This is a genomic window from Heliorestis convoluta (genome assembly GCF_009649955.1).
In the GTDB taxonomy this organism is placed as follows: domain Bacteria; phylum Bacillota; class Desulfitobacteriia; order Heliobacteriales; family Heliobacteriaceae; genus Heliorestis; species Heliorestis convoluta.
Genome location: NZ_CP045875.1, coordinates 2745514 through 2803184 on the forward strand (window position 1 = coordinate 2745514; position 57671 = coordinate 2803184).

The 57671-nt window shown below is 41.7% G+C and carries 47 protein-coding genes, 1 pseudogene and 1 CRISPR repeat array (2 of these 49 only partly in view); of the genes and pseudogenes, 14 read left to right on the top strand and 34 right to left on the bottom strand.

Translation table 11 applies throughout. The features are described from left to right. Positions 1-195, bottom strand: partial view of a hypothetical protein gene (locus tag FTV88_RS13035; RefSeq protein WP_153726016.1) — the 5' portion only. 30 nt of this gene lie to the left of the window's left edge; only the first 195 of its 225 coding nucleotides appear in the window; the start codon lies at positions 193-195; its stop codon lies off the left edge, out of view. Between the two features lie 216 nt (positions 196-411). Here FTV88_RS13035 and FTV88_RS13040 point away from each other — a divergent pair, with 216 nt between their 5' ends. From FTV88_RS13040 to FTV88_RS13060, 5 genes and pseudogenes are all read left to right on the top strand, one after another. Next, complete coding sequence (locus tag FTV88_RS13040; RefSeq protein WP_153726017.1) at positions 412-837, top strand: RrF2 family transcriptional regulator; 426 nt, start codon at positions 412-414, stop codon at positions 835-837. A gap of 121 nt (positions 838-958) precedes the next feature. After that, positions 959-2830, top strand: coding sequence for an anaerobic carbon-monoxide dehydrogenase catalytic subunit (gene cooS / locus FTV88_RS13045; protein ID WP_153726018.1), 1872 nt, complete (start codon positions 959-961; stop codon positions 2828-2830). Positions 2831-2976: 146 nt separating this feature from the next. Further along, positions 2977-3426 carry a type VII toxin-antitoxin system MntA family adenylyltransferase antitoxin gene (gene mntA / locus FTV88_RS13050; RefSeq protein ID WP_162008053.1) on the top strand — a complete coding sequence of 150 codons (450 nt, stop codon included), beginning with the start codon at positions 2977-2979 and terminating at the stop codon, positions 3424-3426. Next, positions 3413-3838 carry a type VII toxin-antitoxin system HepT family RNase toxin gene (gene hepT / locus FTV88_RS13055; protein WP_153726020.1) on the top strand — a complete coding sequence of 142 codons (426 nt, stop codon included), beginning with the start codon at positions 3413-3415 and terminating at the stop codon, positions 3836-3838. Before mntA ends, hepT begins: the two co-directional genes overlap by 14 nt. A 1650-nt stretch (positions 3839-5488) precedes the next feature. Next, positions 5489-5857 (top strand): annotated as a pseudogene (locus tag FTV88_RS13060) (sigma-70 family RNA polymerase sigma factor); the annotation flags it as partial. Positions 5858-5898: 41 nt separating this feature from the next. Here FTV88_RS13060 and FTV88_RS13065 read toward each other — a convergent pair. Next, the gene (locus FTV88_RS13065; protein ID WP_153726022.1) at positions 5899-7395 is read right to left on the bottom strand and encodes a recombinase family protein; all 1497 of its coding nucleotides are present in this window, start codon (positions 7393-7395) and stop codon (positions 5899-5901) included. Between the two features lie 426 nt (positions 7396-7821). On the opposite strand from FTV88_RS13065, the gene FTV88_RS13070 reads away from it, so the two are divergent. Next, positions 7822-8124, top strand: a complete 303-nt coding sequence (locus tag FTV88_RS13070; protein ID WP_153726023.1) for a hypothetical protein — start codon at positions 7822-7824, stop codon at positions 8122-8124. Between the two features lie 196 nt (positions 8125-8320). Here the strand turns inward: FTV88_RS13070 and FTV88_RS15675 are convergent, their stop codons facing one another. Continuing rightward, entirely contained in the window at positions 8321-9571 is a 1251-nt protein-coding gene (locus FTV88_RS15675) for a restriction endonuclease (protein WP_207707878.1), read from the bottom strand. Between the two features lie 529 nt (positions 9572-10100). Between FTV88_RS15675 and FTV88_RS13080 the strand changes: the two genes are divergently transcribed. From FTV88_RS13080 to FTV88_RS13110, 7 genes are all read left to right on the top strand, one after another. Next, positions 10101-10337: a helix-turn-helix transcriptional regulator gene (locus FTV88_RS13080; RefSeq protein WP_153726024.1), complete on the top strand. Its 237-nt coding sequence runs from the start codon at positions 10101-10103 to the stop codon at positions 10335-10337. After that, positions 10315-11454: a helix-turn-helix domain-containing protein gene (locus FTV88_RS13085; protein ID WP_153726025.1), complete on the top strand. Its 1140-nt coding sequence runs from the start codon at positions 10315-10317 to the stop codon at positions 11452-11454. Before FTV88_RS13080 ends, FTV88_RS13085 begins: the two co-directional genes overlap by 23 nt. Before the next feature lie 20 nt (positions 11455-11474). Next, positions 11475-12830, top strand: coding sequence for a replicative DNA helicase (dnaB, locus tag FTV88_RS13090; protein WP_153726026.1), 1356 nt, complete (start codon positions 11475-11477; stop codon positions 12828-12830). 17 nt (positions 12831-12847) lie between these two features. Then, a complete protein-coding gene (locus tag FTV88_RS13095) occupies positions 12848-13624 on the top strand; it encodes an ATP-binding protein (RefSeq protein ID WP_153726027.1) in 777 nt (258 codons plus the stop codon). A 388-nt stretch (positions 13625-14012) separates the two neighbouring features. Continuing rightward, a complete protein-coding gene (locus FTV88_RS13100) occupies positions 14013-14309 on the top strand; it encodes a hypothetical protein (RefSeq protein ID WP_153726028.1) in 297 nt (98 codons plus the stop codon). Between the two features lie 423 nt (positions 14310-14732). Next, positions 14733-14888, top strand: coding sequence for a hypothetical protein (locus FTV88_RS13105; protein ID WP_153726029.1), 156 nt, complete (start codon positions 14733-14735; stop codon positions 14886-14888). Between the two features lie 835 nt (positions 14889-15723). After that, the gene (locus FTV88_RS13110; RefSeq protein WP_243137167.1) at positions 15724-16314 is read left to right on the top strand and encodes a copper amine oxidase N-terminal domain-containing protein; all 591 of its coding nucleotides are present in this window, start codon (positions 15724-15726) and stop codon (positions 16312-16314) included. 106 nt (positions 16315-16420) lie between these two features. On the opposite strand, the gene FTV88_RS13115 is transcribed toward FTV88_RS13110, so the two are convergent. Both FTV88_RS13115 and FTV88_RS13120 read right to left on the bottom strand, forming a co-directional pair. After that, positions 16421-17227: a M48 family metallopeptidase gene (locus tag FTV88_RS13115; RefSeq protein ID WP_162008054.1), complete on the bottom strand. Its 807-nt coding sequence runs from the start codon at positions 17225-17227 to the stop codon at positions 16421-16423. A 200-nt stretch (positions 17228-17427) separates the two neighbouring features. Then, on the bottom strand, positions 17428-17604 hold the full coding sequence (locus tag FTV88_RS13120) for a 4Fe-4S binding protein (RefSeq protein ID WP_153726031.1): 177 nt from the start codon (positions 17602-17604) through the stop codon (positions 17428-17430). A 330-nt stretch (positions 17605-17934) separates the two neighbouring features. Between FTV88_RS13120 and FTV88_RS13125 the strand changes: the two genes are divergently transcribed. Beyond that, positions 17935-19191: a DUF418 domain-containing protein gene (locus tag FTV88_RS13125; RefSeq protein WP_153726032.1), complete on the top strand. Its 1257-nt coding sequence runs from the start codon at positions 17935-17937 to the stop codon at positions 19189-19191. 109 nt (positions 19192-19300) lie between these two features. Here the strand turns inward: FTV88_RS13125 and FTV88_RS13130 are convergent, their stop codons facing one another. The 29 genes from FTV88_RS13130 to ade all read right to left on the bottom strand — a co-directional run. After that, positions 19301-19879: a class I SAM-dependent methyltransferase gene (locus tag FTV88_RS13130; RefSeq protein WP_153726033.1), complete on the bottom strand. Its 579-nt coding sequence runs from the start codon at positions 19877-19879 to the stop codon at positions 19301-19303. A 49-nt stretch (positions 19880-19928) separates the two neighbouring features. Further along, positions 19929-21872, bottom strand: a complete 1944-nt coding sequence (locus tag FTV88_RS13135; protein ID WP_153726034.1) for a YcdB/YcdC domain-containing protein — start codon at positions 21870-21872, stop codon at positions 19929-19931. A gap of 137 nt (positions 21873-22009) precedes the next feature. Further along, a complete protein-coding gene (locus FTV88_RS13140) occupies positions 22010-23476 on the bottom strand; it encodes a PAS domain S-box protein (RefSeq protein ID WP_162008055.1) in 1467 nt (488 codons plus the stop codon). Positions 23477-23678: 202 nt separating this feature from the next. Next, positions 23679-25424 carry a glycosyl hydrolase family 18 protein gene (locus FTV88_RS13145; protein WP_153726036.1) on the bottom strand — a complete coding sequence of 582 codons (1746 nt, stop codon included), beginning with the start codon at positions 25422-25424 and terminating at the stop codon, positions 23679-23681. Between the two features lie 123 nt (positions 25425-25547). Beyond that, positions 25548-26399, bottom strand: coding sequence for a putative beta-lysine N-acetyltransferase (gene ablB, locus FTV88_RS13150; RefSeq protein WP_153726037.1), 852 nt, complete (start codon positions 26397-26399; stop codon positions 25548-25550). Then, positions 26396-27670 carry a lysine 2,3-aminomutase gene (kamA, locus tag FTV88_RS13155; RefSeq protein WP_153726038.1) on the bottom strand — a complete coding sequence of 425 codons (1275 nt, stop codon included), beginning with the start codon at positions 27668-27670 and terminating at the stop codon, positions 26396-26398. Before kamA ends, ablB begins: the two co-directional genes overlap by 4 nt. Positions 27671-28330: 660 nt before the next feature. Next, entirely contained in the window at positions 28331-28555 is a 225-nt protein-coding gene (locus FTV88_RS13165) for a hypothetical protein (protein WP_153726040.1), read from the bottom strand. A 531-nt stretch (positions 28556-29086) separates the two neighbouring features. Then, positions 29087-30034: a CRISPR-associated protein Cas4 gene (cas4, locus tag FTV88_RS13170; RefSeq protein WP_153726041.1), complete on the bottom strand. Its 948-nt coding sequence runs from the start codon at positions 30032-30034 to the stop codon at positions 29087-29089. 137 nt (positions 30035-30171) lie between these two features. Next, positions 30172-31254, bottom strand: coding sequence for a CRISPR system precrRNA processing endoribonuclease RAMP protein Cas6 (cas6, locus tag FTV88_RS13175; RefSeq protein WP_153726042.1), 1083 nt, complete (start codon positions 31252-31254; stop codon positions 30172-30174). After that, positions 31217-31927 carry a hypothetical protein gene (locus FTV88_RS13180; RefSeq protein WP_153726043.1) on the bottom strand — a complete coding sequence of 237 codons (711 nt, stop codon included), beginning with the start codon at positions 31925-31927 and terminating at the stop codon, positions 31217-31219. The genes cas6 (FTV88_RS13175) and FTV88_RS13180 overlap by 38 nt, the downstream gene beginning before the upstream one ends. Positions 31928-31940: 13 nt before the next feature. Beyond that, positions 31941-32879: a DevR family CRISPR-associated autoregulator gene (locus tag FTV88_RS13185; RefSeq protein WP_153726044.1), complete on the bottom strand. Its 939-nt coding sequence runs from the start codon at positions 32877-32879 to the stop codon at positions 31941-31943. Between the two features lie 18 nt (positions 32880-32897). Then, complete coding sequence (locus FTV88_RS13190; RefSeq protein WP_153726045.1) at positions 32898-34625, bottom strand: hypothetical protein; 1728 nt, start codon at positions 34623-34625, stop codon at positions 32898-32900. A gap of 476 nt (positions 34626-35101) precedes the next feature. Further along, a CRISPR array of direct repeats spans positions 35102-37248; the repeat unit is 37 nt; unit sequence GTTTCAATTCCGCAAGCGGAATAACCTTCATTGGAGC. A 207-nt stretch (positions 37249-37455) separates the two neighbouring features. Continuing rightward, positions 37456-37728, bottom strand: coding sequence for a CRISPR-associated endonuclease Cas2 (cas2, locus tag FTV88_RS13195; RefSeq protein ID WP_153726664.1), 273 nt, complete (start codon positions 37726-37728; stop codon positions 37456-37458). A gap of 181 nt (positions 37729-37909) precedes the next feature. Then, positions 37910-38764 (bottom strand): CRISPR-associated endonuclease Cas1, encoded by an 855-nt coding sequence (gene cas1, locus FTV88_RS13200; protein ID WP_153726046.1) that lies wholly within the window; start codon positions 38762-38764, stop codon positions 37910-37912. A 2-nt stretch (positions 38765-38766) separates the two neighbouring features. Beyond that, positions 38767-39375, bottom strand: a complete 609-nt coding sequence (gene cas4, locus FTV88_RS13205; protein WP_153726047.1) for a CRISPR-associated protein Cas4 — start codon at positions 39373-39375, stop codon at positions 38767-38769. A 49-nt stretch (positions 39376-39424) separates the two neighbouring features. After that, on the bottom strand, positions 39425-40294 hold the full coding sequence (gene cas6 / locus FTV88_RS13210) for a CRISPR system precrRNA processing endoribonuclease RAMP protein Cas6 (protein WP_153726048.1): 870 nt from the start codon (positions 40292-40294) through the stop codon (positions 39425-39427). A 3-nt stretch (positions 40295-40297) separates the two neighbouring features. Further along, positions 40298-41002, bottom strand: coding sequence for a type I-D CRISPR-associated protein Cas5/Csc1 (cas5d, locus tag FTV88_RS13215; RefSeq protein WP_162008056.1), 705 nt, complete (start codon positions 41000-41002; stop codon positions 40298-40300). A gap of 38 nt (positions 41003-41040) precedes the next feature. Further along, positions 41041-42021 (bottom strand): type I-D CRISPR-associated protein Cas7/Csc2, encoded by a 981-nt coding sequence (gene cas7d, locus FTV88_RS13220; RefSeq protein ID WP_153726050.1) that lies wholly within the window; start codon positions 42019-42021, stop codon positions 41041-41043. 31 nt (positions 42022-42052) lie between these two features. Next, on the bottom strand, positions 42053-42502 hold the full coding sequence (locus tag FTV88_RS13225; protein ID WP_153726051.1) for a hypothetical protein: 450 nt from the start codon (positions 42500-42502) through the stop codon (positions 42053-42055). After that, the gene (gene cas10d, locus FTV88_RS13230) at positions 42493-45189 is read right to left on the bottom strand and encodes a type I-D CRISPR-associated protein Cas10d/Csc3 (RefSeq protein ID WP_153726052.1); all 2697 of its coding nucleotides are present in this window, start codon (positions 45187-45189) and stop codon (positions 42493-42495) included. Before cas10d ends, FTV88_RS13225 begins: the two co-directional genes overlap by 10 nt. Positions 45190-45219: 30 nt before the next feature. Then, positions 45220-47301, bottom strand: coding sequence for a type I-D CRISPR-associated helicase Cas3' (gene cas3 / locus FTV88_RS13235; protein WP_153726053.1), 2082 nt, complete (start codon positions 47299-47301; stop codon positions 45220-45222). Positions 47302-47644: 343 nt separating this feature from the next. Then, positions 47645-48562 carry an ABC transporter substrate-binding protein gene (locus FTV88_RS13240; protein WP_243137169.1) on the bottom strand — a complete coding sequence of 306 codons (918 nt, stop codon included), beginning with the start codon at positions 48560-48562 and terminating at the stop codon, positions 47645-47647. 84 nt (positions 48563-48646) lie between these two features. Then, a complete protein-coding gene (locus FTV88_RS13245) occupies positions 48647-49288 on the bottom strand; it encodes an ABC transporter permease (RefSeq protein WP_153726054.1) in 642 nt (213 codons plus the stop codon). Positions 49289-49361: 73 nt separating this feature from the next. Continuing rightward, on the bottom strand, positions 49362-50432 hold the full coding sequence (locus tag FTV88_RS13250; RefSeq protein WP_368277371.1) for an ABC transporter ATP-binding protein: 1071 nt from the start codon (positions 50430-50432) through the stop codon (positions 49362-49364). 501 nt (positions 50433-50933) lie between these two features. Next, positions 50934-52433, bottom strand: a complete 1500-nt coding sequence (gene gatB, locus FTV88_RS13255) for an Asp-tRNA(Asn)/Glu-tRNA(Gln) amidotransferase subunit GatB (protein ID WP_153726056.1) — start codon at positions 52431-52433, stop codon at positions 50934-50936. Then, entirely contained in the window at positions 52430-53905 is a 1476-nt protein-coding gene (gene gatA / locus FTV88_RS13260) for an Asp-tRNA(Asn)/Glu-tRNA(Gln) amidotransferase subunit GatA (protein WP_207707879.1), read from the bottom strand. Before gatA ends, gatB begins: the two co-directional genes overlap by 4 nt. A gap of 110 nt (positions 53906-54015) precedes the next feature. Continuing rightward, positions 54016-54300 (bottom strand): Asp-tRNA(Asn)/Glu-tRNA(Gln) amidotransferase subunit GatC, encoded by a 285-nt coding sequence (gene gatC, locus FTV88_RS13265; protein WP_153726058.1) that lies wholly within the window; start codon positions 54298-54300, stop codon positions 54016-54018. Positions 54301-54498: 198 nt separating this feature from the next. Then, positions 54499-56718, bottom strand: coding sequence for a hypothetical protein (locus tag FTV88_RS13270; protein WP_153726059.1), 2220 nt, complete (start codon positions 56716-56718; stop codon positions 54499-54501). A 119-nt stretch (positions 56719-56837) separates the two neighbouring features. Beyond that, a protein-coding gene (gene ade / locus FTV88_RS13275) for an adenine deaminase (protein WP_162008057.1) crosses the window boundary here: on the bottom strand, positions 56838-57671 show its end. It continues 876 nt past the right edge of the window; only the last 834 of its 1710 coding nucleotides appear in the window; its start codon lies off the right edge, out of view; the stop codon is at positions 56838-56840.

Here is a 57671-nt window from a genome sequence, read left to right on the forward strand (position 1 = left end):
ACTCTTAATATAGATAGCCACTGTGTGCGCCTCATGATGAAAGGCAATCGCCTCAATCACACCATGATAAGGCGCTTTGATTGAGCGCGCTCCCGAGTAACCGAGGAGCTCACCGGCATAAACAGAATCACCCTCTTTCTTCTCAAAAGCCGAACCCTCCACAAGTAACAGCGTCCTTTTGCATCGATGGCTCATAAAAACCTCCTCCCTTCACACCAAATCAAATACCATTATTTAACATATATTTCGCAACGCCTTTGAATAATACCTTTTATTATCACCAGCGAAATACTGAAAGCAAAACCTTCTTCAAAAGACACTTGACAAAAAATACAAGAAGAGTAAACTAAAAACTACACCGATAGAGTATACTTTAATCCACAATAATTACCATTTTAGCGAGGTCAGCCTATGAAAATCACCCAAGAAGCAGATTACGCCCTACGAGTGATCGCCTATCTAACAGAAGTCGGGCAGGGAGAAATCGTCGAAGCCAAAACAATCGCCGAACAGCAAGCCATCCCCCTTCGCTTCTCCCTAAAGCTACTTAGAAAGCTGCAAAAAGCTGGCATCGTACAATCCTATCGAGGAATCTACGGTGGTTACGCACTCCATCGTCCCCCAAGTTCAGTCACTTTCAAAGAAGTCATTGAGGCCATCGAAGGACCCATCTATCTAAATAGCTGCCTCGACAACATCAACAACTGCAATCTCATCACAGCAGGCTCACAATGCCAAGTTCACCAGGCACTCGCCCAGATCCAATCCCGCTTCATCAAAGACTTAGAAAGAGTTAACTTTGAAAATATAAAAAAGCCTGTCTTCAGCACAAAGTAGCGATGCAATCATCGTACGACGGCCCCTCATCACATAGCAAGGCGAGCCTAGGTTGGCCCAAAAGTATACCAAAAAGGTATAGGATAATACAAAATAATACAACAAAAGGAGACTGAAACCAATGGCCATCTGCCCATCAGCCGACAAAAAACTAGAACAATACATCGCCACCAAAGGCGAAGAAACATCCTTTCACCGCGTAGAACCACAAAAACACAAATGTACCTTTGGCCTCCAAGGCATCTGCTGTACCCTCTGCTCCAACGGACCTTGTAAAATAACCAAAACAGCACCTCGCGGTGTCTGTGGTGCCAACGCCGACACCATCGTAGCCAGAAACTTTCTACGTGCCGTCGCAGCCGGTTCTGCCTGTTATATCCACGTCATCGAAAATGCAGCCAAAAACCTAAAAGCCATCGGAGAAAAAGAAGGCACCCTCAAAGGAGAAGGCAAACTCCAAGAGCTCGCCGAACTCTTACACATAAAAGAAGCAGAAACCATGACAGTGCACCAAAAAGCCATCGAAGTAGCCCAAAAGATCCTGCAAGACCTCTACAAACCAAGAGAAGAAAAAATGGAGCTTGTCAAAGTACTCACACCAACCAAACGCTATGAAAAATGGCAAGACCTCAACATACTCCCCGGCGGTGCCAAATCAGAAGTCTTTGACAGCATCGTCAAAACATCGACCAATCTCAACAGCGACCCTATTGACATGCTATTACAAACCCTAACCCTAGGCATCTCCACAGGACTCTACGGCCTGACCCTAACCAACCTCGTCAACGATGTCATCATGGGCGAGCCTGTCATTCGCCAAGCCTCTGTTGGCTTCAAAGTGGTCGACGAAAATTACATCAATATTATGATCACAGGCCATCAACATTCCATGCTTGCAGATCTGCAGGATAAACTGACAACACCGGAAGCCATAGCCCAAGCAGAAGCAGCAGGCGCCAAAGGCTTCAAAATCATAGGTTCCACCTGCGTAGGCCAGGACCTACAAGTGCGAGGAGAACACTGTCAGGATATCTTCGCCGGACATACAGGCAACAATTTTACCAGCGAAGCCTTGATTACTACAGGGGCCATCGACCTCCTACTTTCCGAATTTAACTGCACTGTCCCAGGCCTAGAACCGCTAACCGAAAAATACCAAGTCAAACGAATCTGCCTCGACGATGTAGCCCGAACAGCAGGCGCCACCTACCAGCCTTTTACCATGAATCAGGCCGAAGCCCTAACAGATCAGATCATCGAAAGCGCCATCAAGAGCTACCAAGAAAGAAGAAATCAGATCAGAATTGATATCCCCACAGACCATGGTCACGACGACGTAGTCACCGGTCTTAGTGAAAAATCACTAAAACAATTTCTCGGCCACAGCTGGAAGCCCCTTATCGACCTCATCGCCAGCGGCAAAATCAAAGGCATCGCCGCCGTTGTCGGATGTTCCAACGTTGCTTTAGGCCATGACGTCATTACAGTCGGCCTCACCCAAGAACTAATCCAAAAAGATATCCTCGTCCTCTCGGCCGGTTGCTCCAGCGGAGGCTTAGAAAACGTAGGACTCATGTCACCGGCCGCAGCATCTCTAGCCAGCGACAACCTCCGCAGTGTTTGCGAAAGCCTTGGCATCCCTCCAGTCCTTAACTTCGGCCCTTGCCTCGCCATCGGACGCCTGGAAATGATCGCCGCCGAACTGGCAGAAGCCCTTGCCATCGACATCCCCCAACTACCACTTGTCCTCTCAGCACCACAATGGCTGGAAGAACAAGCCCTTGCCGATGGTGCCTTCGGTCTCGCCCTAGGACTACCCCTACACCTAGCCACAGCACCGTTTATCACCGGCAGCGAAACAATCACCAAAGTACTCACCGAAGACCTCAAAGAAATCACCGGCGGCTACATCATCATAGAAAGTAGCCCTGCCAAAGCAGCCAAAGAGCTTTCTAGCATCATCGAAGACAGAAGAGCAGCCTTGGGTCTGTAAAAATAGAATCTACGAAACCTTCTCATATCCCCAAAATAGACAGAGGTCGCCATCAACAGCGTTGCTGCTCAAGAACTCTCTGCTTGTAAAATTATGGAACTTATGATACACTATCAAAAACCTCTATGCGAGGAAGTGATTTTGTCATGACTATAAAAAATACAATAGAAGAAGCAATAGAAGAAACCAAGAAAATCTTACAAAAAAAGGAAGAAGTCAGCGCCGCCTACCTCTTCGGTTCCATCGCCAAAGGAAACTACAGAGCCAACAGCGACATTGACATTGCCATCTTATTTATCCCAGCCATGACAAAACTAGAACGCTTCGAAAAACGCTTAGAACTAATGGGCCACATAGAAGACGTAGCCCAACGAAGCGCAGACGTCATCGACCTACTCGAAGCACCGCTATTTCTACAACATCAGATTCGAAAGTACGGAAAACTGATCATAGAAAAAGACAAAGCCTACCGCATAGATCAAGAAGTACGATCACGAAGAGAATACTTTGACCTAATGCCGCATCTTGAACGACGACAAAAAGCCATCATAAAAGACTTTCTTGAAAAAAGAGGGAAAGAAAATGGTCGATCATAAGCTCCTAACGCAAAAAATAACACTTCTTACAGAATACATAAAGGACCTTACAGAGATCCGAGACAACGCAGCAATAACCCTCTCTATATTCAAAGAAGATAAAGTAACAAGGCGTTATGTAGAAAGAACATTACACCTAGCTGTTGAATGCACTCTTGACATCGGGAGTCACATCATAGCTGATGAAAAATTTCGTGAACCTATTAGCAACAAAGATGTTTTCACAGTTCTCGCTGACGAAAAAATAATTACCCCCCAATCCTTAGCCGCTTTACAAAAAATGGCCAAATTCAGAAACGTCCTTGTACATGACTACGCCAAAATCGACCCAGAAATTATCTATAGCATCCTAAAAAAGAACCTTAAAGATATAGAAGACTATATGGAACAAATAATTAAATCCTATCTATAAGAAGATGCTTCATAAAAAAATAGAGAAAAAAGCGAACCATACAGATTGGTTCGCTTTTTTCATAACAATGAAAAAAACAAAAAAGCTACAAACCAACAAGCGATGACTTGGCACCAGAAAGAGAAAACTATAAAATGAACCTCTACCCATAGCATTGCTAGCAAGGCCACATGGAATAAAGCCTCCGAAAAGAAAACAAACTAAACTAACCAGTCATGCCCGGTTAGGCACAACTTGGCGAAACTTTCTTCTATCCGCAGCTACCTATTGTATTTGCAATGCAATAGGCCAAAACTCAGTCACAACCAGCAAGATGTATCTGGGTCAGGCGTTATGACTTCCTGGAGAGAGGACTTCAGACCTCAGCCATCGGCAGCTTGCTGCCGCTCATGGCGTGGGATGAGTCCGTTCGGAAGGAATTCATAACGCCTGACCCCACCACGGGGTAGCTATTTTCGTGTTAACCCCCCATGCCCGGTCGGGCACAACCAAAGATGAAAATTCTATTTTCGTACTAACCAGTCATGCCCGGTTGGGCACAACCAAAGATGAAAATTGCGTGGCAAACGAAACATCCCCGTGACACACCCAGGTTTATCACACTGACGATAGAGTAACTTTGCAGAGGGGCCAGGTCATCACGCTTTCCTCCGCTCTGGACTGGTCCCACGCTGTTACCGCCAGCAAAGCTGGCGACAGCTGAGGTCCCAAGTCCCGCTGCGGAAAGCGTGATGCCCAGTCCCAGAGGGTTTCTACTGATTGTTACTCCCATTGGCATTGCTTTGCGTAACTTTCTGCTATGTTTAAGCAACTACCTATTGTATGTGCATTTGCAATAGGCTCAAACCCAGTCACAACCAGCAAGATGTACCTGGGGCAGGCGTTATGACTTCCTGGAGAGAGGACTTCAGACCTCAGCCATCGGCAGCTTGCTGCCGCTCATGGCGTGGGTAGGACCTTCGGAAGGAATTCATAACGCCTGACCCCACCACAAGGTAGCTATTTTCGTACAAAGGCAGGAATGTTGCGAAAGGGCAATGTGAGAATGGCTGAAACCTTTTTAAGGCTTGGAAGGTAATAAAGCCATATCGTTGTCAAGGATCGATGGGTTGTGATTGGTCATAGCATTTGTTCTCTCTGTGGTCCCCAGACCGGCGACCGTAGCGCTATGTCATATTCGGGCAGCTATTATAGCAGCTGTTGTAGTACCCGAAAATTGCAAAAACCGTCTGGCGCTTAAACCGTACACAACACATCTCTCCCTTCTCAAAAAAGTCAAAAATTGTGCTTATTTAACTTCATTTGAGAAGTCAAATAAGCACAATCTAGCTAAATTAAGTTGTTACGCTATTCTCTCTATAGCAACTACTTATCTTTACTGTATTCTTTCGGGAAAAGACTGTCAATACTATGCACGGTTTAAAACAAAGTTATTGTGAGTTTTGTAAAACTTTTGTGAACCTTCAAATTTTCAATACTGGCAGATCAGTATGTTACTAACTAAAGCAGGCCAATAGAATCATAATAAAATACAAAAAAAGCCAGACCTTCTCACTAACGAAGCTCTGGCTTTTTAACTATATTTTCCTTGTCACCGACCAAGCACCACCGCCATAGGATATATGACAGTATCTGACCGGAGGTGGGCTCATGATTGACGTAGTAGGAGCCTTAATTCTTCCTTTTATAAAAGGTGTTACAGCCTTAATGAGTTACATTAGCAACAATGCCTTTCCCCATCCATTAAACGAAAAGGAAGAAAGAATGTACCTACAAAAACTGGCCGAAGGCGACGGTGAAGCAAGAAACAAACTGATTGAACACAACTTGCGACTGGTCGCCCATGTCTGCAAAAAGTTTGACGGCACAGGCGAGAACAACGACGACTTGATCTCCATCGGCACGATCGGACTCATCAAAGCCATTAATACCTTTAAAGCCGATAAGGGAACTAAGCTAGCAACCTATGCGGCTCGCTGTATCGAAAACGAGATATTTATAACAATAGTATGCGTAAAAACATGGAAAAAAAGAACTATATCATCAATGATAATATAGTTCTAAAACAGCAAAATATCAACTTTTTCGTCTTTGAAAACCCTGATTTCACGGACAACAAAACGAATTAGGTTTTGTTTCATCTTCAGATCCAGTTCATCTTCGTGGGACATATAATATTCTTTGGCTTCGAGTAGTAAGTCTTTTGTGTTTTCTGTTTGCGACAATTCTTCCATTCGTGATTGTATTGTTTCGATTTGGGCGATGATGGTTTTCTCTTTATTTTGAAGCTCGCGAACTGCTTCTTGGTAGATGTCGTCGCCCACATTTTCAACGGCAAAACTGAGCGTTAACTTCACTTGCCCTTTTTTGACCTTTTCAAGTTCTTTTTGCAACTTTTCCAATTGGTTTTGCTCAACTCTTAATTTGTCAAAACTTTCATTATTCCCAAAATCTAAGCCTTCTACGTCGTCTAGCATTTCACGAAACGCTCTCCAAACGAAATTGTCAAGCTGTTCACAACGAATTTTTAGACCGCAACCTTTATTTTTTGCTCCTGCTGTGCTCTTCACATCGTAATACTCGAAAACATACGAGTCCCAATTCTTTGCCTTTCTGCCTGACATGGTGTTTCCACATTCACCGCATCGGACAAGTCCACTTAATAGGTATTCATTCTTCGGCTTCCCCGCCCAACGACGGCGGGACTCGGTTAATAACGATTGGGCATGCGAAAACGTAACATCATCCACGATTCTTGGACAAGGGACAATGATCCATTCTTCCTTCGATCTTTCTTTAATTCTAACCTTATCTTCTTCGTTTTTTACGTATTTGTTCAGATGGATCTTTTCAGTATTCCATCGGTTCTGAGTAAACTTGCCATCATAGACAGGGTTCATCAAAATCTGGCGAACAACTTGACGATGCCACGAGTGCCCACCTTTTTTGGTTTTTACGCCGATACTATCGAGATGTTTAGCGATTCCGTTGATCCCATGGTTTTCCTTTGTGAACATGTGAAAAATCATTCGAACCACTTCGGCTTCAGTTTCATTTACCACTAACTGTCCTTTTTCTGTGTCGTAATCATATCCGAAAATATGATAGTTTTTAACTATTTTCCCATTCTTTGCCTTAGAGCGTCTGCCGTCGGCTGTCCGCATTGCAATCAAGTTTTTTTCGAGTTCCGCTACAGCCCCATGGAGCTTGAACATAAATGCACCTTCGGGGGTGTCTTGATAGTCGCCACGAACAAAAACAGCTTGAACTTTCTTTTTTTTGAGCTCGCTCATGATCGCAAGCTGATTCTCTAAGTTTCTTGACAAGCGATCGGCAGAATAAAAAACAACTCGATCAATAATTCCCGCTCGAACATCAGCGAGCAATCTTGATAAAGCGGGGCGGACTAAAACTTCACCGCTCACACCGTCGTCAATATATTCTTTTGTTTTTACCGTGCCAGCTTTCTGACGACATTCAGCGATCTGATGAGCAAGGGAATACCCGTGTTTCGCCTGATCTTCCGTCGAGACACGGGCATAGATAGCTGTATACATACTTCTTACGCCCCTTTCTTTTCAGTGCTTTCTTTTTTCTCCTTTTCAGCCTTCATCCTATGGTAGCATTCAGCGAGATAAGCATAACACATAGCCTTCCTTTTGTCAGTGAGTGGTCCCTTAATAATTCTAACATGCATATGTGCGTACCCCCTTTTTTTTGATGGGGGTACTTTAAAATTTTTTTCTAAAAACCATCTTTAAACTTTAAACTTTAAACAAAAAAATCTTTATATTTAAACGATTATTAAAAAAAGTCGTTTAAATATAAAGAATATCAAACGGTTAATTGTTAAACATTTAATTTAAGGTCATAAAGAAGGGGTAAATTACCGCCTTTTTTCTTTAAAAAAAATTTTTAAAAAAGGTTATGCAACGGTTTAATTGAAATAGAAAGCAACAAAAAACGTAAAGGAGTTGATCGATATGACAATGATCAATGTTTATGCTAACATCTGTCCGCAAAGTGAGAAAGACGCGATCATACTTATAGCCGTTGCGTCAAAAATGTTGGCGGACAAAGGGCATAGTGTTGCTAACGGAAACAGACCACACTCGTTAATCGACGTGGAGAATACTACTTCGGATGAATTAGAAAAAATCGTAGAAACCTACGAATATCTACTTGAGATTATACCGTTTTTAGTTGCCACGGTTGATGACGCAAAAATGATGTTAGAACTTAGAATCAAAGGCGAAAAACACGAACCAGACGATATGCCGTTCTAAACGCAAGGCAGTAGTTACCTTGTTTTTTTATTTTTTCTTTTGGGTGTTAGAATAGGCATACAGTGGGATGGAGAAAAGGGGTAAGCCCAAGTTGATGAGTTTTGCTCACAACGATATAGCAAAGGCAAGCGTTGAACGGGAGAACCACAAACCAAATCAAACCCTGTATGAAAACTCCGTTCCCTAAGTTAAGTTCCTAAAGGCTGAATTCTTCTAACTTTTGCTTTAAAAATTCTCTGTCCCAAAGGATGATATTATTTGCTTTTGCTAACTCAATAGCCGATTTTGTAAATCCACGGTTTGTAACAACAATACCTTTGCTTAAGCCATAAAACCTCAATCCTGCAACAACTTCTTGGATAGCGGAATTGGACACACTGGATGAGTAGCACTTTGTTTGGACTCCGATTTTCTGATTTGCCTTCTCTAATATTATGTCTATTCCTTGATCTCCGCTAAGATTGGTTACTTGACTTTTATATCCCATTTTCTTAAATAAAGATGCTATGTAGTGCTCAAACTCAGATCCAGTCATTAGATCAATATCATGTATTGTGATTATTTCTATTGCACTGGCTTTACTTGTGGCCAGCTTTTTCTCCGTTAGCTCAACTTGCTTTCTATACAACATCTCTAAAACTGAGTCTTTAGTCTGCTGAACCAGACATGCATAATCACCTTTACTTAATACAGACCTGGAAATCAAGTAACTAGTCAGCTTGTTTAGAGAATAATCATCCAGATGATAAATGGTATCTATATTTATATACTTTTCAATCATATGTGGTAAGTCATCTATTTCAGAAAAAAAGTCTCCATATTCACTATTAAAAATATCTGAAAGCACATCGATATAGATTATTTGAAGCATTTGTAAAGTGACTGTTTCTAGCTCGTTTTTACTATTTAATGGCGGTAGTTTTTTACAAAGAATGTCAGTTAGTAGATTAAAAGATGCATTCTCGCTATTTGTAATAGTCGGGTACGATGTAATATCAAACTCAATAATATAGTTAGAAACGATGGTTTTAATTTCTGCATTAGATAGTGAGGATTCGGAAATTCGTTTTAGCTTCTGATTCTTTTTAATGAGTTCTTGATTTTTTTTAGCAATAGCAATTCCCCTATACTCTTTAAATAAATTTAATTGATTTATTATTTTTTCAAAATCTGAATGGTTACAATATATTTCGCAATAAGCTCCTTCACGACAAATTATTAAAGTGCGATCATACGCACCATGGTAGGCGAAGTTTTCAGTATTTAATGATATTTTTTCGAAATCAAAATAGATTGTTCTGCTATCGTATCTTTTTTCGTATTTATACAAAAAATCTAGTCTGTCGATATAAACAACTAAACTCCCATATACTGGCTTATCGTCAAATTTAAACCCTAGGTTTTCCAACTCTAATGGCTCAGGTTCCAATAGTTTTTCTTCAGTCAAAATGATCACCTTTTTTATATTATTTTTACAAGAGAATATACTAATTATTGAAATCACATCAAACTAGATTGCTCCATACATTTTATTCCGCTAATTTGTTTTTTTTCCTTCTTTAGATACTTCAATATAAAAGAAAAAAAGCGGGGTCAGAAACTTCTAAGTTTCTGACCCCGCTTTTTTTATGTTTAGATTCTCGAAATCTAGGCGGTTTTTCTTTTATCCATATCCTTTTCATTTTCATTCATCTTGTACGGGGCGGCCGCAGTAAGCGGTCGCCCTGTTTTTTGTGCAATTTTACGAGTGAAACTTTTTTGTAGGCTTAAAACTCTAACTGAACACAAAGCAAATTTTAATCATACCACGCCAGCTTAAAAAAAAACTTTAAAGCAAAAAAGGGTTTTTGCAACGCTTAGCTTAAAAAATGGGTGCCGTTTACTTTGCCCCTTTTTTATGAAGGGGTTTGGGGCGGGATGACCGCCCTAAAAATTAGGGTGGTAAATTAAGAAAATCTTAAAGGAGATGGTTAGAAATGAACAAAACAATTGGGCAACAAATCAGACAACAACGGATACAAAAGGGTATCACACAAGGGGAATTGGCTAAATTGATAGGTTGTACATCAGCTAATATATGCAAAATGGAAAAAGGGGATCACAGGGTCAGATTGATACATGTGCCGACGTTGGCAAACCTTTTGAATATCCCCTTAGAAACGTTTTTCATAGAAGAAAGGAGTGGAATAGATGGTCAAAAAGCAGACATATGAGCCTGGGACTTTTTATCGTGGCACATGTTTTATTTTCCAAAGAAGTCGAGAACTAGGTTTGGTTTCAGACGACATAGCCGTATATTGTGCACTTGAGTCAAGGGCACGAGGCGGTGAATGTTTTCCGTCGTATGAAACGATAGCGAACGATGCAGGTCTATCTCGCCGAAAAGCGATTCTAGTAGTCAAAAAATTAGTCGAAAAAAACGTAATCAAGATCGACAAAAGGTACAATGGAGATGGCCAAACGTCCAATCTATACACCTTGATCGATAGTTCGCTATGGGGAGGGAGTGCACAGCATGCACCCCCTAGTGAACAGCATGCACCCCCTAGTGCACAGCATGCACCCCCTAGTGAACAGCATGCACTACCCCTAGTGCACAGCGTGCCCCCTCCTAGTGCACAGCGTGCACCCGAACTAAACGAATATAACAATACCAAGGTTAACAACAAGATAGATGATGATAGAGCCTTGAGTAATTCGCTTGTAGATATTATAGAGCAATCCTTCAAAAAGTCGTTTGGACAAGACCAAGATCTATCAAAACAGCAAGCAAACAATTTAGCATTGTTAGCTACAAAAAAAGGTATTATCACAGAAGATATTTCGAGCATCATGATCGAGTGTGCTATAGCGGCACCGAAAAATCCAGCACGTTATTTGTTGCAAGTTTTGAAGAACTGGACAAGAGAAAAAGAAAAAAGGGCAAGCACTCTACAGCCCACCCCTACAAAAGAAAAACTTGAACTTGTTTCTTCTAATACTTCAATAGATAAACCCAAAAAACCTTCTCAAAACCCTGAAATTGAAATGTTGACTTCATATTATCGGGATAAATTTGTAAAAACGTTTAAGGCAGAGCCAAACATTGGTGATAACGACAAAAAAATAGCGAATGAACTACTGAAAAGCCGTTCCCTAGAAGAGCTAAAGAAATTGATGGACAAATGGTTTGGGAAAAAAGATGACATTTACACGTGGAAAAACGGCGATTTATACAGTTTCTCAAATATGATCAACAAGCTTCTATCCATGCCCCAAACACCACCACAGCCACAGAACTACTACCAAAAGCCAAGCGGTATCGCATCCACAAGTGATCAATTTTGTTAAAAAGAAAAGGAGTGTTGAATATGTCAAACGAGATTATGGGTGCAGAACAAAGTTTCTTAGGTTGCTTCTTCTTGGATAACGACATAGCAGAAGAAGCATTTGGTTGGGTGGATGCTTCCGATTTTTCGTCGGAAGCACACCGCCAAATCTACCAAGTTTTCAAGACTTTGAACGAAGCGGGACAGCCGATTGACTATATCACCGCATCACGTGAATTACAAGGGAAAGTTGCAATTGACTACATCATACAACTTGCCGATACAGTTCCTTCCGTTGCTAACATCAAACAGTATGCCCAAATGATTCGTAAAGAATCGCAAAAAAGAAAGATTATTGCTTTAACAACAAAAGCACACCGCGATCTAATTGAAAAAGACGCCGAAGAAGTTCTTCCCCAACTAGAAAAATCGTTGCAAGAGTTGGCAGTTGCCACGGAGACAGAAAAAAACTACAAATCAATTGCAGAAACGTTGCCCAATGTTTGGGGTAATATCCAAGAAAGGAAGAAAATCAAAGGATTGCCTGGGCATTCTACGGGCTACCAACACTTGGATAATATGACAGACGGTTTGCAAAAAGGTGAATTGGTCATTTTGGCCGCACGCCCAAGTATGGGTAAAACAGCTTTGGCACTAAAAATTGCCTTAAATGTTGCTAAGAAAGGTGTTCCAACAGGTGTGTTTAGTTTAGAGATGACAACGGAACAATTGGTGCAACGATTGTTAGCGTGTGAGTGCTTGGTGGATTTGAAAGATCTCAAGCACGGCAAAATGACACAACAGGACGAAGAAGCGGTTAAGATAGGCATGGGTGAAATAGCGAAGTATCCACTATACACCGATGACGACTTTGGCGACTTGGACAAGTTGATTGCACGTGCAAAAAAAATGAAAAGGGATTTCAACCTTGGCTTTTTGGCAGTTGACTACTTACAAATTGTAAGCACAGGTAGTGCTAAAAATGACAATAGAAACTTAGAAATTACGAAAATTTCATGGGCTTTTAAAAAGATAGCGAAAGAACTAAACATTCCTGTGCTTCTTCTCTCACAGCTTTCAAGGACTGTAGAACAACAACAAAACAAACGCCCAAATTTAAGTCACTTACGGGATAGTGGTGCCATCGAACAAGATGCAGACCAAGTGTGGTTTATTTATCGAGATGAATATTACAACCAAGAAAGCGAAAAGAAAGGGATCGCCGAAATTATTGTAGCCAAAAACAGAAATGGTTCCATTGGAACGGTCGAGTTAGGTTTTTTGAAAGAGTATGTACTTTTCGCAACTCGTGACGACGACGGCATGGAAAAAAAGCATCCTTTGGGCACAGAATTGATTTATACAGGGCAAGGAAAACAGCAACAAATAATTAGCTAAAAAAAGGAGTGTTAAATATGAGATTAGCGGATTTACTCCAACAAAAAGAAGCGGAAAGGGTTTCACAATTGCATACACAACAGCAAAAATCCAATTGTCCTGTGTGTTGCGATAGGGGCATGGTGGTTGACCGTACCACGAAGACGTCCAGAACTTGCATTTGCATTTTTGAAAGAATCGTAAAAAGAAAAATGGGAGAAGCGAACATTACGCCAAAGGAACAACTGCAAACATTAGACTCCTTTGAGTTTCGTAAGCCAGTCCACAGCCAAATGAAACAACTTGCCGAAAAATATATTGCAAATATGCCTACAGACTACGTGATGCACCAAGGGCGGATTTGCACGACACAAGATCATTGCCTATGGTTAGGCGGAGCAACGGGTATGGGCAAAAGCCATTTGGCAATTGCAATCGCACAGGTTGCTATTGCCAGCGGCCACAATGTCAAGGTAATCAATTGTGTCCGCATGTTTGCAGAAATCGTGGATTGCTTTTCTACAAACGAAAAGCCTAAAATGTACCAAGAAGCAATGGATGCAACAGTTCTAGTTCTTGACGATATTTTCAAGCAAAAACCAAGCGACTTTGTAATACAAAAAATATACGACTTGGTCCAATGGCGAGTGCAACTGGGATTGCCAACAATTTACACGTCAGAAAGAAGATTGGGCAACAAAGGCGAAGAAGCAAACAAGCTAAACCCGACGACGATCAAGGACATGGACACATCCATTTGGCGTAGAATCAGAAAATCTTGCGGTGATGGGACGTATGTTTTTGAATACTTCTAGACAATGCAAAACTAAAATGACATTGATTGATCTTGGCACAGAGATGATTTTCACGTAAGTGTTAAAAAATCCGCCCTAAATCGCCATCTAAACGCCTAAAAAACCCTTCGAAGGGTTAAATACACCAAAGCATGCCCAACCCCGTCACAATATCCCATAGAACGCCAAATAAGCCTATTCACGGTAGGCGGGGTGGTGGGGAAAATGAAAAGACTAATAAATATTGGACTTTTTTGTTTTTCAAGAACTGCCAAGTAGAGTGGTTTTCGTTATTTATCGTAAGCTTGTGATTATAGAATAATACATTTTTTGTTTTTTTATAAAGAAAAAAAGGATATGCAGGGTTTTGATGTAAATATTATGATAAAAAAGAAAGGGGTTTAGATTAATGGAGAAAATGAAAATTTACGATCCTTTAGTAAAGAAAGTTTTTGAAGCCGAAATAATGAAGCGTTATGAGCTTCACGAAGATGCGGAGTTTTTACTCGTAAAATTCCAAACCGAAGACGAAGATTTGTTTGAGATTGCTGTTATTCGCTATGACGACGGTCATTATTTCACCACACCTGATTGGCAAGGTCAACAACCAAAAAGCCCCAAAGAGATCTCTAAATACAAATGGGTTGACATTAATTTCACCCAAACAATTCTGCTTAATGGATTGCCCCGTTATTTACCATTTTAACCATGAAAAAAACCGCCGATATAGGGCGGTTTTTTTTGTCCTCTATGGTGAAGAATGGACGATTATCCGCATGGACACGCCTACTTCATATCGCACAATGTTTGGCGATGATTTACTCGCAGGACTTGATCTAGTTGGGCGTGGCGATGGTATGGCAAAACTCGAGTCAAACGTTGGGGTTGGTTATCAGCGTTTTTAGTCAGCCATTATCGATCTCGATAACACAAAAACAATGCAATCAGCAGAAGTGATAGCCCAATGGTGGAGCAATCAGGGGCGATATACCCGCATCGAGCGGCACGGACACAAGCGGAAACAATGCGGACACTACACCGACAACGGGAAGCGGAAGTGGAAGTTGCGACTACAAAAGAATCAGCATGAGCGGAAACAGAACAGCCCGATCCGATTTTGGAAATCATAATGTCCGTCCAAAACGGCGATCAATTACCACCTGTTGATACTATCCGTGATCGAGTTGGTGGAAGAAACGCTAACGTCATCGCACGATTAAGTGAGTTTGCAGACAAAGGTTTGATTGTGAAAAAATCGAATAAATGGCATCGTAGCGATACGTAGTTCCCGCCGTTCCATTCCAATTTAACCCCACCTTTTTAGGGGTTTTTAGGTTCCTAAAGGGTCTTTAAAGTACCTAGTAGGTACCTAAAAGGTACTGCAAGGGGTTGTTAAATTACCTAAACAATACCTAAAAGGGTCGTTTAAGTACTTAAACGGTACTTCAAAAAAACCTAAAAGGTACTGTTTAAGCACATTATATATACCTAAAAAAAAGTATGCAAATTGCAAACTTGGATAAATAATAATTGGCATAATTTCGTTGTTTTTTCTATACGTTCATTAAGATCCATTTACAATCACTCCTGTAGATAATCCAACTTTTCCTGTTTTTAGCTTAATTCGGATTTTTTTACAAATACCCTTTTGCACCGAAAAGCTTTAAGTGTTCTCTCTATGCAAAAATGTCCATAAAACAAACTGTTTTATTGCTAATATAAGTCGGGTGTGGTAATGATAAGCAGTTTGAAAAACATTCATTATTGTTACGTTCTTTGCCTGAGACCAAACGAGAAGTGTTATATACTACCATACAAATGCTTGATCAATTTCGTGGTAATGATAAATATACTGAATTGCTTGGTGATTTATTAAGAGTAAAAGAATATTAAAATAGAAAGTGGATTTTGATGGGGTATTATAATGTTAATTGAGCAATTGAAATAATGTTTTTGAGCCAGCTCTGACAGAGCTGGCTCATTTTTACTGAAGAACTGATTAACCCAAACTGGAGTAGGAGAATTTCAAAACACTCTCCAGAAAAGACCATAGAAGTAATGGGTTTTAACGTTAATTAAATTATGGTATTATAGATAAAAATAAGAAAGAAGGTGAAGGATTGAAAAAAAGTATTCTTATATTAATAATTATTTTACTTGTAGCTTCATCAAGTTTAGTAAGTGCTAATGATATTTCGGTTAGTGTTAATGGGGAAAGTATTGTATTAGAACAATCTCCAATAATTGAACATGGTAGAACATTAGTACCTTTAAGAGCAATATTTGAAGCATTAGGTGCAGAAGTTACATGGAACGGTGAAACTAGAACAGTAACAGGAACAAAAGACGATATTGTAATTAATTTGCAAATTGAAAATACAATTGCCATAGTAAACAATCAAGAAGTATCACTAGATGTACCTGCTATGATAATGAACGGCAGAACATTAGTGCCTCTTAGGTTTATTGCAGAGAGTTTAGGGGCTGAAGTTAGTTGGGATGGAAAAAATAGAGTGGTGTTAATAAATTACAACAAAGAAGCAGAGCAACAAAGACTAGAGCAACAAAGACTAGAGCAACAAAGACTAGAGCAACAAAGACTAGAGCAACAAAGACTAGAGCAACAAAGACTAGATCAACAAAGACTAGAGCAACAAAGACTAGAGCAACAAAGATTAGAGCAAACAAAGATTAGAGCAAACAAAGACTAGAGACAAACAAAGATTAGAGACAACTGTTGATTTTCATCAAATGGTTGTGCCCAACCGGGCATGACTGGTTAGCTAAAAAAAGCTTCCTCTTACGAGGAAGCCTTCCTTATTCTAGTAACTCTACTTCGTCGATAATTCTAGCCATATAAGTGCCTTCTTCACGTAATATCTGGCGATAGCGTTCGTATTGAGGCATCATGACACTGACGCGATACCAGAACATGGGCGAATGGTTCATTTCTCCTAAGTGGCAAAGTTCATGAACAATGACATAGTCCATGACAGTTGGTGGCATGAGGATTAAGCGCCAGCTAAAGTTCAAGTTCTTCCTGCCAGAGCAGCTTCCCCAGCGTGTCTTTTGATCTTTGATGGTAACTTTATTGTAGTCATAGTCGTAGCCTTTGTTCAGCTCAGGAATTCTTTGTAAGATTGCTTCTTTGCCTTTTTTGCGTAGTTCTTCTTTTAGAATTTCTCTCCACTGGCTTTTTTCCGTAGATTGAAGTTGAAGGTGCAGTTGTTGCGCTTCTTCATCGATGTGAATTCTTTCTTTTTTATCTTCTATTGTATCTTCTATGAGCACTTTGATCTGATAAGGCTTTCCGCGATAGTAGATCATGCCTTTGTTGTTCTTCTGGCGCTTTTTCTTTTCTAAGAGGTCTTGCCATTTGCTCTGTATCCAATCTTTATAGTTTTTGAACAAGTCCTGTACTTCTTTTTCTGTAAGATCAAGGGGTACGCGGACGAGCAAGCCTTTTGTTGAAAGTCGTAATGAACTATTGACGATTCCTTTTCTTCTCTCTATGGTGACATGCATGGCCTCGCCTGCAACAGTCATCTCATAATGATTGCTACTGACTGTTTCGTAGGTTCTTGTAGGGTTTCTTTTTTTCCTGTTGGTTTTGATTATAATCACGTTCCTTGTCTTCTTCTCTTTTGTTACGTTCTTTTTATTCATTTGTCATTTTATTTTGCTTACATTGGGGCTCATGTTCTATGATCTTGCTCTCTAAGAGTTGTACTTTGTATTTTCTCTGGTGATTTCTTATATTTTACACGTTACAGAAGAAAAAAAACGAGGCACTTTTTATAAAGTTACCTCGTTTTTTTCAAGTTTTATACTTTATCAATACAGTCTTCGGGACAGGCTCTTACACATAAGGCGCAGTCGACACAGACTTCTTCATTGATAAGTCGGATGCCACCTTCTACTTCAGAGATACAGCCAGCAGGGCATACGAACTGACAGGCACCACAAGCGACACATTCTGCAGGACGAATTCGATGAGCCATTGTTGCTCCACCTTTCTATGTATAGTAATGCTACTTTTTAAGAGTATCATTGTTGTAGAAAAGAATCAATCTTGTTACTATAGTTACATATACGATATTGATATCGTAGAATTCGAAGAGCAGAAATCGAATAGAAATCTGATCAATTGTTAAGATTCTATACTAATGCCCAAAGTACTGTTCAATCACACTATGCATGCTGGTTTTGACATCTCTACGCGGAGCCAAGATTCAGTATAGAAAAACATCTACGACTTTTCGATTCTAGTATATGATGTGGTGTAGGATGGTTCTATTGCGATTGATTCTGCCTAAGAAAGGGTGGTGTAATTGTCCTCGCTTCTTCAACCGACCAGCAAAAAAGAGCGAATTGTGGAGTTAGATATTCTACGAGGTTTTGCTCTATTGGGAATTCTGCTCGTCAATATGGCTTACTTTAATTCTCCTGTTGTCTATTCCCATTTAATAGGTCTTGAACTTTGGGCTGGATGGGCTGATTCTATTGTGGAGCGTTTGGTCTTTTTCCTCGCGGAAGGTAAGTTCTATACCATGTTCTCTTTTCTCTTTGGTCTAGGATTTATTATCTTTATGGAACGGGCCAAAGAAAAAGTGAAAAGACCACGGCTTTTGTTTCTTCGTCGCCTTTCTGCTTTGTTGATCTTTGGCTTGATCCATGCATTTTTCTTTTGGTTTGGCGATATTCTGACGATTTATGCCCTTTTTGGTCTTTTGCTTTTGTTTTTTGTCTATCGAAAGCCTAGGACTTTGTTGGTCTGGACTGGTATCATGGTTTTTCTCTATTTTATTTTGATTTTTTTTCAACTTTTGGGTGCTTGGGTTACGACGCAGGAACTGAATCCTGTTGTGGTTGAGCAGGAAGCTCTTTTTAATGCAGAGATGATGGCCCTGGTAGAGCAATCCTATCTTTTCTATGGTCAAGGCACCTGGAGTGAGGTCATGGCCCAAAGAGTCCATGATACACTGTTTGTCTTTTCCTATATGATTTTTGCTTTACCGATTATTCTTCCCATGTTCTTGCTCGGCGCTTATGTTGGCAAGAAAGGTTGGCATCGCGACCTCTCTTCTGCCCTTCCCATTCTACGCAAGATCTGGCTTTTTTCTCTTCTTGTCGGTCTACCCTTGACTGTTCTGAAGACGTACGCTTTTTTCCAACCGGAAATGTCGACCTACTCTTTTTACTATGGCCTGTATATGGTTGGTATGATCTTGGGCGATCCTCTGATGAGCTTTTTCTATATGATATCGGTGGTACTACTACTGCAAAAGTCTTTCTGGCGCGAGCGGTTGGAATTTTTACGGCCTGTTGGCCAGATGGCATTGAGCAATTATTTGCTACAGACGCTAATTGCGACGACGTTGTTTTATAGTTATGGCTTGGGCCTCTATGGCCAGGTCGGCCCAGTGTGGAATCTGGTACTGACATTTGTAATTTTCTCTGTACAGGTCTATGTAAGTCGCTACTGGTTGAGCCGCTATTCATTTGGCCCTATGGAGCGGCTGTGGCGGATGATGACCTATGGTCGAATCGCAGGGAAAGAACGGTTGACGAAAAGCGGAAGCGTCTGATAACACCAATCAGTAAGCCACCCTCGCGATTTGCTATCGTGAGGGTGGCTTTGTTTTGTTCTGCTTCAATTTTGTTCTGCTCCAAGCGATTCTATTTGTATCTCTCTGCCTACTTTTTCAATGCTGTTAGACCATAGAATACATCGGCAAAAGATTCCTCTATGACGATGTCAAAGCCGGCTTTTTGCAGTAACTCTAGGATCTCTGCTTTGCTAATTCTGTGATCAAGGGGCGGTCCTACTTCCATTTCTTTTGCTTCGAATTCAATGATGGCAATTTTCCCTGCCTCTTGTAAGATGCGGCTGACTTCTTGTAGCATTCGATTCTTGTCTTGTACTTCATGAAGCACATTGACTAGTAAGGCAAAGGTGACTGATTGCTCAGGGAGCTTTAAGTCGTACTCTTCTGTTTTTACTGTGACAAGGTTGGTTAGTTCTGCTTCTTTGGCTTTTTGCTCTACTTCGTCGAGCATTTCTTGGAGAATGTCTAATCCGTAGGCTTTTTGATCCTCTTGTCTGATCAGTTGGGCTGCGGGAATGGTGAAGTAGCCGATGCCACAACCGATATCCGCCATTGTGTCGCTTGCTCTTAGGCCTAGCTTTTCTAAAGTTGATAGAGGCGGTAGGACTTCTCTGCGCCAGGGGTTGTCGAGCTTGCTTTTGTTGTGGGGGGAGAATTTGTGGGTCATTACGTTGGCCTCCTTGGTAATTGGGACGGTTTACTTTTGCAATCTTATCTTATTCTATAAACTTTCCTGTCGTAGCATCAATCAGCATTCTCTGTCCATTCATCGGATTTAGCATATAAAGCAACTGTGGCTCTGGAGCTTTTTGGCCAAAGTAGTCTGTCCAGATATAGACAAGCTCTAAAGAGTTATCTTCTAGGAACATTTTTTTGGCTTCTTCAACTGAGATAATGCTGTCTTTGGAGGGGAATTCAAGGGCCTCAAAATCCTGTGTAGGACTATGATAACTGATAATCTGACCTGTCTCTTGATGAATCGTTAGCGCATAATTGAGATTTTGAACGGGGATGCCATCATGCTGAACCGTAAAGATAAAGCGTACAAGCGGTTGTGATAGCAGGCGTTGGTCAATTTTTTCTCGGTCCACCCATTCTGGTAGCATAGATTCCATACTTATTTCTTCAATGATCGTCAAGTTCATGGCTCTTACACCTTCTGGCAACTGGCGCTGCAGAAAAGCATAAGCTTTTTTGCGTACTTCTTCTATGGTTAGAAGAGGCTTTTCATGGACTTTTGCGTTTCCATTTGACTTTTCCTCTACTATTTCTTTAGAGTTGGAGAAGGTTGTTCCTTGGAAAGTTTCAGCGTGAAAGCTGTTTAGCCTTCCTGTCTCTGCGCAAACAGTTATCATGACATAGTCGTTATAACTAACGATTTCCTCCGTTGATTGAAAGTCAGGCTGTCTATACCAGTGATATTGGAGAAAATCGGGACCACCATCAGCTACACCCTCATTGCGCCGGAGGGGTTGAACGGGTTCTTCTTCTAAGTTCGTTAGATCAACGGCAAGTTCATGGGTTAGAAAGTTTCTGGCTTCTTCAGCAGACTGAATGATCGTGGGTTTGTTTGTCCCGATTAGATTGACCTGTTCTTGTTTCTGGTAATTTTCATAGATGATCCCCATCTCTTCGAAAAAACTTTTGCCTGTTAGGGCATTAAAAAAGGTGCTTGTCGTTGGTGTATAGGCCAGAATTATTTTGTCCTTGTCCTGTTCAAAGAATGGCTCGGACAGGTAGATCAAGTTCATTTGTAAATCTTCACGCCACTTTTTCTCTACTTCTTCTTTCGGTATAGCTTGGGCAGGCTCAGGGAAAAGATCTGCTTCGATTGCTTTTTCTAGGTTAAAATTATCGATATGATATAAGCTATTGATTTTTCCTTCTTGATCGATTGATAACGTTATCATATCGCTGAGAAAAGGAATTCCCTGGACTAGGGGCATGAGCCGAACTTGTCCATAGTAAGTATGATAGCGTTTCCCTTCCGCTGTTGTCATGGAGTGGCTAGAATAGGTGATTTGATCATTCATTCTATATTCATCGAGATTGTAGCCAAGGGCTTCTAAGAACGCTTTGGCTTTGGTGAAGACCATATCAGGATCAGGCTTGACCGGGCTTTGCTGTTCTCGTTGATCTTTTGCTTTATCGGAAGGCGCTTCTATTTCTTCCCAGAATTTCTCTTGGGGATAGTGAATGGTCAAGCGCTTCAAAGCACCTACTTCTCCGTCGAAGAGCAAGGAAGCAAAGATAAAGTCAGAAGACTTTTCTTGCCCTTGAACGGTGGACAGGTGCAGATGAATGGGCGCTTTCTCTTCATTAGAAGATTCTGTAACATAGCGACTCATTGGGTCTACTTTCATTTCTGAAAGAGTAGGAATCCATTCTTTTAGACTTTCCATTTGCCTTCTAATGGGATCCTGTAGTTCCTGAGGCAAGTTCTCTATTGCCTCTTCTAACTCTACTTGCTTCGGTGTTATAAACTCCATTTCATCATAAAAAGCTTCGTTAAATTCTTGAACATTTTCCGCTCGAATCTCTATAACTTCCGTCGTAACTTCTTGCATAACAGCTTCACTTGTAGCTAAAGTCACTGGGGCTATTGTGAATATTGACGCTAGCGCAAGTGTGGCTGTTAGGAGCAAACCTTTTTGGGTCATTGTGCCGAGCCTCCTTACTTACAACTTACTAACCTTTATTTCCCTTTATTTTACAGGGGGGCTTGTAATTCCTGCTTTTTTATAAAAAAGCCTTCTATCGTAAAAGTGATAAAAGGCTTGCTAGATTTGCTTTCCTGTCATTCTGACTCAACAGGGAATTTTACGAAAAAGGTAGTCCCTCCCGCGCTTGTATCTACCTCAATGATTGCATTGTGACGCTTTGCTATACTATAACAGACTGCTAAACCCAGACCTGTTCCGTTATCCTTATCTGTAACAAAAGGTGTACCTAAATTCCTATATATTTCTGGTTCAATCCCTTTTCCTTGATCAATGATGGCGAGCACAACATAAGATCCCTCTTCAAAAGTTTTTATGAAGAGCTTTTTTCCTGGCTCCATGGCTTCAATTCCATTTTGAGCCAGGTTAATCATGAGTTGTTTTATCTCTTTTTCATCACCAACAATGTTGGCAGAAGTCTGTAAATCTAAGCAAGCATCTTTTTCTTCTAGAAAAGCTTTGGCTTGAATTAAAGGGAAAAAGCTCTGAATGACACTGTCTAGATTAAAACCTTTAAGATTCTCTGGTTTACGTTTCGAAAGAGATAAAAACTCTGAAATAATGTGATTCACTCTATCTAACTCGGAAATCATCAGGTCAAAGTGTTCTTTTTCCCGCTCACATCTAGTTCCTATAATTTGTAAGAATCCTCTGACGGTTTGCATGGGATTCCGTATTTCATGCCCTAATCCGGCAGCTAATTTTCCGATTAAATTTAATCGTTCTAGACGGAGCAATTCTTTTTCCAGATGATCATATTCTGTTATGTCAACTAAATTCACGAGAAGACAGCTAACCCCATTGAGTTCTATCGGTTCCGCGGAACATAATGTGATTATCTCTTTGCCATCTTTACTTCGCATAAGGACTTTTTCGTTTGTTAACCTTCCCGTTTTTCTTAACTTACTTGATAGTTTTTCTAGGTCTTTTGGATTGGAATGAAGATTTAAATCGGATGGGAATCGGCCAATCACTTCTTCAGGTTGATAACCCATCACTTCTATCCATTTTACGTTGACATCAATAAATTCACCATAATGACCATCCTTTATGGCCACAATGGAAACCATAGTTGGACTATAACGAAACGATTTCATGAACCTTTCTTCCGATTGCCGTAACTGTCTCCCCATTTGTACTTTTTCAGTAATATCTTTTCCCACAGCAAATATTCGATTTTCTTTTTCTAGGGGAATGGTATTCCATTCAAACCATTTGTAGCTACCATTTTTGCATAATATACGACTGACATTGTTGACTTTCTTTTCTACATTGGATTCAATGAAGTTTTTCACGAACTCCCGATCTTCTGGATGAAGAAAAGCAACACAACTCTTTCCAATGACTTCTTCAGGTCTGTAGCCAATCAATGTTGTAGAAGCATCATTGATTGTAATGATATTCCAATCAAAATCGTAAACAAGCAATAGATCTGAAGAAAGTTCAATAAAGTGTTCTATTTCAGAGAGCTTATTATTGTCATGTAATGTTTTTTGTTCAGGTGCTTCTATAGAATTGTTTTGCATTTTCAGTAATTGATTCAATGATTCGTCAACCCCAGTCACATTTTCCGTTTACACCGAATTGGTTAGGTTAAGGAAATTATAACATGGAGGAATTCAGAGCCATGTAGATTTTTGTAAAAAATAAGTGATTTTTCGGTTATTTTTTCTGTATTTTTCGACAAACGGACTAGGAGATATATAAAATGACCACCTTAATAATCTAGGGTGGTCATTTCTATCATTATTTCGTATGACGCAACAAGTGCTGCCATACATCTAGATATAGCTTCTTTGTGCCTTCTTCTTGATAATCAGGGACGTTGCCCAATCTCCACAAAGAGAGACCCTGAAGATCAAACATTTTGGCTAACTTTATTTTCGCTTCTATGCTTCGAGAATCTTCATACCAGATAATATTGTAGCTATTGTCTCTGGGATCGAAAAAGGTCGCATAAGGATTTTGATATCGATCGGAATAGTTCATCGTAACGCCATCCATGGACAGCCTTTGCTGAATTGCTTCGTAGCTGGGGCTGTAAGGAACCCTGTTGATGATTTTTCCGTCTTGCAGCTTCCATTGAACAGCATCAAAGGAAAGCTGCAAGTAGATCTTGCTTCTATCTTCGATACCTTTATCTTGATCTGTAATGGCTTTTATTGCGTAGTATACTTCATCGATGGGCGTTACAGGGGTGAGTGTATAACCGCTTTGCATTTCTATGTTGGTAAGTTGCTTTGCGTAATAATCATGGGCCATGAGTATGACTCTATCAGCAATCTGGCCAATGCTTTTGAAATCATAGCCATCGTAGTAAGCTTGTCCCGCTCTTCTTGCTGGATGAACAGCTACATATAAGGAAGCATCGCTTTGATCTAGCTCTTCTTTTAGCTCTTTAAGGAATCGATTGAACGATTCTTTGAGTTGATCGCCTTTCATGTCTTCAAAGTCAATAACAACACCATCGAAAGCAAGAGGTATACCCTCAGCGGTACTATGAAGTTGAGACACAATAGACTGAATCACTTGCTGACGAACTTCGGGCCTTGTAAGTATGTATTCGAGCAAAGGTTCGTTGCTTTGATTTGCTTTCTCTACTCTACTATGGTTAGAGGCAAATACCATCAGCTTCGTAGCGACTTGATTCTCTTTTGCCCTATTCAAAGGCTGTGGAAATCCTATAGGAATGGCAAATTCATTGTTATTCTTTCTGGTTGTGTTGAGAATTACCTGGCCTTTTTCAGGGTCATATTCTAAGCGACTCCAGCCAAAACCGACCGACGTAAGGTCTGGTATCATAGAAGCTTGATGAGCCGATCGAATGGCGTAAAAAGCATGGAGTTCCGGCAGTGGCTTGTTCAACTTATTGTACATACGCATCATCATCAGCGCCGCTTCTTCTCTTCTTGCTGTATCATAGGGCTTGAATAAATTGTTGCCAACGCCCGTAATGATGCCAAAATCTCTGGCAATGGTTATGTAGCCGATATTTTGAGAAATATCATCAAAAGGAGAACCAAGGTATGTTATTTGATTGGCCAAACTGTTATACCCTAGGGTGCGCACAATCATGATAGCCATTTCTTCACGGGTAATAGGCTCTTCCGGCCTGAAGCGGTCCTGATCCTTTAGGATAACACCATGATGAAGGGCTGTTTCGATAGGACCGTAATACCATCTGCTTCTATCCTTGTTGTCTGCAAAGCTACCTTGTTCCGGTGTGATGATCTCCCACTGCATAAGCTTAACTAAAAAGGCTACAAATTCACTTCTTTTTATCGTCTGACCAAGACCGAAGTGATTGTTACCCATGCCGTCGGTGATGTGTAGAGACCGCAGTTCGTGGATGGCTTCGTAGGCCCAGTGGCTTTGAGGAACATCATCGAAGGTTTTGATTGTTTTTTCGTTGGCAAAGGCTGTGCTGGTAAGAAGAAAGAAAGAGATTGCAAGAAAAAAATTGTTCTTTGTAAGTGGACCATTGTCACGCAAATCCTCGCTTTCCTATTTTTTTACTGACCTATTTTCATAATTTCGCTTCCCTTATCTCATATTCCTACTCTAGTGAATAAAAAAATGACCTCCTGCCTGGCGGTCATTTTTTCCTACTCCTGGTTATAGCTTTTTGGACCAGATATTCATATTCTCATAATTACCATCGATGTGGCAATTGTTAATATGTTTGCCTTGATAGTGGTAGCCAAGCTTGTAAAGACCTCGATTGGCGCTAGGAACGCCGGCTCGAACAAGACTGTACAGGCAAGGGATTTGTCGGGCAATCATCTTTTCTTCTAGAGCTTGAAGGATAGAAGTACCAAGACCTTGGCCTCTCGCCTCCGGTCTGGTGGCTAAATCGGTCATTTCAGCATTGCGGTTGGTCAGATCCATCTCGGCTGAACCCGCTGCAATGAGGTGACCTTTTTCGAACACGCCCATAAAGTAGACATGGGTTCTCATGATTTGCTTGATATAAGTGATATCAAAAAGAGGACTGGGATATGACTCGAATATTGCTTTGTATAATGAAACAAGACTTTTGGCGTCTTCTTCTTCTAACGTCCTGATGGTAAGATTTGCTGGAAGTGGCGCTTCTGTTTTTCCAGGTACTTTGTCAGCTCTAACTTGGTCGAGAATTTTTTGTTCTTCTTCAAAGTAAGCGCTTTGGGCTCGGTCTGGATCGACAAAGTAGGCGTTACACAGAGCGTCTTGACCTTTGAAAAATCCAGGAATTTTCCCTTCTTGTATAAAGCCGGCTTGTTGAAGTATTTCTGTGCCTGCAGGGGCTGCTTCTGTTGAAAGGTACCAAATGATCTTGCCCAGTTTTTCTTCTTCCGCAAGACTTTTGCATGTATCGATCATCTCTTGATATCCTGGGCCTTCAAAAGATTGAACTTTAAGTCGACTATTTCGAGAATCGATGGTTACAGTAGCGCGAAATGAGCTGCCTTCTATTTTTTTCTCTGTCATCGACAAGTCCCCCACTCTTCTCTCCGTTGCGTCCGCAAATTGCCTTCTGGAACCAGGCTCAGCTTGTCGCCTTCTAAGAGTATTTCTAATCCTTCTGGATCTGTTTCTTTGCTTTCCATGTATTCTTGGGCCATTTGGCAGGCTTCGTAATTTTCTTTAACGGGCTCACGATAGCTAGAAATAACGCCTTCATAGTTGCGTAAGATCACTTTTTCTTCTGATTGAGAGATCATATATTGTGGTGCTACGGGAATTTTACCACCGCCACCGGGTGCATCAATCACATACGTTGGTACGGCCAAGCCGGAAGTGTGTCCGCGAAGGACTTCAATGATCTCTATGCCTTTGGCGACGGAAGTACGAAAGTGTTCTATGCCTGTTGATAAGTCACATTGATAGAGATAATAAGGGCGAATGCGATTCATCAGCAAGCGATGCGCAAGTTCTTTGATCACATAAGGACAATCATTGATACCTCGAAGTAAGACCGTTTGATTGCCAAGAGGAACGCCTGCATCGGCTAGCATGGCACAAGCTTTTTGCGCTTCTTCTGTCAGTTCTTTGGGATGGTTAAAGTGGGTATTTAACCAGATGGGGTGGTATTTTTTGATTCGCTGGCACAATTCTTCTGTAATTCGTTGTGGCATGACAACGGGTGTTCTCGTGCCAATGCGAATGATCTCTACGTGATCAATCTCTCTTAGTTTTTGTAAGAGCCATTCTAAACGGTCGTCAGAAATGCAAAGACTGTCACCACCTGATAGGATAACGTCGCGCACAACAGGTGTGTTGCGAATATAGTCGATAGCACTATCAAGTTGTTCTTGGGGACGCACTTGATCATGGGTGCCTGCAAAGCGTCGTCTGGTACAGTGACGGCAATACATAGAGCATTGATCGGTGACAAGCAAAAGAACGCGATCGGGATAGCGATGGGTTAATCCTGGTACAGGCGAGTCGACGTCTTCTGCAAGTGGATCATCGAGGCTTGCTTGGCCATCTTGGAGTTCTAAGGATAGAGGTACTGCTTGTTTGCGAATGGGATCATCGGGATCGTTCGGATCCATAAGCGAAGCATAGTAGGGTGTGATAGCCATGCGCAAAGTATGGAGGGATCGCCGGATCCCTTCTTTTTCTTCTTTTTGCAGAGGAATGATCTCTTCTAGTTCATCAACGGTGGTAATGCGATTTTGTAGTTGCCATTGCCAATTGTTCCAGTCTTCTTCCGATAGATCCCGCCATTTTGCAATGTCTCGATAGGTTCTTCTCACTGCTGTCTTCCTTCCTTGATAGTTCCTAATCGTAGTCTAAGCGGGTTTGGGGAATTTAGACCTTGGTGAGTGGGGGAAAGTATTTCCTTTTTGATACTACAACCTTCACGACCACCTAATTTCAACAGCCTGCATGCGCTGGTCCTTACACTTGTAATTATGAGGCATTCTTAAGCGAACTGTAAGTTGTTCCTTTTCGAAGACGACAATAATAAAAGCTTTAGCAGATCCTCTAGAGGCTCTTCAAATTTTTTAGCCCTTGGGAAGATCCTTCGAATAAAGAATCCATCGTGCTATCAGCATTGCTATTGAATTCTAAATATGTACGCTCTAGTCTTTCTTTGGTGAACCCAGCTAGACCTGTCATGTATTCGACGATTTGGCCTGTTAGCTCTATTTCCAGACATTGATTGAGCATCTAATACTTTTAAAGTGGTCAGATCTTCTTTGATTTTGTAAATGGGCATTTTTTACACTCCCTTTATAGCTCCTGAAGTAAGGCTTACACTTTCTAGAGGAAATTGTGAAATCAGTCCTTTGGAATTGGAATGTTATATTAAAAAGACAAACCAGCTATGGGGTTGCTAGGAACAACCTTTGGCTGGTTTTTTGTTACTTTGCAGATATTGGGAGAACTCCAATTCGGAAGTTGAAAGACTATTAGACGATAAGCTTCTTGGCCTCTTTAACTGTTCCTACTCTATATATGCTGTCTAAAATTTTATTCAATTTCTCTAGATCCGTTATACCTCTTACTTCTTTTTGAAGATCTATAGATCCTGTCCCAAATCTAGCTTCAAGATATTTGCATATAGACTCCTGCAAACCTTCCGACTTACCTTCTACTCGACCTTCTTCTCTGATCCATTGTTCGATTTTCGTCATTTTTAGCACCTCCAGTATGCGCTTTTTTACTTCATCAGGTAGAATTCGATCGGGTTATGGCTACTATACAGGCTACTGTGAAAGCTTGTAATACTTCGCTTTCAATTGGTTGGCCAATTCTATGGCTTCTACACAGGGCTCCACGTTTTGTTCTTTTATTCTAGTTTATTTCAACTTTTTCCTTCTATTTTTGATGATTTTTTACATTTTTTGCTATGGTAATACCGATGATAGAGCTTTTCTTGCTTCTTATTAGAATGAGACAAACCAGTCAAGGGCTTGCTTTCTTGTCAGTTAGCTCTTCAATCATTTCTTCGCTTTAGAATGAATAGAAGTGATCTAGCCAATTGAAAATGACGCACAACAATCATTTGCTATAGTCTGCTTGGCTATCACCGAGCGAATCTTGCCCGATAAAAGAAAATGCTATCTATTTATTGTACTTAAATGCACATAAAAAAGGCTTCCCGTTCCAATTTCCTAACAGAAAGCCTTTTTCATACCCATAATACTACAACCATCAACGACCATCTAATGCAAGAGATAGGGGGAATGATCGTTCCATGACCCATCTCGCCACTCGATAAAAAGCTCGCGCAAATCATTGTCAATTAGATGAATGTCCTTATCTACAAAAATATCTTGTCCAACAAAAGAAAGATAAACGATGACGCCAACATGGACGGGATTATAAAAATTGCTTTCAAGAGCCAAAGCAAAAGCGGTGGTCAACATACGATGAGAAAAGGAAATAGGAGCTTCATCGAATCTATCATCCCTGTGATTCTTAAGCACTTTCAAAATCACAACTGCAGAACTTCCTAGCTCGGTAATTCGTATAACATCGGCTTTAAGACCTGCTACGAGACCAATGAGGTGACCCTGCAATGACATTTGCAAATTGAGAGGCACCGTTTTAAGAGCTAAAAAGTCCATGCTAATGTTTCTATGATGGGCCAGTACTTCCTCTATCCGAACCATTATTCTTCTGCGCTCATAATTAAGCAATCGCTCTGCATTTGCTAGAACTCTCTGATCTTGTTCTTTAGGATAGATCGGTAGAAGATCAAGAACATCTTTGCTTAAAAGCCCTAGAACCTGCAACTTCTCGATCTCTTTTTGTATCTCATTCAGTACATCGACTGGTGCTTTTCCAGGTTGTTGATAGATAAGAAGTTTAACTGCACTAAGAAAGTTAACAACTACATCATAATAGACTTTTTCGGCAATACCCACAGGATTGATTGTTACCGTCATTTCTTCCCAAGCACTAGAATTCCCTGTTGAACTTACTTGCTCGTAGCTCTCATGCCTTTCCGTTAGAGTTTCAGATTCGACAGAAAAGGTATTATAAAAAGGACATAAGGGCTTTCGAAAACAGTTCCATCCATACAGTTCTTCATCCACTGCTTGTTCTTTCAACCGTTGTAACTCCTGGAAGAGAACTCTTCTCCGCTCTTCGTCAGTAAAAAATATCATGGTGATTCACTCCTTCATACTCTACACGACTACTTCTGTTGCGAAAATATCCTTTGTTTTCCAATGTTTCAACACTTCTTTCTTCATTATAATGGTTCACTTCTACTTCAAAAGGAATCTACTTATCATTCAAAAAACTACATTTCGTGAGAATGAGCCAACGTTCTAAACACTTCTATCTCCAAGTCCCCCAAACCAAAGCTTGTCGCTTTCCCCAGATGAATAAGTTGTCCCCAAAGCAAGATAGGCAGAAGTTCCTCTATCCAATCACTTTCACCTTCTAGAATGAGATAGCCCATCAATCCACCCAGCTTCATCTTTGCATTTTGCCGGCTTGAGTAGCGCTCCCAGTCTGTCCAAGTATAAGCTTCTTCTCGCAATTGTAGGGCTTCTGCTTTTTTAATATACTTAGCAAAATCAATTTTCCACAGTTGTTCACCGTAATAAGCTGCTATCACAGAGAGGCGGCGTAACAGCCCTCGAAAAAGTAAAGTTGCAGAAAGCTTGTCTTGCAAGCGCTTGTCTGCTTTCAATCGAAGCGGTGTCTTAAAGGTTATTTTGATGAATGTAGTAGCTTCTTTCTTTTTATGAGTACTAGAGTGCGATTGAACAGTAGAAGTAGAGTATTCAAGAAGTTTTTTCACTCTCTCTTTCACATCTTGTGCCGACAGATACAATTTCGTTGCTAAATTCCACTGACCTCCTTCATAAATAGATTGACTCCCTTTGGTAAAGGGGTTCACCACAGAGGCTTCTACCACGCGAGCGCTGCGCAATCCTTTGCCAAGTCCTCTTTCTAAAGATCGTGCAAAGGCTGATAGAAGATACGGAGCAAAAGGCATGGCTTTGCCAAAAAGGGTCATCTCAACTTCAAAAGTTTCATCACGTTGATAATGACTTTTGCCCTGTGTATAAGGCCTCAATACAAAAGGTGCCGGAATTTCTTGCCCTTTCAGAAAAAGTCCTTTGCGATCATCAGGTACAAGAGGATTGAAAAGCATCGTCACAGGGCAAATCATTTGATAAAAACAACCAGAACAGACTTGAGCCTTTCCGGCTGTACAAGCAATGTCACGAAGAGCGTGACCTAAGGCGCCACGAAGCGTTGAGCCGGAATAAGCTGGTAAAACCAAACCCTCTGCCCCTGCTGCGATAACAATTCGAAAGCGCTGTACCTGTAACTTAGGATGAGGAAAAGCCTTGATAGGATGTGTAACCATGAGAAGAAACTCCTTTGAAACCTTTCAATACAATAGGCTTAAAAATCCTGTCGTTATGAACTTTTTGCCTTGCCGCTGAGTAAGAGTCAAAAGCATCAAATGAAGATGTCGTACCCATATCATCCATCATTTGAATTACCATGCCTTGTTCTATTACACGATGAAGGTCTTGTTGATTACTCTGAAGTTCCGACAATTCTAGCGAAAAATGTTCAGGCAGTTCTGCTTCTTCCCACTGCTTTTGATATTGCACAAAGCTTCCTCGTTTGCCAAAATAGTTAATAAACGTCACAAGTCGTTGCAGTCGCTCTTTTTCATAAAGAAGCAGATCCGAAGTTTCTAAAGCGATGAAAAGCAAGCCCTCCCAGAAAACGTATTGTCGCAAACCTACCGTTGTCTGATAAGACTTTTCGCTTTCTCGAGATTCTTTTAAGGTTCTGACAAAGCTATTATTCACAATAACAGACTGTGGTAGCTTGAAAGCAATTTTCAAAGGGCGAATCCAGTGAAAATCTTCTTCGCCTTGACCATCCCAACGAAAAGAAGCATCGATCAGGGCCATTTTTACAGCATAAAAGGTTGGAATAAGATGGCTCTTTCCGCCTGAACTGGTGGAGGAAGAAAGTCGCAGGGAAAAAAGATTGGAGGCACTATAAGAACTAACCAACCACATTTCGATCACTTCCCTAAAGAGACTCTGCTAGATCTGTTAAAATAGCGACCAATTGAGCAAGGTTATTGAATTGATTACAATGCACCTTGTTGCCTGGCCAGCGATTCAGTTGTTCAGCGACGGCGATTATTTCCTGCTCATAAGTATCTTTCAACGGAGAAAGGGTAGGCGCTGGTGTCATATTGGTCGACGTGGTGACAACACCGTTGATAGAAAGCAGATGAGGATGGTCTGTGCTTTTGTGAGCACCATTTATACTTATTAACATATGAATAATGCTTCTGATCATAGCGATTTGACGTTTTTTCCGCTCTTCATCGTCAATGACATATTGACGTACGCCATCATGATAACCAACACGGTTTAATTCTACGTGCATAACCAAGGCATAGACACCAGAATTGCTAGGTCGATAGAAAAGGATAGGGCCTCTGTTACCGTTATTTTCAGCATTTGCTGTAGCAGTGTCAAACTTTACATGTAAGTGCGACTCTGTCGTTGTCCGCTCCGGAATACCCAAAAGCCAACCGAATTCAACGACTGACTTCCGTGCAACAGAACGCCTCCCTTCCGTAATTAAGACGCCAGCAAGGTCATCGACGGTACAATAAGGAATTACTTCATTTAATATTTGAATGTTATTTTTGCTATCTATTTTCTCTATAGACTTTAAAAAAGGGCGATCTACATTAATTCGATTGGCGTTGCCCTTATTACAGCCCGCACAAAGAGGCAGGCCCGTTTCTTTGGCGATTGAGATAAGGCTTTCCGTCTGAATATGCTTGAGCATATCACCACTGATAGCGTTTGTTTCTCTGATCTCTCCAAACTGATCCACGATATGAACCATGCGTGCTTTTACGTAATTTCCTTCTGTGCCTTCGTTATTTAAGCAATGCATGTCTAATGTTACTTGTGCAGAAAGAGAAAAGGATTTAATGTCATTCTTCATGATTGGTCACCCTTTTTATCAACCCTCTTTTTTTGCTGATCCGTAAGCTATTAAAAGCACAATCACAGGTTCTGACCCAAAATCATCGATCAAGTGAATGAGTTGGGTTATTTCTTGATCTGTAATGCTGGGGCGTCGCATGATTTCTTCATCTCTAAAGGAATCTGGGCTTCTGGCAATTATTTCTGTTATCCTTGCATTTTCAAAGTTATAAGCACTGATGAAATCACTAAGACGCGCTATGGCATCTTTTTTGGATCCCGCTTTACGTTTCAAATCAGTCAATAGCGTATAGTGCACTTCATAGTATGGCCTTGGCTTTCGATCTTGTTGTCGCGCTCTACGATATTGTTCTGAGACAGTAGCTCTTCGTATGGCATTGGCAACAGCTTGAAACCCAGGATTGTTAATAATATCACTGTATCTTCTGTTCAATGATATCACCAGCTTTGATAATAATTCTTCACGCAGTCTTTCTAATATTTTTTTAGAATCTCTCGACATTTCATGAAATACAAAAATTCCGTAAGCAACGGCAAAGTGCAATAGAGTGATGCTTTTGCCTGTAGACAGAAAATCTCTATACTGAAAAAGCAGCTCCGCTTCTTCTAGTCTTTCTTCTCGTAACCTTTCAAGAATGCTTCTATGTTCTCTTGCGATCTGGAGCCACAATTCTTTATCTTGAAGCGTTTCTATAGAAAACCAGGTGGGTAAGCCTATGGTACTTACGTTGAGTAACCCTTTGCCGGTGCCTAAGCTTTTGAAGTAAGCAGTTGACAAAGCCGCTATATATTGTTGGGGACTCTTATGTTGCTTTTCTACGCCTACGTCTAAGCTAGAAAAAAGATCTTTCACAATTTCACTTGTCATAGCGAGGCTATTTTGTATGTCGATCTGACAAGATGACTTTTGGTAATGTGGAATTCTAGTAAAGTGATGGCTTAATTGATCAAGTTCTTCTAAAGTTACATTGGCAGGCACTAGGACTGTAATTTTAATATCATCATGAATGTTATAGGCATTGGCGATACGATGAATTGCTATGTATCGTAGATATTCTGTGAACCAGTCAACGTAGGCAGAAGGCACTGTTGCCAATCCTGTACCTTTGGGCTTGCTGCGGTTAAATCCCTTGCCTACAATCGGATTAAGAGCTTGTACTGCTGCAAGAGAAGGCGAAAAAACTTTATGCTTTCTCTTTGTATCTTCTTGCCCTCTGGAAAAGCCTGTTTCTACGTTGTTACCGATTGATGTTATAGTGTATCGTTGCACGTTGGCCTTTATTGTTTCACGAAAAGATTGTGGTTCAACCTGAGATAATTCATGCAACAATCTGTTATGGCTGTGAAAAGCTTGCATGATGTAGAGGTTTTTGAGTAAGCTATGCTTTGGGTGAGGTTCCAATATATTTTCTTGTCTTAGGCAGGTCTTTTTTGCATTTTCCCAGTACCTCTTCTCCTTCTCTCTTTCTTTTTCATAGTCATAAAAGAGGTACCCTTCTGGCACTGTATGATCTTTGCTCGTCTTAAAGTAGGGATAGCCTGGTGCAGCTTGTAATCTATCGAAGTGCCAACTATCAAGGGCCTTCGCCTTCCGTAGTGTAATTTGATAACAATCTCCTATATTCTTAATTCTTTCTACATTCTTAGGCATTAAAATGTCTAGCAAATAGGCAAGCCCAACTGCCTCTAGAGCATCTGCGTAAGTACCTGTTTTATGAGAAACGTAAAAGTACTGGTTCTCCAAAAGTTTTCACTTCCCATAAGTTATGAGTATTAAGTTTATTATTTCACTATTTACTCTTATAATACGAGTAATTTCCATCTTTGTCAATAATATTTGTGCATATTTTCTCAAGGGATTTTTCAACCTTTTGTCTTTGTGGTATACTTTTATGAGAAGACCGATTTTTTACGGGGCTGAAAGATAAGGTATTTGTATTTGGTTCTCACTTTACTTTGACCCGCTGATAGGGGATTTTTGTCTAAGAGCACATAAAAATGATCACCTGTTGATTGGGTGATCATTTTTATGTGCTTTTCAGTAGAGCCAGATTAACAGCTTCCTACATTGATGAGCCGAAAACCGATGCGTTATGTGCAGGAGTGAAGGGTGTATAACTTCTGATGGAACAGCTTGCCCTCAAACAGAAAATGTAATAATATCCGCATGACAACCATGATGCCAATGCCGACAAGGAAGGGGGAGCGACACAAGCAAAAGTTTCAATTCCGCAAGCGGAATAACCTTCATTGGAGCGCAATGGCATCCAATGAGTAACGCAAGGACGATTAGTTTCAATTCCGCAAGCGGAATAACCTTCATTGGAGCTCAATCGACTAGCTGAAACACCGATGTCCTTAGAGTTTCAATTCCGCAAGCGGAATAACCTTCATTGGAGCTCTGCCTTCCAAATTGGAACGCCTCGGCTCTCGTCTCGTTTCAATTCCGCAAGCGGAATAACCTTCATTGGAGCCGCAATGGCGCCGTCTACCTCACCACCTGCGGCAATGTTTCAATTCCGCAAGCGGAATAACCTTCATTGGAGCTTTGAGTACATCAGAAAATTCAAGATGTTGGAAAAAGAGGTTTCAATTCCGCAAGCGGAATAACCTTCATTGGAGCGGACAAGGTAACACTATCAATCGATTCATAATCAAAGTTTCAATTCCGCAAGCGGAATAACCTTCATTGGAGCTGGTAGTTGTTCGGGAGTGAAGTGCAATAGGGGTGAGTTTCAATTCCGCAAGCGGAATAACCTTCATTGGAGCAGGTGAAAATCCATGCTACCGGTACCCGTGAGCCTTGTTTCAATTCCGCAAGCGGAATAACCTTCATTGGAGCTCAACCTGACCGTGTGATGCCGTAGCCGGTTTACGAGTTTCAATTCCGCAAGCGGAATAACCTTCATTGGAGCTCAACCTGACCGTGTGATGCCGTAGCCGGTTTACGAGTTTCAATTCCGCAAGCGGAATAACCTTCATTGGAGCAAGTCGAAGTATGCGCCGAGCTGCTAGAGATCATTGTTTCAATTCCGCAAGCGGAATAACCTTCATTGGAGCCTTGAGGCTGTAGGAGCAATGGAATCGCTCGGTGTGTTTCAATTCCGCAAGCGGAATAACCTTCATTGGAGCCTTGAGGCTGTAGGAGCAATGGAATCGCTCGGTGTGTTTCAATTCCGCAAGCGGAATAACCTTCATTGGAGCCAAGCTCTAGTTGACTGACATAGAAGAGATAATCCGGTTTCAATTCCGCAAGCGGAATAACCTTCATTGGAGCAGGTAGGCATGGCATGATTAGCTTCATGGTCAAAGTTTCAATTCCGCAAGCGGAATAACCTTCATTGGAGCTGCGATATATGCAAGGAGAAGTGCAAATGATAGATAGTTTCAATTCCGCAAGCGGAATAACCTTCATTGGAGCTCTAACGCTTTCAATATCCTAGACTGTTCTGCTTTGTTTCAATTCCGCAAGCGGAATAACCTTCATTGGAGCCAAAGATAAATTCCGTGTCGTTCTTGAAAATCAAGTTTCAATTCCGCAAGCGGAATAACCTTCATTGGAGCGTAATTGATAAACTCTTTAGGATAGCGACAAAGAGAAGTTTCAATTCCGCAAGCGGAATAACCTTCATTGGAGCAAAGCCTGCACCCATAATGCAGCCTAGCAAAGCTAGTTTCAATTCCGCAAGCGGAATAACCTTCATTGGAGCGTTTTATGTATTCGTGTGATATTGGCAGCATATCGGTTTCAATTCCGCAAGCGGAATAACCTTCATTGGAGCTCAACTTTCACTCTTTCGCCTCCAACTGTTTCTTAATGTTTCAATTCCGCAAGCGGAATAACCTTCATTGGAGCCTGTACTTGCTTATCGCTGTATGGAGACTTGTCCAAGTTTCAATTCCGCAAGCGGAATAACCTTCATTGGAGCAGAGCGAGAGTGGAAAGCAAAGTGGAAAACTAACTACGTTTCAATTCCGCAAGCGGAATAACCTTCATTGGAGCCGTGATATAATCTTATATGCGTGATACTCATTTAGGTTTCAATTCCGCAAGCGGAATAACCTTCATTGGAGCGCAAGCGCTGATAAGGATCTAGTCATCGCCAAGAAAGTTTCAATTCCGCAAGCGGAATAACCTTCATTGGAGCTAAAGAAATCGTGTTCTGCATTGTATCTAATTTCAAGTTTCAATTCCGCAAGCGGAATAACCTTCATTGGAGCTTATCAATGGTGTAAACACGTCTAATATATCATCATTGTTTCAATTCCGCAAGCGGAATAACCTTCATTGGAGCTAGCACTTGATGGTCGTGTAACAGTTTGGAGTTTTGTTTCAATTCCGCAAGCGGAATAACCTTCATTGGAGCTCCCCTTTGTAGAAACACTGATACTACAGGCCTATTCTTCACTTTTCCGAGAGGGTCTTTATCTGAAGCGATATATAATTATAAAGCTTAGATCTTTATGCGTAAACTCTCGTAAAATCCTATATACGACAAGGTTTATAGAAAATCCGAGAGGCGCCAAGGATTTTCTTGTCTACACAGGCTCTCGGATTTTCTATACCAATTATTTTAAATGATAAACACACTTTCATCTCTCGGCTGAGTGCCTCCAATGCGATCAATTTTTTCTTTACAATCGTCGCAGAGCGTATAAAAACGAATGCTATCTTCTTGATAATTGATAATCTTGTCCAATCGATTCCTTAGTTTCAAATATTGCTCTTTCGTAAGATTGCATTCAAATACACTATATTGCATCCATTCTCCATAGGACTTTAATGCTTTAAGTACTTTTCCACGTCGTTTGTCGTTCGGAATATCGTAGGATACTACGATAAGCAATTTCGTCATCCCACCTTTTTATTCCTTCCTTGGTTAACTTTATTTTGCTCTGAAAGGTATATATTTTTCTGTTTCTCCTGTTATCCATTTTGCTAAAATTCTTCCTTGCAGTTCAAAACATCGACTATAGGTAATCTTATAGTTAAAGATTGGATGATTGACTGCTGTGTTTTTTCTTTCTTCAAATTTTCGGTAAAACTCTTTTTTTTACACTATCTTTCAGTGAACAAACACCAAGATCGATATCAAAGTCTTTTTCAGTAATCATATTGTTGTTAATCATGCTAATCACAACAGAGTCTACAATGATTGTTCTAAATTCTTCCACTAGATCCAAAGCAAGCGATGCACGTCCATATCGATCACCGTGAAGAAAACCTATATAAGGGTCAAGGCCAACAATCGCTAAAGCGCTTTGTATGTTATGGGTTAACAAAGTATAACCTAATCCAAGCAAAGCATTCACTGGATCAGTGGGTGGACGTCGAATACGTTTTGCAAAACCAAAATCATTTTTCAAGATTTCAGGGAACACCTGAAAATAGATAGCAGCTGCATTTCCTTCATATCCTCTGATCTCATCAAGTGTTTCTACACGGTTCAATCCTTTTTTGGTCTTTTTGATGCTTTGAATTGCTTCTGAAAGTTTTTTGTGTGGAGAAGCACGATGTTGGCGGGCCAAGAACGTGATCTGATTGTTGATTTTTCCATTTATAATTCTTTTGGCTACTTCTACCCTTGCTTTTGGATCTTGATAGATTTTATGTTGTGCGATGCGAAGCAAACCATTTCTAGAGTCGGGCGCTTCATATCTCCCTAAGTAATTTCCATATTGGGAAAGAAAGCAAATATTTATTTTTCTCTCCATTAGTTCTGCCACTGTTGGGGCTGTTACTGTGACATTTCCAACGATAACGATCTGATCTATTTTTATAATAGGAACGTCTATTAGAACATCTTTTTCTAATGTTACTACCAGTCGTTCATCTGTTTTTCGTAAAGTAGAGCGTTGCTCTGTGATATAAAGTGTACTCATTTTTAACCCTCCTTTGCCTTGCTTTCTTCCTGCACTGCCTTACGTATCATAGTAACTTCTCGAGGTAAACATCTTTCTATCAAGCTACATCCTGAACATCGAGGTCCATACTTCTGCACAGGTCTTTCTGCTGTTATAAACATTTGTTGAACTGCTTGAATTACTTCTTGGGTTTTAAGTCTTAGTTCTTGATCAAAGGTAACTTGTAGACGTAGCCGCGAGCCAAAATAATAAAGAAAACCATATTCTATTCTTTTGTCTAACATGTATTCTAAAGCTAGTGCTTGTGCACAGAGTTGGACTTCATCGTTTTGCCATTTACCACGACGACCTTTTTTATACTCTACAGGATACGTTAAATTCCCTTTTTCCTCTACCAAATCACTTTTCCCGATTATTCCCAGCTCTTCATGGTATAATTTTACTGCTCGGTGCTTTAAAATACCTTCTCTACCTAGAATGCCAGGCATATCTACATTTTGATGTAGAAAAGTACCCGTTAATGTATGTTCATTATCAATGTATTCACCACAAATGTACTCTAGATAACAACGAAAAGGACAATATGAATAGGCATTGAGTGCCGATATTGGTACAATGATGGGTTCCACAAAGTTTCACCTCCCTTTAAAATCTTTTTTTAACTATAGAAAGTAGTTCCTATGGTTTTCTTTGTACTTTTATCGTTTGCCCCAAACCCATGGTACTTTTATAGCCACAACCAGCAAATTGGCCAAACCGTACTAAAAGATCGAAGAGATATCGCATATGTGCTGGAAAACGGTGCCAGTCTAGCCGTATCCAACCTACTGAGCCTTTGATCATATACTTTCCATAATCAATTGTAACTGTTTTTAAGTTGTAATCTGATATGGCTACTTCTTGGTTGATTTTGTCTAGCAATGAAGCTTCGTGAGGGTTCTTTGGTGATTCCATAGCTTCTCTTTGTCCTAGAAGCAAATGTGTTGGGGCAAAGTTTTCCCATTTTAATAGCCAGCTTTTGAACATAAGCTCGGGATCGGGAAAAGGGTAGTTAATGTTACCGCGTCGAAAAGACAGTGGCGTTACAATACGAATTTCACAACCATTGCTGGCGACTGCTTCATTAAGTAATTGTTCATATGTTGTCGTTTGGCACCATCTATCTGTATCGTTGAAAGTCGCTTGCCAGGTGCGCAGCATGACTTGGTTTTTGCCTAACGTAATTAGAGGATTGCTCGACTCTGTGAAATTTTGGGTATAATAAAGCAAACTTTTGTTAAATGCTTCTGCGACTTTACGATCTAAGAAGGTAATGCGAACTGTGTACTCCTGTCCTTGTCTCAAAATCGTTGGTTTGTTTGTACTTAGTAGTTCTGGTGTCAAACCGATTGTGAACGGTTTGACACCAGAAACATTGTGAAGTTCTGTTGCCAGAGCAGGATCGTTTTGAGCAATCATTTGCAGTAGTACAGCATGCCAGTGACGAGCCATCTGGTTAGCTGGTTCCGTTTTCTGAGGTATAAAGGTTAGTTTACCGGCAACAAGCATGACTTAACTCCTTTTGTTTCTTTTATTTACCTTTTTCTTGGTTGTTTTTTCTTCAGGAAACTTATAACGCATCCCAGCAGGCAATAGGATTTCTTCACCTGTTCCTTTGAGTTTGTAATAGTCTGTTTCTAGATGAGCATCTGTGACGAGAGAAACAGGTGGCATGTTCAATAGATTAAACATACTAGGTTGTTGAGGCAAGTCTAATACATTTAATGGATGGGCCGAAACGAATTTTCCATTTTTTTGTTCGTACTCTATTTCTTCTGCTATTACTTCTACTTTGCTCATCCATTTCCCCAAACGGATCCATTGAGGCCACGTAGTTCGTGCTTTGGTAAAAGCATAACTTATGAATCGAGATTCTGGTCCAATTTCCCGACATTGTCCGTAACTGGGGATGTTAACGGATAGTTGTTCCGATTGTAATCGATAACGAACATCGGCAAGTTTAAAGGTATAGGATGCAAAGCTAACTTGAAGCGGTTTTGCTGGTGTTAGGTAGATACCTTGCTCATTTAGAGGTTCTAAGTGTTCTTGATAACGTGGTACATGATCTGGTTGATGATAGCTGCTAGCTGCAAGTCCAAAGGCATATGTTAATGCATAGTTGTGCAAATAAGCATCGGTTACGTAGACACGACCGAATTCCCGGGTAGCAAAAAACAGTGGTTCTGCTGTTATTAACTCCAGGCGATAGATGGGCACAATATCACCACCTATTTATTCTCTAGCCCTTACTTGGATCACTTCTTCTTACCTTTTTTCACGCCGATTTCCGCTCGAGTGCAATACTCTTTCATCTCTTTGTCTAAATCTTTCAAAAAGGCTCCTTGCTTCTCTCGATCTTCTAGTGTTTTTTGCAGTTCTATCATGACTTCTTCTAGTTGTGATCCTTCTACTTTTTCATATATGACATTGCTGTTTTGGAGCAGCTTTTGCGTTGCTTCTGCTGTGGCTTTAGTCACTTGATCCCAAGCTAAGAGAGCGGGCAATTCTATATCTTTTTCTTGGTCTTTTGTTAGCTCATCATAGATGGCCTGGGTTAAACGTAAATTACTGAAAATCTCACCATCAGCGAAAACAATGGCCATAATACGATTTTCTACAACGCCTGTACGTGTCGTTTGAGCCCCGTAGCGCTTGGTACGACGAATGTTGTTGAGCAGGTAAGCCAATCCTAACGCGGTTGGATCACGCAATGTTACAACGGTAGGAAAGTAGGTTTCGGGCTTTACATGATCTTGTTCACTAAATCGACTTGTGGTTTCTCCTTTTTTGGTCATGGTTCCATGTTCGTAGGGTGCGTTTAAGGTAAAGGTTTCATGGGATTGATCATAAGCGCTGATAGAGAAAGCCGTGTCCGCATAGACTTTGGACTTTTCTGCACCGGAGTCTCCAATAGCATAGCCGTAGAGTATGCAATCAGGGCAAGTGCAACAAAATGATACATTGTAGTCACATTCTTCACCGATTATTGCATGGGCACGCAATAGTTCTCGTCCTGTGAGCCTTTCTGCTGTTGTCTGCTTTCGTTTGAAAATGGCAATACGAGCCATTGGTTTCCCTTTCTCTATACCTGCGTTAACGATGGCTGTATTTAAGGCGCCATCTGTCTGAAACACTGCGTAAGAGTCGGTACGACGCAATACGAGCAGGTGGGCATATTTACCGCTCGGAATTAGCGGCAACTGGCTATGGAAGTGCTTTTCGTAATTTTTAAACATTAAGCTTGTCCTCCTTTTTTACACTTTTTGCTTACTCTTGCGGTGCAGCCTTTTCTGTATCGGTATCCTGGCTTTTGGAGCGATAAGCGTAAGTTTTGATGTAGTAGGCTTCGCAACCGTTTTTGAGTCGATTGAGGTACTTGCGCAATAGGGCTCGGCTGCCTTTGCTGTAGTCATCGAATACTTCTTCTAAGAAGAGCTGGACAAATTGTTCCACCGCTTCTCTTTGCGCTGCTGGTTCTTTGTAAAGAGGCAGCCAACCAGAGGCACTGTCATGGTCATTGCGCACTCGATCCAAAAAAGCATTGATCTCCCCTTGTGCTATTAAGGATAAGCTTTCACGATCTGTGTGGGCTGGCGCTTTGAGTAAACAATCTGCTACGATGCTCAAAGGACGCAGTCTTGCGTAAGCTGAATCTTTACGGGCTCCTGAACGATAAAAAGAAGCGTAACTGTCTACCACCCTTGTAATCATGGCCATTTTATTTTTCCCTCCCATCTCAGGATCTCTTCATAATATGTTGTAATGCGTTCGTAGGCTTTTAAGAGTCTTTCAGCCATCGTTGTGTTCATACCCCGTGTTGTGGTTACATTCCCGCCACCGCGCTGGTTGGTTGCAATTCGGTCGGCATAATAGAAAATGATAAGAGGATCCGATTCTACAGCTCTGCAGATGCTATTTAACTGATTCCAGACAGGAAAATTTCTGCTATCACGATAGGCGTCGGAAGTTATTTCATATAGTGCCATGGCTCCGTCAAAAGCTAGGGATAGTTCATCGAGTCGAAATACACTTTTTGCCATACCATGTTGCCAGAAAGAATGGGGTGAATCTAATAGAACTGTTTCTCTGAATTCCGTCCCACTACGGTAGACAGGGATGGGGGAGCGACTGGCATAGACTTTGACGCCTAGCAGTACGGGTGTGAATAAGGCTAGTAAGACTGGCATACTCCAGCGCTCCGTATCGGTTGGATCTCTTCCCATATAAGGAATACCGACCATATGGTATCCATGTCGCTCCCCCATTGAATAGGCGATCTTTTTTATGGAGCGATTATCTTCAGGCTTTGTAAGCTTAAAGATATCATGGTTGCATAGTTTTTTAAGTTGACCATGGCTTTGCTCGTAAGGTTTTCTAAGTTCGCTAAAGGTAACATTGTGCAATTTATTGTATATCTGAGAAATGGCTCGCGCTGTAATTGGGGTAAAGAAGTAGGCTGGATATAGATGCAGAAATACGGCGTCATCTTGTTCTTTGATTGTGCTGTTCATGCCTGTGCGTCGTAACAAATTCTCTGTTTGGCAAAGGTCGCAAATACCGCGCCCTGATGGGACTTTCCAACCCACGATTTTTTTGTTTGTAAATATGGAGAATTCTTCAACGTTAGAGAAGGGGCTATTACAAATTGCACATACTCTTTTACCACTACGCAAAGCCTTGTTTTTAGTGTATAACTCTAGTTCGTTTTCAAAGTCCCATTGATTTTTCTGATCGACTACTTTTCCACTTTCTACGGTAAGTACATTTGATAAGTAAGGCTCTAAAAAAGCAAAAGGCGGTTTCGTCTCTGGTACGCCACATTCTTCTAAAACATCTTTGTATGCTTTGTTCAAAATCTCTTCTGTTTGTTCAGGGCTAAGACCAGGGTTCTTTTTTGCATAGTGTCCAGCAACGTAAAACCAGGGATAGCCTACCCCGCCGGTGTAAGGAATGGCTTTCCAATAGGGAAGATGCTTTTCCATCTCTAAAGCACGGACTAGTTTTTCTCCATAGATTTGATAGTTATTGCTTTTTCCTGTATAGTAATGGGCTAATAATTTGGATAAGGCAAAGCATCCTTCTGCCAAACGATCTGCTATGAGTGAGGCGGGAAAGTTCAAATCTAGAACGAGACCACTGTCTTGGGCAAGTACCATCTTTTCTTTGCGTTGCTCTGTTACGGGTGTCTTTTTCTCTGAAATCACTTGCATTACACGACTGCTCATGACTTGACCTGCTAATTCGGGTGGAAGTAATTCTACAAAAGAAGTGGGAAATTTAAATCCAATGCCAGCACGACTAATCAGTGACCCAGCTTGTCCTTTTAACTTATCTAGTAGCTCTTGGCGTATACTTTGAGCCAAATTGTCTATGACAGGTTCTTTGCCTTCTTGTGGTACTAGATAAGTAACGCCTTCTGCGAAAAAGAGAAAAGGTTTCCACTTGGCTTTGATCGCTTCTTGGATGACATGGTTGTGAATGATTTGAGTAAGCCGTCCTCGGTTTTCTGATGTCTTATGATAGGCAACTCGATAGCGACCTTGAAGCAATCGGCGTAATAGATCTAGAATTTTTCTGCTTTTTGCGGTTAATAAATCTTCCGGTCTGCTTACAAGGGCAGGTGTTGCTAATAAATCGGCCAAACGAACGAATTCGCTTAGATCTTCTAGTAAATCCGATGACGTTTTCAGCTCTTTATAGTTTGCTAAGGTACGGTTTTCACCGCGTTTTGCTTCGGCATTTTGAGCAAGAAAAGCTACATCGTATTGATAGCTGCGATCTAGGAACTGCCAGATATTTAACTTCTCAGCCCATTTTTCTAAGGCTGTTACGTAGTCTTCACTATTTTCACTGTCTAATCGTAGATCTTGGCCTTCCATTTTGTTTAAGTCATGGAGGGCATAGCCAACGAGAAATAGACGTTGTTCTTCTTCTGAAAGATTGCAAAGTTTTACTATCACCCAGGTTGCCATGGTTCCATTGAGTATATGGGTAAGTAAACTTTGATCGGCTAGATGCACAAGTTTGTCGATCCTTGCTTGCAATGTCTTGTCTACATCTTTTTGGCTTTCTATGTTGAGCAATGTGAGAGCCTTACGATGACTCATTCCTTTGGCATTCACATCGGATAATTGTTCGATTAGGGAAGGTAAAATCGTGCCTATCCATTCTCTTAGGATTCGATCTCCTGGTTCCGTTGATTTGTAGAGAAAGTGTGCCAGTGGTGGCATCTCCTCTGGTTCTTTTTCATCTTCTTCTAAAAAATCATAATCAAGCACTGCATACATTTCATTTTCTTCTTCTGAATCTACCATATCTAACTGCAACTGAACTTCTTCTCCCTTTATCAACTCCTTTGCTTCTGAGCTACCGCTTCTGTTCTTCGTAGACTTATTATGACTCATCTTACTCACCTCCTCATGAAATAAACACTTTTAGGTGATAAACACCTCATTCGTTTTCCGCCAAAACATGATGGAATCAAGCATTAGAGCATCTTTGCCGAACGAAACAGGGTAGATACCGTTGTAATCACGTACCGCATGGAGTTCAAAAAAAGGCGGCAAGGCCCAGCGCCGTCGCACTTGTGTTACATCTAAGATAGAATCTAGTACGCAAGTGCAAAAATATTGACGTTCTACTTTTTTGTTAATGGTGAATATTTCGGGATGTCTTGCTTCTAGGAAAAAACCTTTTCGTCGGCAAGCTGTATTGAGTAGTTCTTTTTCAGTGATTAGCTCGTCGTTGTAACGCAATGCCACTTCCAATTTTTGATCAAGATATCCTTCTATGACTGCATAGAGCTTGATGGCTGGCTTTCTCCAGGGTTCTCCCATTTTTTCTGCTATTTTCTGTGCTTGGTCTTCCTCGATAAATGTAAGGTGACAAATGGAGAGCAATCGTGGTAAAGACATGGTGCCAACTCTTTTTGATTCTTTTTCATAGACCCATACATCCCACAAGCCAGCACCACGAAGAGCTAGTAGTTCTTTGATTACTTCGATTTGCTTTTCTTTCTGCAAGTGGATGTAGTGCCCCCAGTTGTTTTTTTGGGTGTTGAATACAACTCGACTTAAAGGCTTTAGATTATCTAGAAGTTCTTGATAGTGCCTACGGCCATGCTTTTCTAACTGAGCAATCTGGTGAATTGAACGAACGCTTCCCCAGCGACTTACATAGTTTCGAAATTCATTGTGTGGTCGATAAACCTCTTCTCGAATCCAAGAGAAAAAGGTTTGTCGATCGATTTTCTCTCCCTCAATCTCTTTTTCTTCTAGTCTTTCTACAAGATAAGAAGGCATAAGAGCGATGGCCAAATAGGTTGCAAAGCCGCTGTGTCGTCCCAGCCTACCGAGCCTTTGAATGAACGTTCCTGCATCCATCGATTCAAACAAAAGAAAGTTAATCTTAAAGTCCACGCCTACATCGACTGTGGATGTAGCAATAATCAAATCAGCATTCCAAGAAGCTTTCGCTTTTTCTTTTCCTGTTAATCCTGTGTTTTCGCCAATAGAGATAGTGCCTTGTAGTTGTTCTTTTAAGTAACTATAAAGTCGCTTGGCTGTATAAACAGAGTTGCAGATAATAAGACCTTTGCTTTCAGGATAATTTTGAAAAAAAGATGTGATTTCGTCGATATGTTCTTTAACCCAGTCCAAGAGATCGCCCGCACTTTGATCATGTTTGGCGAGCTTTAGTTTTACGGGTGCTAATATACGCCGATAGTGATTGCTATCTATGGTGTCATCACCGTGGCAATACTCACCCTCTACTTCAGCACATTGAAACCCTGCTGCTTCGAGGCCTTGTAGGAGCAACTGATGGGGCGTGGCAGAAAGAAATAGAAACTTTGTGCCATGCTGATGTCCATGACTTGCTCGGATCATAAGCATGGCTTGTAAGACTTCCACGATCTGCGGTGTTTGGAATATGTGAAATTCATCAAATACGATGTATTTGAATCGATTGGCAAATCGTTGTGCCATGGCTGCTACATTGTGCTCTGGTGAACGATAGGCAAAGTTCATAATAAGAGAAAACAAATCGGGGTTGGTAAATAGAAGATTTTTTCGATGAATAAGATCTAATATCGCTTCAAACTTTCTGGTCTCTTCTAAGCTTGCATATTCGTTGATACGTCGAGCGTTGAGCATTTCCATAAAAAAATTACGCCCTGGGTCATAGCCGAATAATCGATAATAACCAGGGTTTGTTAAGTCATCATCCATAGCTTGTCGGTATTGATCTCGCAATAGTTCGTTGGTGGGATAAGCAAAACTTCCAGACCCGATCGGTTTAGCAGGATAAGGTCGTAATAAAGGCAGGTGTGCCGCCAAACTTTTTCCGTCTCCAGTCATAGCTGTGTTAAATACAACATCTACATCGGAACTATGTAACAATTGATACGTTCTCAGTTGGTGTGAAGATAGTTTCCACTTTTCCGGTAGGTCAAAGGGTGCTTTCTCCTCTGTTAATTTTGACCAGAGTGATTCTAAATAAACTTCTAAACTAAACACCCCCTAGAACCAATCATGTTATTGTTTCCACTATTTCATTTTAGTGTCTACAAGTTTCCATGTCAACTTTTGTATTTATTTAATTCCATATTTCACACCTATTTTACAGACTAACTTTTACAAAAAATCAATAGAATTGAAAAGATGTCTAAAGGAAATAATTGAAGAATTATTTAGGCAATGTTAAAATTTATTGATTGGGCTTTCGGTTTTTTCTTGAATTTATTTCTTTATAAGGAATTGAAAATGAATAATGGAGTTAAAATTATACTTTTATTCCTCTTGAGGATTCTTCAGAAAAAAAGATGACCAAGCAATTTCTTGTTGGTCATCTTTTCTCCCCCTACGGAATCAACCCTTCCTCCTCCAACCACATCCGGGCCACTGTCTCAGCTCGCATTCTCTCCAAGTCAACCATGGCATTTAACCGAGCCATTTCTTCATTGGTCAGCCTTCCACCGAGTCGGGTCAGAATCTCTTCCAATTGAGGCAGTCGATCTAACGTTTCTTGACGAACAATGGGCACAGCGTAGTAGGGTGGGAAAAAGGCACGGTCATCTTCTAATACCACGAGGTTGAAAGCAGGAATTCGTCCATCCGTGGTAAAACCATCAATCACATCAACAGCGCCATCACGTACAGCAGCATAAGTTAAGCCAGGATCCATCCCTGTAACCGAACGGAAGTTAAGTCCATAATACTCATTCATACGACCATAGCCATCAGGGCGCTCTAAAAATTCATGGGTACAACCAAATACAAGATTGGGTGCATGTTCTTGAAGATCAGATATGCGTGTTACTCCCAGTTGAGCCGCTTGATCCGGTCTCATGGTGAGACCGTAGGTGTTCTCAAAACCAAGTGGCGTGAGCCAGCGAATGTTAAACTGGTTCTCATAGCCTTCTTGAACACCATCATAGACTTGATCGGGATCGCCAATCGCTTCTTCCCCTAAGACAACAGTCCAACCCGTACCTGTATATTCAGCATACATATCAATGCTTCCTGTGCGAATCGCTTCGTGCACCACATTGGTGCCACCTAAGTAGCCTCGTCTTTCAGCCACTATATCACTATTTTCTTCTATTAAAGTAGCCATAATATGCACCAGAACATCTTGCTCCGTAAAGTTTTTCCCACCAATGATGACTCGATTTTCCGGCAGTTGACCGCCGCCTGTACCGGGCAAACAGCCCGCTAAAGTGCTACTTGTAAAAAAAAGAATCAGTGCAAGTGTAAGCAGCTTTTTTAACTGTATCAACGATTTATGCCTCCCTTGACTTCTTCATCCCTATCAAGTGTTTTCATCTTCGGCTAGATCAGGACCTCTTCTCCCCCTGCGACCTTAGGCCGTCTTAATTCCTTTCGGTGTTACCCTTTTCTCCACCCAGGCAAAAGTGGCATCCAGAATAATGGCTAGCAAAGCGGCAGGAATCGCACCTAGCAGAATCAATTCATTATAAGCCATAGCAATACCACGGAAGATAAAGTCACCGAGTCCGCCAGCGCCAATCAGCGTTGCCAGCGTTGCTACACCAATAATCAAAACGGTAGAAGTACGAATTCCTGCCATGATGACCGAAAGCGCCATTGGCAGCTCAACCATGCGCAATATTTGCATATCTGTCATGCCCATACCTCGACCAGCTTCTTTCAAAGCCGGCTCAACGCGCATAATGCCCGTGTACGTATTGCGTAGAATCGGCAAAATCCCATAAATCGTTAAGGCTATAATCGCCGGCTGGGAACCAATGCCGAACAGAGGAATCATAAAGCCCAATAGAGCGAGGCTGGGAATGGTCTGAAAAACACTGGCCACACCAATAACAGGACCGGCTAGCTTCTGAGAACGAGTTAGCACAATGCCTAGAGGAACTGAAATCAATAGGGCAATGAACAAAGAGGCAAAGGAAAGCCAGAGATGTTCAAAAGTAGCCGTATAGAGCTCACTTTGACGATTGATAAGGAGTTGGAAAAACTCTGTCATATATCCTCCTCTGCTTCACCGCATTATAAAGGTTTTTATACTTTTCGGAATCAACAAGACAAGACTAGCTCTATCAACCAATCTGCTTTAACAACACATCCATAAGACTGGAATTGGTGATTAGACCGACCAGTTGGCCTTTGTCGTTGACCACCGGCAAAGCACCGACACCTTTATCTTGCATATAAGAAACGGCTTCACTGAGCAACTTGCCTTCCTCAATGACAGGTACATCGCTGTTCATAATCTTATCGGCTCGTAATTCTTCATTGCGATAGTTTTCTTCTACTTTTTTGGCTGTCACAACACCTAGCAGTTTACGATCGCCATCAATTACCATTAAGCTATTGACGAGCTTTTTACGCATCAACTTGGCACAGTAGGCGATCCCTCTTTCTGGGTCTATGGTCACAGGGTTTTCAATCATGGCATCAGACACATAAAGAGGTCCCTCATCAGAAACCATTCGCTTTTCTCCGATAAACTCACGGACAAAATCGTTCTTCGGATGGCGTAACATTCTCTCTGGCGTATCGGCTTGCACAATCTGACCGTCTTTCATTAAAATGATGCGATCGGCAATTTTTAAAGCTTCGTCCATATCGTGGGTCACAAAAACAATGGTCTGCTTAATCGTTTTTTTCAACCGTGAAAGCTCATCTTGCAGTTGTTCTCGACTTAAAGGATCTAAAGCGCTAAAAGGTTCATCCATTAAAATAATCGAAGGCTCCGCTGCCAAGGCTCGAATCACACCGATACGCTGCTGTTGCCCCCCACTTAATTCGTGAGGGTAACGATCTCGAAACTGTTCTGGATCTAAATTCACCAGTTGAAGTAATTCATCAATTCGAGGCCCGCGCTTCTCCGGTGGAACATTTTTCAACTTGAGAATAATCTCTGCATTTTGCGCAATTGTCATATGTGGGAAAAGGCCAATCTGCTGAATCACATAGCCAATATTTCTGCGCAACTCCACAGGGTTAATCGTAGAGATATCTTTCCCATCCACACGAATAACACCAGAAGAAGGATCAACAAGGCGGTTAATCATTTTCATCGTAGTAGACTTACCACAACCACTCGGCCCAATCAGTACCACCAACTCACCAGGTGATACTTGCAAATTCAACTCTTTCACCGCCACAGTACCATCGGCATAACGCTTTGAAACATTTTCAAATCGTAGCAGGAAAGATCACCTTCCTAGCTCTTAGCTTATAACTCAACGTAATAGCTTGTAGCCGCTTTTTTCTCATATAGCTCTCTTGATGGCTCTCTTGATAGCTCTGTAATAGAAACCTTTTTGCTTAGCCTTGTAACAGCAATAGAAGCCTCTTTTTCACTCCTAGTATGAGCCGTTCTTTTCTGTCGTACTCTTGATCAGGAAAATGGGAAAAAATAAAAAAAGAGATCAGAAGCAATCTTCCGATCTCTTTTTACGCTTTAAAACTGTGATAACGCAGTAACAACCAGCAAACTGTACCTAGGGCAGGCGTTATGAATTCCTGGAGGGAGGACTTCAGACCTCAGCTGTCGCCAGCTTGCTGGCGGTAACAGCGTGGGATGAGTCCGTTCGGAAGGAATTCATAACGCCTGACCCCACCACAAAGTAACTATTTTTACGCACAGCGCAGGAGAAAAGCCCCTACTGCCTCTTCAACTCTTCCATCAAGAGCCTATTCACAAGCCCCGGATTGGCCTTACCGCGCGTCGCCTTCATAACCTGACCCACGAAAAACCCAACAGCCTTATCCTTACCGGCTTTAAAGTCAGCAACCACTTGCGGATTGGCCGCCACAACTTCAGCCACAACAGAAGCAAGAGCGCCTTCATCAGAGATTTGCACAAGGCCCTTTTCTTCCACAATGGTTTTGGGCTTTTTACCGCTTTCGAACATCTCGTCAAAGACGGTTTTGGCAATTTTACCAGAGATGGTGCCACCTTCGATCAAGGTGAGCAATTCTACGAGGTTTTCCGGAGAAATGGGGCAATCTTGGAAGCCCTTTTCAGAAGCATTCAAGCGCCGGGACAGTTCGCCCATCATGTAGTTCGAGATTTGCTTGGCCCGCTCTTGGCCTTTTTGATCGACTTTTTGACCGGCTGGTAGGGTCATACCGTAGGCTGTGCAAGCTTGATCAAAGTAATCAGCCATGGCTTTAGAGCCTGTAATAACAGCAGCATCGTAAGCAGGCAAGCCGTAGCTTTCTACCAATCTTACTTGTCTTGCTTGTGGCAATTCTGGCAGCGTCTTTCGAATTCGCTCTACCCACTCTTCAGAGATTACAATCGGCGGTAAGTCGGGGTCTGGGAAGTAGCGGTAATCGTGGGCTTCTTCTTTGCTGCGCAGCGCGATGGTTTCGCCTTTGTTTTCATCCCACATGCGCGTCTCTTGAATGATTTTTCCACCGTCACGCAAAATTTCCGCTTGCCGCTCGATCTCATACTCCAGGGCTTTTTGCAAAGCTTTGAAAGAGTTCATGTTCTTGAGCTCTGTTTTTGTGCCCAATTCTTTTTGGCCCCAGGGGCGCAAAGAGACGTTGGCATCACAGCGGAGGCTGCCTTGTTCCATTTTGCAGTCTGAGACTTCTGTATATTCTAAGATGGCTTTAAGCTGTTCTAAGTAAGCGATGGCTTCTTCAATAGAACGAATATCTGGTTCTGAAACAATTTCAATCAAAGGCACGCCTGTACGATTGTAATCGGCTAGAGAGTAACCTGCATACGCAAGGGAGCCGCCACCGTGAACAAGCTTACCGGCGTCTTCTTCCATATGAACGCGCGTAATGCCGATGCGCTTTTTCTCGCCTTGTACTTCGATATCAATATAACCGCCTTCTGCAATCGGCAAGTCGTATTGTGATATCTGGTAGGCTTTGGGGAGATCGGGATAGAAATAGTTTTTCCGATCGAATTTGGAGAAAGAAGCGATTGTACATTGCAGCGCCAATCCCGCTTTCATGGCATAGTCAACGACTTTTTCATTGAGTACAGGTAGTACGCCAGGCAAGCCTAAGCAGACAGGGCAGACGTGGGTATTTTGCTCGCCGCCAAATTCAGTCGTACAGCCGCAAAAGATTTTACTTTTCGTATGCAGTTCTGCGTGTACTTCTAAGCCCATGACGATTTCAAAGTCAAAGTCTCTCATTCTGCACAGCCTCCTTTCAAAGGTGGCATCTGGCTGTGACAACTTGTCGCTTGCTCAAAAGCATGGGAGATTTGCAATAGGCGGCCTTCTTCAAAAGGTTTGCCCATAAATTGTACTCCAATGGGCAGTCCATCGGCAAAGCCGGCATTAATAGAAATGGCTGGAATGCCTGCTAGGTTCACAGAAAGAGTACAAATGTCTGATTGATACATTTGCAAAGGATTGTTCAATCTGTCGCCACAACTAAAAGCAACAGAAGGTGTTGTCGGTGATAATAATACATCGAACTTCTCAAAAGCTCGGTCAAAGTCTTGCTTAATTAAGGTACGAACTTTCAGCGCCTTTAAGTAGTAGGCATCATAATACCCTGAGCTTAAAGCATAAGTACCCAACATGATGCGGCGCTTCACTTCTTCGCCAAAGCCTTCCGAGCGAGTCTTGCTGAACATGGAGATTAAGTCTTCTGCTTCTTCAGCCCGGAATCCGTAGCGGACGCCGTCATAGCGAGCTAAGTTCGAAGAGGCTTCCGCCGGTGCAATAATGTAATAACAAGGCAAGGCATATTCAGTATGAGGTAAAGAGCATTCAATCAGTTCAGCGCCTAGACTTTCTAAAGTCTTCATGGCTTTTTGCATCGTTTCAGAGACGTCTGCGTCAATGCCTTCGCCAAAGTATTCTTTCGGCACACCAATGCGCCAGCCTTTGATCGATTGATCAAGAAAGGTCGTGTAATCAGGGTGCTCAATCGGTGCCGATGTAGAGTCAAAAGGATCGTGCCCTGCAATGGCATTCATTACCAAGGCACAGTCCCGTACATCGCGGCTAAAAGGGCCAATCTGATCGAGTGATGAAGCAAAAGCAATCAAGCCATAGCGAGATACAGAACCATAAGTAGGCTTTAAGCCAACGACACCACAAAAAGCGGCCGGCTGTCGAATAGAGCCGCCTGTATCAGAACCCAGAGAAAATACAGCTTGTCCCGCTGAAACAGAAGCGGCAGAGCCACCGGATGAGCCGCCGGGTACACGCTCTAGGCGCCAGGGGTTGCGCGTCCCTTCTTGCCAAGAGTTCTCACAAGATGAACCCATGGCAAATTCATCCATGTTCACCTTGCCGAGCATAATAGAGCCGGCTTCTTTCAACTTGCGCACTACCGTGGCATCGTAAGGCGGCACAAAGTTATGGAGCATTTTCGATGAACAAGTCGTCGGAACGCCTTCCGTACACATATTGTCCTTAATCGCCATGGGAATGCCTTCTAAGGGTCCAATCTTTTCACCGGATGCGATTTTATCATCAACACGAGCGGCAGCCGCTTTCGCTTCGTCAATTGTTTTCGTAACAAAAGCAAGCACCTTTGGCTCCACGTCTTCTAAGCGAGCTGCTACATCATTGACAAGTTCCGTAGCGCTAATCTCTTTACTCACCAGAAGGTCGTGAAGTTCATGGGCACATTTGGTATGAAGCTTCACAAGGATCCTCCGTTCCATCTCCATCTAGTAAAAATTATCTGCCATTCTAAGGTCTTTCCATAAAAAAGTAGTTCTTCCACAATTCTTGGTGCTTACATAGAAAGAAAATCTTACACGATTCTTGGCACTTTAAAGAAACCTTCTTCTTCATCAGGTGCATTGGCAACCACACGCTCTTGTTCCATGGAAGCTGTTACTTTATCTTCTCGCATGATATTTTCTAAAGGAAAGGCATGGGCTGTTGGCGGTACATTGGAAGTATCAAGATCATCGAGTTTGCGGGCATATTCTAAAATGGCATTTAACTGGACCGTATACTTTTCCACTTCCCCTTCCGAAAGCTCCAAGCGGGCCAACTTCGCCACATGTTCAACTTCTTCTCGCGTCAAAGCCATCTCTCTATTCACCACCCTTATATAGTTCCTATAAGGTCACAAGGTCACAATTTCTTAGTCACAACCTATAAGGTCTTCCTCTAGCACATAGCGAGCCTTGACCCCCATAGGATCTCCATTATTCAACAATTCTAGCCAATTCCTTAAAGCCTGTCTAGTCTGCCATCTTTTCTTTTGTGCAAAAGAAAGACCGTACCCCTACTGCTTTTCCTGTGCCGACGATTGCGCCAATACTTCCGCTTCTTCGAAAAAGTCCTCATCATGAACGAGATAAAAACCACAGTATTTTGTTAGCACGTGCTTTAAGATATCTAAGCGCTCCATGGAGATAGTATCGATCACAGCGTACTGCTTGTGAAGCATAAAGGTGCCTACCTGGCGAACTTCCTTGCCCTCATCGTCAGGTTGAAAAATATCATTCAAGCACAAGCCTTCCAGATCTTTTGAGGCAGGATCTTCTAACAGGGCTCTCATCATTTGAGATGTTAAACCGCTTTCAATCCAGTCATAGCGCAAGTATTCGCCTTGTCCTTTTTGACGTTCTCGAGCTACGAAGATAAACTCCGAAAGCTTTTCCACCGTTGTCTTGACAGCGGAATAGTCTTTGACTTGATAGACTGCTCGCGACATACCTGCTAAGTGCCCTTCCATGGTAAAAAGCTTCGGAATAATTGGCTTTTTACAAAGCTCTACTAAAAACATAAGAATGGACCAGGAGCGGGGTTGCCACTGTTCTTCTCGAAAACGAGAAGAATTCCAAAGGCCAATACTTTCCATGAATTTTTCAATGCTCTGTCGATACCAGCGTGGGAAAAAGTGAGCTACACCGCCGTAGTGCCATTTCTTCTCTCGCGGGATCAGTCGCGAGAAAATGATGTAGCCTTCTTCATAAGGAGCTTCTCCTATCTTGCAATCGTTGTCTTCAATGTAGTAGCTTTTCTTGCGAAACATATCTTCAGCCCAAAAAGCTTTCTCTTCGACAGAAGTAATCACATAGAAGCCTGGGACGCTTTCTTGCCATTGCTCTAGCTTTTCTATCATCCCTTTGGGTAAATGAAAGCCTACTTCATCGATAAAAAAGTCAAGGGTTCTTTGATTATCAATGGTCTGATCAAAAACAAACCATTCCCAAAAAAGAGCACCCTGAGAATGTTCTTCCATGCTTTTGTTTTCTTCACCGCTGAGACGACTAAAACGTTTCCACGATTGCTTCCATTGATCAGCAAAGCGCCACTCAATAAACTGGGTAAGCAAAGTGCCCAGTTGAGAAGCTTCAAAAGTGATCATGGTACCTTCTAATTCCCCGGCTCGACGATATTCTTCTTCCCAAGCTTTGGTGAACTCTTCAAAGCTATCGAAGTGTCCTTCTCGGTAGAGATAGTTGGCTGCTTCTGGCAATTGAAAAGGACCTTTGCCACTTTGTTTCCCCAGGATTTTTTCGCGACGTAACTCTTGTAATAAAGATGCCAGCCGGTCTTCACTCACAGCACCTAAGACAATTTCTCGTCGTCCAATCCAGATCTGGCCTCTGGCATCTCGTGATACATCGACGCCTAGTTCAATCGCATCATTCATATGGCTGACATAGACGATGGCCAAGCCTTCGTCGTTTTCATCTACATGACAGCCTTCTTTTTGACGTAGCAAGTCGAGAACATGTTCTGCATTAGGAACAGCAAAAGACCTCCAGTACCAGAGTCCTTGAAAAAAGGGCTCACTGCCTGGCGGTATCTCTTTGGCGCTTTCTCGTCTTGTTCGTTGGATAACCCATTGTTCGTCTTGTAGTTCTACGTAAAAGTGCATCCGTTGTTGGAGCAATTGGTTGTCCTTGCCGACGAGCACTTGTGCAATAAAGTGGCGCTTCTTGGGATCTTGCTGTTCTTTACTGTTTTTACTCTTTTTCTCTTCTACCACAATGCCACGTAGCAAACTTTCACCGCCATGCTTTTTCGACATTTGTCGTGCATAGGTGAGATGATTGCGATGTTTTGTTCGCATTTGTGCTGGCATAAGGTGATAAACGAGGGACCAATCATCAATGGCCCAGCCTTGAAAATAGGCGTGTACTGTTTCTTTGGCATCGAGGGTCCGACCCATCAGTCGCAGAATCAGGCTATGCCAATGCGTATCTGTCATCGCTTCCGGTCTATCGACAGTGGCCCAGTGATTTTGAACTTCATCGGTGAGTTCAACACGTGCTTTGGCCAGTTGCAAACGCATTTCTTCAAAGACATGGTAGGCTTCCTGATAGGTCAAGGGTATAACATGTTCTTCTGCTAAACTTTGGAGCAAACTGTCGCCTTGACCGAAAGGAATGCCATCGAGCCACTCCACTTGTGATTCTGCTGGATTGGCAATCACATAGTGGACATAGATACCCTTTGCGCCTCTTCGTCGGTGCTCCCATAGCATCATCATGGAGATGACCCCTTGAAGCCGATAAGGGGCCGCTAGAGTTTTAAATCGAGATATCGGTATTACCTTCACAAGCGGCCTGCCTTTCTTCTATCTTATAATTTTTGGGTGCCTTCTTGGGTTTATAACTCTAATGGTACAGTTTGAAAGGTCTTAACGTCTACAAGACCCTGATCGGTTACTTTCAGTTCTGGAATCACAGGCAACGCTAAGAAAGAAAGCGTCATCATAGGCGCTTCTAAAGAACAACCCAAGGTATGAAGAACTTGATGGAGCTTTTGTAACTGCGCGGCTACTTCTCTAACAGAAGCGGGCGACATCAGTCCAGCAATCGGTAGAGGTACAGAAGCTTTAACATGGCCTTCCACTACTACAGCCATACCACCACCTAAGTCAGCCACAGCGCGACATGCTTTTTCCATATCATGATCATTTGTTCCTAGAACAATTAAGTTATGAGAATCATGAGCTACCGTGGAAGCAACAGCGCCTTTCTTGATTCCAAAGCCACGGACAATGGCCTGTCCGATTGATCCCTTTTTGCCATGACGTTCAATAACGGCTAGATGAAGCAAGTCTTTTTCTGGTCCTATCTCATCCGAAGGGGCCCTTTCATGGGTCGTTACGATTTGGTTTCTCTCAATGCCAATCACTCTTATGTCTCGCCCTGGCGTAAGCTGTGGGAGGAGCTTGCCTTGAATATCTGGTAGATGGACAGATTGTGTAAAGAGTGGGTCGCCACTTCTTTCTATAGAAGGCTTTTTTTCTATAGAAGATAATAATATGCCTTCTCTGGCGACGACTTCTCCTCGATGGAGGACCATTTTGGATGAAAAGCTTTTTAAATCGTTAAAAACAACCAGATCGGCTTGATAGCCTGGCGCAATGGCGCCTCGGTTCAGAAGGCCATAGTGGCGCGCTGTCGTCCAGGTGCAGGCTTTGATGGCCAACAATGG

What these genes read in the sequence shown, in the direction of transcription:
- FTV88_RS13040 (WP_153726017.1), top strand. Translation starts at nt 412, where the DNA reads ATGAAAATCACCCAAGAAGCAGATTACGCCCTACGAGTGATCGCCTAT.
- cooS (WP_153726018.1), top strand. Translation starts at nt 959, where the DNA reads ATGGCCATCTGCCCATCAGCCGACAAAAAACTAGAACAATACATCGCC.
- mntA (WP_162008053.1), top strand. Translation starts at nt 2,977, where the DNA reads ATGACTATAAAAAATACAATAGAAGAAGCAATAGAAGAAACCAAGAAA.
- hepT (WP_153726020.1), top strand. Translation starts at nt 3,413, where the DNA reads ATGGTCGATCATAAGCTCCTAACGCAAAAAATAACACTTCTTACAGAA.
- FTV88_RS13065 (WP_153726022.1), bottom strand. Translation starts at nt 7,395, where the DNA reads ATGTATACAGCTATCTATGCCCGTGTCTCGACGGAAGATCAGGCGAAA.
- FTV88_RS13070 (WP_153726023.1), top strand. Translation starts at nt 7,822, where the DNA reads ATGACAATGATCAATGTTTATGCTAACATCTGTCCGCAAAGTGAGAAA.
- FTV88_RS13080 (WP_153726024.1), top strand. Translation starts at nt 10,101, where the DNA reads ATGAACAAAACAATTGGGCAACAAATCAGACAACAACGGATACAAAAG.
- FTV88_RS13085 (WP_153726025.1), top strand. Translation starts at nt 10,315, where the DNA reads ATGGTCAAAAAGCAGACATATGAGCCTGGGACTTTTTATCGTGGCACA.
- dnaB (WP_153726026.1), top strand. Translation starts at nt 11,475, where the DNA reads ATGTCAAACGAGATTATGGGTGCAGAACAAAGTTTCTTAGGTTGCTTC.
- FTV88_RS13095 (WP_153726027.1), top strand. Translation starts at nt 12,848, where the DNA reads ATGAGATTAGCGGATTTACTCCAACAAAAAGAAGCGGAAAGGGTTTCA.
- FTV88_RS13100 (WP_153726028.1), top strand. Translation starts at nt 14,013, where the DNA reads ATGGAGAAAATGAAAATTTACGATCCTTTAGTAAAGAAAGTTTTTGAA.
- FTV88_RS13105 (WP_153726029.1), top strand. Translation starts at nt 14,733, where the DNA reads ATGTCCGTCCAAAACGGCGATCAATTACCACCTGTTGATACTATCCGT.
- FTV88_RS13120 (WP_153726031.1), bottom strand. Translation starts at nt 17,604, where the DNA reads ATGGCTCATCGAATTCGTCCTGCAGAATGTGTCGCTTGTGGTGCCTGT.
- FTV88_RS13130 (WP_153726033.1), bottom strand. Translation starts at nt 19,879, where the DNA reads ATGACCCACAAATTCTCCCCCCACAACAAAAGCAAGCTCGACAACCCC.
- FTV88_RS13135 (WP_153726034.1), bottom strand. Translation starts at nt 21,872, where the DNA reads ATGACCCAAAAAGGTTTGCTCCTAACAGCCACACTTGCGCTAGCGTCA.
- ablB (WP_153726037.1), bottom strand. Translation starts at nt 26,399, where the DNA reads ATGACAGAGAAAAAAATAGAAGGCAGCTCATTTCGCGCTACTGTAACC.
- FTV88_RS13165 (WP_153726040.1), bottom strand. Translation starts at nt 28,555, where the DNA reads ATGACGAAAATCGAACAATGGATCAGAGAAGAAGGTCGAGTAGAAGGT.
- cas4 (WP_153726041.1), bottom strand. Translation starts at nt 30,034, where the DNA reads ATGATATTTTTTACTGACGAAGAGCGGAGAAGAGTTCTCTTCCAGGAG.
- cas6 (WP_153726042.1), bottom strand. Translation starts at nt 31,254, where the DNA reads ATGGTTACACATCCTATCAAGGCTTTTCCTCATCCTAAGTTACAGGTA.
- FTV88_RS13180 (WP_153726043.1), bottom strand. Translation starts at nt 31,927, where the DNA reads ATGTGGTTGGTTAGTTCTTATAGTGCCTCCAATCTTTTTTCCCTGCGA.
- FTV88_RS13185 (WP_153726044.1), bottom strand. Translation starts at nt 32,879, where the DNA reads ATGAAGAATGACATTAAATCCTTTTCTCTTTCTGCACAAGTAACATTA.
- cas1 (WP_153726046.1), bottom strand. Translation starts at nt 38,764, where the DNA reads ATGAGTACACTTTATATCACAGAGCAACGCTCTACTTTACGAAAAACA.
- cas6 (WP_153726048.1), bottom strand. Translation starts at nt 40,294, where the DNA reads ATGCTTGTTGCCGGTAAACTAACCTTTATACCTCAGAAAACGGAACCA.
- cas7d (WP_153726050.1), bottom strand. Translation starts at nt 42,021, where the DNA reads ATGTTTAAAAATTACGAAAAGCACTTCCATAGCCAGTTGCCGCTAATT.
- FTV88_RS13225 (WP_153726051.1), bottom strand. Translation starts at nt 42,502, where the DNA reads ATGGCCATGATTACAAGGGTGGTAGACAGTTACGCTTCTTTTTATCGT.
- cas10d (WP_153726052.1), bottom strand. Translation starts at nt 45,189, where the DNA reads ATGAGTCATAATAAGTCTACGAAGAACAGAAGCGGTAGCTCAGAAGCA.
- FTV88_RS13245 (WP_153726054.1), bottom strand. Translation starts at nt 49,288, where the DNA reads ATGACAGAGTTTTTCCAACTCCTTATCAATCGTCAAAGTGAGCTCTAT.
- gatB (WP_153726056.1), bottom strand. Translation starts at nt 52,433, where the DNA reads ATGAGAGACTTTGACTTTGAAATCGTCATGGGCTTAGAAGTACACGCA.
- gatC (WP_153726058.1), bottom strand. Translation starts at nt 54,300, where the DNA reads ATGGCTTTGACGCGAGAAGAAGTTGAACATGTGGCGAAGTTGGCCCGC.
- FTV88_RS13270 (WP_153726059.1), bottom strand. Translation starts at nt 56,718, where the DNA reads ATGATGATGCTATGGGAGCACCGACGAAGAGGCGCAAAGGGTATCTAT.